The following is a 42,799-nucleotide window of genomic DNA, read 5'->3' on the forward strand; positions in this document are numbered from 1 at the left end:
TATTGGATTTGGACGGATTACCACCTGACCTATCCATTATAAAGGACTTTTTCTTTGCAGAGAATAATAAAATTGAACATTTCGAGTATTCCTAATAGTGAAATTAAATTAATGCAACACTAGTGACCCTATATATATTCTATAGGAAACGAACATTGTTTTTTGTAAAAAGAATGAAAAATTTGTTACGTTTTCCAATAATTTTATATTAAACTTTTCAATTGCAAGGCAAAATAGTTGCAAATGTGGGGAAAGAGGTGTTCTGGATGATCATCGTGATGCAGGGAGCATCTGAAATCATTGCTTATGGAACCGCTGCCTGGATAAAATAATTTGTGAAAATTAGGAATTGACATATAGAAAAACTGGTGATAACCTAACAAGGTAAGAAAAAAAAGGAAATGGAGGGTTACGACATGATTGAGCTTAAAAAAGTCCAGCCAACAACTGAATATATCAACGTAACCTGTCCAGGTGAATAATCCGATTATCCTTTAATGTTTTTCAACAGATAACTTAACACAGGTTACGTTCCTTTGTGATACGTAATGTGTGTTTTTTTGTCTCTTTTTTCGGGTTGAAGATAGGGCATACTGCACGTTTTAAGCGGTATGCTCTATTTTTTTCAATAAAAATAGAGGAGGAAAAACAAATGAAACCCAAATTCCTAATTAGATTCGCAAGCAAAAATATCGAGATAGAAAGCGGATAGGTTCAACAAAAGGGGGAGTGCCATTATGTTTTCAGTATTAAAAAAACTAAGCTGGTTTTTTAAAGAAAACTGGCAGCGTTATGCGATCGCGATACCATTGCTTATTATTGTAGGGTTAATTGATATCCTGCCGCCAAAATTGATTGGAATGGCCATTGATGATATCCATATTGGTACGATGACCGGAAATAAAATAGGACTCTATTTGATAGCTCTTCTCATTATTATGATTTCATCCTACGGTCTAAGCTACATTTGGCAGTATTTATTATTTGGCGGAGCGTTTCTGGTAGAACGTAAACTTAGATCAAGATTTGTCCAGCATCTGTTAAAAATGACCCCGGCCTTTTATGAGAAAAATCGTACCGGGGACTTAATGGCCCGGGCGACGAATGACTTAAAAGCCATCTCGATGACAGCAGGGTTTGGAATTTTAACGCTCGTCGACTCAAGTGCCTGGATGCTGACACTATTGTTAACAATGGGCTTTTTGATCAGCTGGAAACTGACATTGGCCGCAATCATCCCGCTACCTATAATGGCAGTCCTGATGCAAATGTACGGGAAAAGAATTCATATCCGCTTTATGGAAGCGCAGGATTCCTTCGGTAAGTTAAATGACAGCGTATTGGAATCTGTCGCCGGTGTCAGGGTGATCCGCGCCTATGTTCAGGAAAACGCCGATAGCCGAAGATTCGGGCAGTTGACCGAGGATATTTACCAAAAAAATATGAAAGTAGCACTGATTGATTCTTTATTCGATCCTACCATAAAAATTTTAGTTGGAATCAGCTATTTAATAGGTCTTGGCTATGGTGCGTACCTGGTTTTTCATCAGACCATTACTCTGGGGAATCTTGTTTCGTTCAATGTTTACTTAGGGATGTTAATTTGGCCGATGTTTGCCATTGGCGAATTAATCAATGTCATGCAGCGCGGCAATGCCTCGTTAGACCGTGTTAATGAAACATTGCGCTACAAAGAAGAAGTAACCGATCCGTCAAAGCCAACATCCTTAAGTGCCGCTGAAAAAATTGACTTTAAACAAGTGACCTTCCGCTATCCATCGTCGAAATTTGATAACCTGAAAAATATTGATCTATCTCTTCATCAAGGCGAGACACTCGGGATAGTTGGGAAAACAGGCAGTGGAAAAACCACATTTATTAAGCAATTATTAAGGCAATATCCGCTTGGTCAAGGAGATGTCTCAATTTCTGATATTTCCCTGGATGAGCAAACGCTTGAGCAGGTACGGGGCTGGATTGGCTATGTTCCCCAGGACCATATTCTTTTTTCAAAAAGCGTAAAGGAAAATATTTTATTCGGTAAAGAAGATGCCAGCCCTGAAGAAATGAATAGAGCCATTGATTTGGCAGCTTTTCGTCAGGATTTGGAAATGCTGCCGGAAGGGTTGGAAACGCTCGTCGGCGAAAAGGGTGTCGCCCTTTCAGGGGGGCAGAAGCAGCGAATCTCAATTGCCAGAGCACTCATCAAAAATCCGGAAATCCTGATTCTTGATGATGCTTTATCGGCTGTCGATGCGAAAACAGAGAAACAAATTATCGATAATATCCGTCAGGTTCGCAGCAATAAGACAACGATTATAACCACACATCGCATGTCCGCGGTTCAGCATGCGGATCACATTATTGTCCTTGATGAAGGTAACATCATCGAGAAAGGAACACATGAACAATTGTTTGAGCAAAATGGCTGGTACAAGGAGCAATTGATCCGCCAACAGATTGAAAACAAAGTGGCAGAGGAGGTGTCAGTATGAAACCAGGAAAAAGATTAATTCAATACGCCTTATCCTATAAGAAAATCATTTTTGCAGCACTGGTCATGCTGACCATTTCTGTTGCAACCGACCTAGCCGGCCCGTTCATTGCAAAAAATGTGATTGACCAGCACATTCTCGGAATCGAATCTGTCTGGTATGAAACTTCAAGCAGTAGGAACGCTGCTAAATTTAATGGCAGCTATTATAAACGGGAGACCAATTTTTCCAAGGGTGAGCCAAAAGGAGACCCGGCCCGTATTCTTCAAGTTGGCAGCAAATTTGTATTTACAGACGAATTACTGGCCTTTGATGGGAAACGGAGTTTAAACAAGGACGTATTGACAATTACGCAAGGAGCAAAAACAGCTGAATACCAAGTTCAAGTTCTAAAAGGAAATGAGCTGTTGCGATTTTACCAGCCGGAAATTCCGAGTATCATCCAATTGCTACTGCTCTATTTTGGATTATTAGTGGTATCGGCGATTTTTCAATATGGCGAGCGATATTTACTGCAACAATCCGCCAACCGCATTATTCAAAAAATGCGGGAGGATGTCTTTAACCATATTCAGCGGCTGCCTATTCATTATTTTGATAATCTGCCTGCGGGAAAAGTGGTTGCAAGGATTACCAATGACACAGAGGCGATCCGCGAACTGTACGTTACCGTTTTGGCGGCGTTCTTTACCAGCGCGATATATATCAGCGGGATTTATGTTGCTTTGTTTATTTTAAATCCCAAGCTGGCGGCCATCTGTCTATTGCTACTGCCGATTCTGTATATTTGGATGCTGGTATACCGGAAATTTGCTTCGAAATATAACCGCGTCATTCGCTCACGGAACAGCGATATAAATGCGATGATTAACGAATCAATTCAAGGGATGAGTATTATTCAGGCGTTTGGCCGTGAGAAAGAAACGAAAGCGGAATTCGAAAAGTTGAACAACCAACATTTTACCTACCAAAATAAATTGTTAACCCTTAACTCTTTAACCTCACATAACCTGGTTGGAGTATTGCGCAATCTGATTTTCGTTGCCTTTATCTGGTATTTTGGCGCTCAGTCGCTTGTCCCCTCCGCGGTCATTTCCCTGGGAATGCTCTACGCCTTTGTTGATTATATCAACCGCCTGTTCGAGCCGGTACAGGGAGTGGTGAACCAGCTTGCCAATTTGGAACAGGCACTCGTCGCTGGGGAGCGGGTTTTCAAGCTCTTGGATGAGCCGGGTGAAAACGTCAGTCAGGAGCGCATTCCTCGGATTAAAGGGAATGTTTCATTTAAAAATGTATCGTTTGCCTATAAAGAGGGCGAATATGTACTAAAGAATATTAATTTTTCGGCGAAACAGGGAGAAACGATTGCCCTTGTCGGCCACACCGGCTCCGGAAAAAGCTCAATCATGAATCTGTTGTTTCGCTTTTATGATTGTCAAAAGGGAAAAATCGTTATTGACGGAAAGGATATTGAATGTATTCCAAGGCAAACATTAAGAAACCATATGGGAATCGTTTTACAGGATCCCTATTTATTTACCGGGACAATTGTGTCCAATGTTAGTTTACAAGACCCATCGATTACAAGAGAAAAAGTTGAGCAGGCACTAAAAGACGTTGGCGCGGCCCGTGTCTTTAAAAATTTGGAAAATGGCTATGATGAACCGGTGATTGAAAAGGGCAGCACCTTGTCCAGCGGACAGCGTCAGTTAATTTCTTTCGCCCGGGCATTGGCATTTAATCCGGCGATTTTAATATTAGATGAGGCAACTTCCAGTATTGATACAGAGACGGAAGCTTTGATTCAAGAAGCGATGGAAGTGCTAAAGAAAGGGAGAACAACCTTTATCATTGCCCACCGATTATCAACGATTCGCAATGCAGACCAAATTCTTGTTTTAGACCGTGGGTCGATTGTTGAACAAGGAACACATGATGAGTTAATGGCGTTAGCGGGCAAGTACCACCAAATGTACCAGCTACAGCAAGGGGGAGCAGAATTAGCCGGATAAAATGAGCAAAAAACCCGAAAGTTCACAAAATGTTCGATTTTCCGCCATGAAAGTGTAATAAAAGTCACAAGAAAAAGCCCCATTTTATGATAATTTAAAAATGTTTAACATCATTCAAATGGGGTGGGACAAAAATTATGGATTTTTCAATTGTACTTGCAATCGGAAGTGTATTAGTGCTTGTATATTTTATTGGGTATACAATTACGACTCATTAAAAGCTGCAGATGATAATCTGTGGCTTTTTTTTGCATAAGCAAGGGTATTGCCGTTAAAGCAGCAAATGAAAGCCCCCTCTGAAAAGAGGGGACTTTAGGCCATATTATTAACTTGTTATAAAAAGGGTTGCTTGCGTTTAACGTTGGAATCCACTAAGGTGTGATTGAGCCATTGAAACAAGACGCTTAGTGATTTCTCCTCCGACAGATCCGTTGGCACGTGAAGTAGTGTCTGCCCCAAGGTTTACACCAAACTCTTGAGCAATTTCATACTTCATTTGGTTAAGAGCTTCTTGTACTCCTGGTACTAGAAGTTGATTAGAGTTGTTGTTGTTAGCCATAGTTGTATAACACTCCTCTTTAAAAAGTTTGGGGTTAGTATGGATTTGCACCATATTTGGATTTACCTAAAGCCATCTAGGCCTAACCCATGTCGGTAAGAAAAAACTTGGTTGGATGAACCGGAATTGCACCGGTAACTACCCTTGATGGTTTCATCCAATGTTGGATTGTAGCTTGTAATCTTTATTATGGTTTAATCTTGTTTGCTTATTCGATAGAATCATTAGTAATTTATTCCACCACATAGGGAAAACAAAGTAGCATAAACTAGGGAAAACAATAAACAAAAGGGTGAAGGAAATGTCAGTATGCCCGGTTTGTAATGGTTTGCGGGAAGTATATTTACTTTGTGCCAATTGCGGGGAACCTATGTTGGAATGCGGCAAGTTAATGGATTATTATGATGATTACAGTCCCTATATGGAGATTGACTTGATGAAGCTTGAAGATGGATATTCTGATAACCATTCAAGTCGCAAATGTGCCCATTTTTATCGCTGCCCTGGCTGTCAAAAGGAAGATGTGGTTATTATAAAAGAATAAGAAAAGAGGGTGGTGGAAAGGCCGGAAGCGATTGGCATCCAAAGGTCATAATAGAAAAAGCCCCGCCATTTTACGGGGCTTATCTAATATTACGGCGTCCTTAGGAATACTTCAAGAAGAACGAAAATTAAGGACGAACTCTCAGCTCGGCGTCAGCATCAAAGAAGTGAGCTTTATTTAAATCAAATGCCAGTTCTATTGAGTCGCCATGTTTAATATCGGCACGTGAATCAAGGCGGGCAACAAAATCCTGGCCATCAAGGTTGGAGTAAATCATTAATTCCGCTCCGGTTAATTCAGCAACATCAATTTTTGCAGTAATTTTAGTACCGCTTGAGGCCTCGATGAAAACTGGCTCGTCATGAATATCCTCTGGGCGAATCCCGAGAATCATCTCTTTTCCAACATAACCTTGCTCACGGAGGTATTTCATTTTGCCTTCAGGTATAGTGATGGTGGAATTTCCAATGATAAATTTGCCTTCTTCCAGTTTGCCGTTAAAGAAGTTCATGGCCGGAGAACCGATAAAGCCGCCGACGAAGATGTTTTCCGGCTTCTCGTAAACTTCTTTAGGCGAACCAACCTGTTGAATCACCCCATCTTTCATAACAACCAGCCTTGTTGCCATCGTCATCGCTTCCGTTTGGTCGTGGGTTACGTAGATGGTGGTTGTATTTAAACGGCGGTGCAGTTTAGCAATTTCAGCACGCATTTGCACACGGAGCTTGGCATCAAGGTTCGATAATGGTTCATCCATTAAGAATACTTTGGCATCACGGACAATCGCACGACCTAAAGCAACACGTTGACGCTGACCACCGGAGAGGGCTTTTGGTTTGCGATTTAAATAATCTTCCAGGCCGAGAATTTTGGCTGCTTCTTTCACCCGGCGATCAATTTCGGCTTTTGGGAACTTACGAAGTTTGAGTCCGAAGGCCATGTTATCATAAACGGTCATATGCGGATAAAGAGCGTAGTTTTGGAAAACCATCGCGATATCGCGGTCCTTTGGTGCCACATCATTAACGCGTTTCCCATCAATATAGAAATCCCCTTTTGAAATTTCTTCAAGACCAGCGATCATCCGCAAAGTGGTCGATTTTCCGCATCCTGAAGGACCAACAAAGACGATAAATTCTTTATCTTCAATATGAAGATTAAAGTCCGAAACAGCGGTAACTTTATTATCATAAATTTTATAGATATGGTCCAATTTTAATTCTGCCATCTTTAATGCCTCCTGTGATATTAATAATCTCAGTTTAACGGATATATCAATTTTTCATAATCGTCAGGTTGCACAAAGTTTGAAAGCGCTCTTTTGGGCATCTTGTCATTTTTGTTGATAGTCAAATAGAAGACAGGCCAGAAAGACCGTAAAGGCACCGTAAAAATCTTTTAGGCTGAGCCCGGTTTTTTCGGTAAATTTATCAATTCGGTATTGAAGGGTATTCCGATGAATATATAATTTTTTGGCTGTAAGGCTGGCGTTTAAATTATTTTCGAGAAAAATTTTCAGGGTTGAGAATAACTCCGGGTCTTGTTGAAAAATTTCTAATATCTCGTTATTTACCTTTTGCTTAATTTCTTCAGGTAAATGATAGGCAAGATATGCCGGAAAAATTCGTTCATATGTAAAAATATTCGTGCTGTTTAAATGGGCAAGTCCAAATGCGAAGAAGTCTCTTTCTTCTCGAAATCTTGAAGGGAGCAGCTTTGTAAGCGGATAACGCTTCCCGATGAAAAAAGAAATTTTAACATAAAAATCACTTTCTAATGTGCCGGTCATAGCGATTAATTCTTCCTCAGTTAAAGCGATTTGTGACTTCTCCTCAATGACAATCCCTCGATGATTGTTTTCCCAAAAAATAATGACTTCTTCGCTGAAAAATCCGGTTAACGCGGTTTCAATTTCTGAAGGATCCGGATTATGATGATGAAGATAAAACTGAATCAAACGGACGTTATTTTCCTTCTTCTGGCTGGGGGGCGGTCCATCCATTAATAAGAATTCATACCATGTTTGTGGCAATGTCATGGCGGATGATGGTTCGTATTCCACAAGTGTGAAAAGTGATTTCAACAGCTGTAATTCCTGCTCGCTTACAGATGATTTCAATAGGCCGATCCATTCGTTTTCGGCTTCATTGTAAAAGATGAAATATTGGTCCATGGGTTTCTCAGGACGATTCGATAATAAAATGGAATCTTTAAAATGTGTTAACAGTTTTTTAAACATATGACATTCCCCATTAAATTACATTTTGTTTAATTATAACAAACGCAAAAAAAGCTGAGCCATGTTTCTTTAGCCCAGCAGCGTAATAAGAAACACTTCACCCGGGAATATTTTTGTTTTCAAATAATGGTTTAAATTGGAAGTGGTGATCGTTTCATCATTCCCCTTAATGATAGCTATTATTAGCTTACCTGTTTCATGGAATGATTTAAATATCATTTTTTGCAAGTTGGCAAAATAATCGGCAGAGCTGAGCAATTTTAGCTGATTCAATTTCCGGTTCATCGAAGCTCATTGGCTTGGAATTCACCTCATAAATATAATATTGTCCTGTTTTGCTTACCGCGGCATCAATTGAAAATTCACCAAAAAAGCCATACCGTTCTGATAATGTCTTTCCAATTGGCGGGATGATGGTTTGAATGAATTGATCATGTGAGGCAGTTTGCAAAAGTTGATACGGAACCAGCCTCCCCCCCGATGGAATATGAGTGGTGATGTCCTGCTTTTGTGACTGGCGGATGCCTATGCCTGTTAAGACATAGTGTGTACCGGAAGCATGGGCAAGGATGCGGAAATCAAATCGCTTGCCGTTGTATTGTTCAGACTGAATATCCTCCTGGGCAATATATCTTTTTCTCAGTAGCTTCTCGCCCCATTCCTGCCAAAACTGCTCGTAACTTTCATACAATATCTGTTGTTTTCTCCCGGTTAATGATAAGGAGGGTGACTGAGCCAGACGATAAATTCCGTTTCCCTTAGAAGAGTTGCAGGGCTTTAAATAGATGGAAGAATGAGTTTCCAATAACTTTAATAAATTTTGCTTATTCTCAATCAAGCTGGTTTTAGGTAAAAATTTGCTGATGATGGAGTCGTGTTGGAAGCATTGATAAAGCTCGTATTTATCAATAAAGCAAGGATTAAAAAAGGGAATTCCTTTTTCCTTCAAGCGTAAGAAAAAGTTCTGGACTTCTTCACTTTGCTCCACTGTTCGATCGGGGATTCGATTGTAGACAACATCAGGAAAGGGAAACTGCGATTTCATCCAGCTGTTTTTTCTAACTGAAAAAACAAAGCCGTCAATTTCATTTTCATGGATTCCTTCCACAGTAAAGACAAAGCTTATTCCACCAGATGAAATAAGCTTTTGCTGCAGGCTTTTAAACAGCCGGCTGTTTCCGGCAATTGCTCCATTTCCTTTTTGTGCAGTGATGATGCCAATTAACGGTTTTCGTTGTGCTTTCTTCATTTATACATTTCCTCGGGGTGTAGCAACGATTTTTCCGCGAGAAAGACCGCAAAAGCGATCGATAACTTTCGCGTTAATAAATCAAAGGCTTGTAATTCTGGATGACTGAAAATCGACCGCCCCGGTTTGGAGTTTGCTTCAAAGAGCCAGACATTCCCATGGCGGTCAATCCCTAAATCGAAACCAATCTCGCCAATGATTCCTTCCATATTCTGTTCCAGTGCATGGCTTAAATGAAGAGCAGCCGTTTCAAGCTTTTCTTTATATTCCGCCGCCTTTTTCAGTGGGAAAATTTCGCTCAAAGTTTTGATTTCACCGCCGCTGCGTTTGTGAGTTGTAACACTGCCAGGACCGGCAATTTTGGCCGCAATCGCACTTACCTGCCATATCCCGGCGTCATCTTTATTAGTATGAACCCGAAAGTCAACGGCACGCTGATTCATTCTTAGTAAATGGATACCTTGTTGGACGACCATTTTATCAAGCGGCTGGTGAGCAAATACGAGTTCGAACATTTTTTCAAGGCTATGAAATTTCCTTAAGCGGTTCACCTCACCTTTTTCCTGGTAACGGCAATAATATTCATTTGTCTGTTTGTCATAAATAATTTGATGGATTCCCAGCCCAAGGCTGCCATTTTTCGGTTTAATATAGACGTGTCCATACTTGGAAAGCATCGACTCGATATGGGAGAAAGAGGTGAAAGGGTGGGTCTCGGGTAGATACCTTTCAACCGATGCATCCTGCTGCAGTCTTTCGTACACTTCCAGTTTGTTAAAAAAGCCCGGATTATACCAGGGTATCATATATTCTTTTTGCAGCCGTTCTTTTACCTTTTTTTGCTTTTGTCTTTTTTCACTGCGGCGGTTTGGCAGGCGGTCGTAAATGACATTTGGGAACGGCACTTCATATTTCTGCCATTTATTTTTATAAAAGAAATATCCCTCTATGATGCCTTGCTCCCAATCAATTTGCTGTTCTCCAAACAGGAAGGAGAGCGCACCAACAGATTTGTTGACTGATAACAAATTCGCAAAAAAAGCCGTTCGTTCACCGAGGGGCTGGCCAAAATTCTGGGTAAAGCCGGAGGTGAAAATTCCCACAAGCGGTCCAATTGTCAGCACTTCATTTTTGATAAAGGCATGCAGTGGAATATTTAAATTGGGGTATTGAAGCTGCCGTTGAATTCTTTTGCTGATGACAATACGGTCATGGCTGTCGGGATGTGGGTAGAAATCGACGGCCATTGACTTAGAACCGAAGGCAATTCGTTTAATGATCCGACCTTTAAGCAGCGCTTCCGGGCAAAATACGATTAACTGGTCATTTTGTACAACCTCAATGAGATAACGTTTTCGCATAAAAGCTCTTCCTTTCCTGTTGTTCCAGTCCAAGGAGGTGTTTTGCATAAAGAAGCGGGGCATGGATAAGCGTTTCCTTCATTTCCGGTGCTGTTTGTAAAATGACCTTTCTCCCCGGCTTCGAGTTAAGGTCAAGGATCCAGATAGAACCGTTTTTGGCGATACCGATATCAACACCAATTTCAAATAATGGAAGAAATTTACTTTCTAGTAATAGCGGTAGATGATTTAGAATGTAGTTTAATTCGGAACGGATGTATTCCGCTGTTGTTGGCGGCAGCGTATCGGCCCATTCCGTAAAGTTCTTGACTATTCCTCCGGCACTTAAGTTGGACAAGATTCCTCCCATTGTTCCTGTGCGAATTCCCCGGCCGCGTTCGGTCCAGATTCCCTGCTCGTTTTTCTGCAGCAGAATGCGAATGTCAAACGGCTGTAAGCTCTGATCGTATAATTCAAGGTATGGCTGCAAGAGATATTTTTTTGCCTGAATTAATGGTTTTAACCATCTTAACAGCTTGAGCTTATTTGGAAAAATTCGCGAAATAATCTGCTTTTGCTTCTCCGTTTTTACATGAAAACTATTGTCGTTTTTCTTGATATAATAAATCCCGTGGCCTTGTGAGCCGTTAATTGGTTTTAAAACGATTTTTCTTCTTGCCTCCAGCTCTTGAAAGACCATTTCACTGTCAGAAACAAACACAGATACCGGTAAATAGGGAGAAAGTATAGAGTCCTTTAAGGATTCATAAAGTTCTAGTTTATTCGGTAGCCCATAGCCGAGGAAAGTAATATCGTTTCTGTTTTTTAACCATGAGACGATGGGGAGACATTGCTTGGAGTGATCGTCATCGCCGTAAAAACAGCGGTCATAAAGGACAGAAGGAATGGGAAAATCACCATCCACCCATTGATTGGTTAGAGAATCAAACCTTTTTCCTTTAACCTGCTGTGAGTATGGGTTAATTTGTGATGGGATAAACCAGAAACATTCAATATCAAATTTCTTTGCCAACCTGGCGATTTCCGTGAGATAGGTGGCCTCACTATCCGGGGTTAACGTCATAATGCCAAATGCAATCAATTTAACCAATCTCCCTTTCTGTATTTTCATCAAATGCCAGAACCGTACAAAATTGGACAATCGCCCTCGCTGACGGTCTGACTTTACCTTGGGTTTCAGCAAATGATTTCGAAGGTTTGGAGTTCACTTCGATTAACCAGGGCTTTCCCTCGCTGTCGACGCCGATGTCAATTCCTAGTTCAGCAATGATTCCCGCTGAATGTGTACTGATCCCTGCAGCAATCTCTAATGCCAATTGCTTCATTTGTGCTAAGCACTCTTTCGCTTTTTGGATATCCATCACATTTATTAATGCCTCCAACGGCCGCATGATGGTACCGCCCCGGGCCAAATTAGAGACAATTTCTTGCTCCGCCCCGACTCTGGCGATGATTGAAGTTATTTCCCAGCGAGTTGGCTGATGCTTATGACATAACACGCGAAAATCCATTGGCCGCAAATCTTTCGTTATCAAAGAGACTCCTTGCTGAATGATATAGATGCGATTTTGCAGTTCCGGTTTTAGCCGCTGATATAACTCTTCCAGGAAAAAAGGTTTTTCAAATGGTTCTTTGCCGGTTTTTACCGAGGATTGAACGAAATAACTGTTATCCTTATGCTTGCTTATTTTCAAGATGTTTTTACCTTGGCTTCCGTGGATTGGTTTGATAAAAACCGTGTCATATTTTTGTACAAATTCATAAAGGTTTTCTTTTGAAAAAATCTTTGTCTCGGGAATGGCAGAAAAGAGGCTGACTTCCTTCTTTAAATGTTCATAAACTTCCAACTTGGATAAAAAGCGATCATTAAATAACGGGATCATTAATAGTTCAAGCTGTTGGCGGAATTGTTTGTATTTTATCTTCTGTTCCAGTTGCCGTGAATGGATCCGGTTGTAGATGACATCAGGTAAAGGAAGTTCAGCCGGAATCCACTTTTCATTTTGAAAGAAAAATCCTTTAGTTGAAAAGTCTTTATAGGAAAACACATAAAAAAAACCGCCGTTTTTCGAAATAACTTGATGAAGTTCCTCACAAAATTTATGGACAGTACGAAAATGAGGATCTTCGTTATTAATATGGAAGTTTGTCAGCAGTGCAATCACAGGTCCGAGCTTAAGTGTATGAGTGTTAGAGCGGTAAATGGCCTGAAATTTGTATCTTTGATTTGGCAGGTGCAGGCTTCTTGTGATATTTTCCGGTAGAATGATTTCATTTTCAGCCATTGCCATAGTTTGAATGTTCGTACTGACGATTGTTTTTCCCAGTGAAAGATACAGGTTTTGCGTATTAGTAATGTTTAATTTTTCCAATAATTGCTGTGACATTTGTATAAGCCGGTCATTTTGATTGGCTGCTTTCCGAATCGAGATCATAATCGAGGTTAATGGAACAGACATACACATTCCTCATTTTCCGGTAAATGAAAGCTCGTCAATTGGCGAGTCCGTTTGGACGGTTCATAAGGCGTAGTTGAATTTATGCGACATAGTAAAGAATAAAATTTGGGAAAATTTTATATTTTTCTATTAGCCAAAATAGCCTATAGGCATCCGTTGATAGTGTAATGTATGTCATTCCGCGGCAGAAGGTGATTCGAACATTTTCGCTATTTCTTGAATAATTTGGTATAGTTATTAAGATTTACCCATTAAAGGAGTGACCTAAAGATGGCAGTTAACTTATATGATTCCGCTTACGCATTGGAAGCGGCAATCCGTGAAAGCGATGAATTTTTATATTTGAAAATGATGTACGATGGAGTAAATGCTGATCCAGCCTCGAAAAATATGTTTGACCACTTTCGGGAAATTCAAATGACTCTTCAACAAAAGCAAATGACCGGCCAAAACATTTCCGAGCAAGAGCTCCAGCAGGCGCAGGCATCGGTTCTTCAAGTACAACAAAATGAAAAGATCTTTCGGCTGATGGAAGCCGAGCAACGGATGAACATGATCATTCACGAGATCAACCAAGTGGTGATGAAACCATTATTAGAACTATACGGTGAAAGGCAATAAGCGGCAGAGGTTGTAAATGGTATCATCACGTTGCTGATGGACTGTTCTATTAATGAGTGAAAAGTCATAAAAGTGATATAGAGGAATTTCACCAAGAACAGGGGGCACCATGATGATTTATCGCTTGCTTGCACTAAATATTGATGGGACTGTTTTACAAACAAATGGGAAGCTTCATAAGTCAACAAAGGAAGCTATCGAATATGTTCAGCAAAAAGGTATCTACGTCACACTGGTGACATCACGCAGTTTTCCATCGGCAAGAAAAGTAGCTAAAGCTTTAAAAATTAAAATGCCGCTCGTGACCCATCAAGGGGCGTATATAGCCGGTTCGGAGGAAAAACCGATTTATGTAAAGCGAATCAATGAGGGCATTACGTATGATATTGTGCGATTTTTCGAGGCACTTCCCTGTCAGATCCGACTCGTCCACGAACAGTTTTCGCTGGCCAACAAGTTTAAGATTCAAAATGATTTATTATCAAAGACGATATTTACGACAGGAGAGCCTTTCGTTTACTCGCAGCAATTCGTCAATTCATTAAGTGAGTATTTACATGACCAGCCAATGACTCCTTCGAAAATCGAAGTATATTTTGAAAAAAAGCGTGATTTGCTTGATGCAAAAGCTGCCCTTGAAAAAATGTACAGTGAAGTTGAAGCGTATGAGCTTGATCCTTTAAGGATAGACATCGTTCCGACGGGCGCTTCCAAACTCACCGGCTTAACCTATCTTGGAAACCAGTTCGGAATTAAACTTAAAGAAATGGTTTATATCGGTGATGGACTTGATGATATTCCGGTCATTGAGGCTGTTGGCCTGGGCGTGTCGATGGGAAATGCACCGTCTGCGGTTAAAAAGGCTTCCGATTGGGTTACCAGATCAGAAAATGATCAAGGGGTAGCGTACATGGTAATGGAACACTTCCGGAAACAGCAACCAATCGAATTTCTACGGAAGATGAAAATTATCAAACCGTAAAGAGATATCACGGGCTTCGGTCCTGTGGTATTTTTTTGTGATAAAGGGGAGAGCCAAGCCACAGTGAAAGAATATGTCCATTTGCCAAATGAATCTTTACTTAAAGCGCCTAAAATGGCGGGAACTGGTTCTTTAAATTAATTTTCATCGTTTTTCCGGCCGATAACAGTTGTTGGTGAATCATTACCTCTATATTGACCTAATATTGACGATTTTGTACACTTAAAGGAAATTCTGTTTGAAAGGTGATAAGATTTGCGTATTTCCATACTAGGATTAGAGGATGAAAGATTTATCCGGCCGCTGCAGTTGATAGCCAATCTATTTTTCGAAGAATCACAAATTGTCATGGCTGTTGATGGAACGGCTGATTTACAAATAAAATTTGTTTTACGGGTAGGTGAGGCAGTTTCCGTCTCGGCGGAATTATGTGACCGAGAAGGTGCTGTTTATTTTTCAAATTATCAGAAGGAACTACCTCCGGATGACTCGGACAAAGAACGGTTCAAGCAGGTGAAAAATGCTGTTTCCCATGTATATTTAACAGTCTTACAGGATTTTAGCGGAATCACTCAGAAATGGGGCATTCTAACAGGGGTAAGACCAACCAAACTGCTTCATAAAAAAATTCAGGCAGGAATACCCATGGAAGTAGCCCACCAGCAGCTGAAGGCTGATTACCTTATTACGGATGAAAAAATCCAGCTAATGCAGCAAATTGTTGACCGCCAATTATCCGTCGTGCCAGATCTGTATTCGCTGCGGCAGGAAGTGAGCATCTATATCGGGATTCCATTCTGCCCAACGAAATGTGCTTATTGCACCTTCCCAGCTTATGCGATTAATGGACGCCAGGGTTCCGTCGATTCCTTTTTAGGCGGCCTTCATTATGAAATGCGGAAAATTGGTGAATGGCTAAAGGAAAGGGGAATCAAGATTACAACTGTTTACTATGGCGGCGGCACGCCGACAAGTATTACTGCTGAAGAAATGGACTTGCTTTATGAAGAAATGTATACTTCATTTCCAGAGGTTGCCGGAATTCGCGAAATTACCGTAGAAGCGGGGCGACCCGACACAATTACGCCGGAAAAATTGGCCGTGTTGAAAAAGTGGAACATCGATCGGATCAGCATTAATCCACAGTCCTATATCCAGGAAACATTAAAAGCAATTGGCAGACATCATACCGTCGAGGAAACGATTGATAAGTTTCATTTAGCGCGCTCGGCGGGCATGAATAATATCAATATGGATTTAATAATTGGTCTCCCTGGTGAAGGAGTAACGGAATTTGCCCATACTTTGGCGGAAACCGAGAAATTAATGCCAGAATCATTAACTGTCCACACCTTGTCGTTTAAACGGGCTTCGGAAATGACAAAAAACAAGGATAGGTATCGGGTTGCCGACAGGACGGAAGTTGAAAAAATGATGGAGCTTGCGCAGGATTGGACTGCTGCTCATGGCTATGTTCCATATTATTTGTATCGGCAGAAAAATATCCTAGGCAATCTTGAGAATGTGGGTTATTCTTTACCAACTCAAGAGAGTATTTATAACATCATAATTATGGAAGAGCTGCAAACGATTATTGGGCTCGGCTGTGGGGCTTCAAGCAAATTTATTGACCCTGTAAGCGGCAAGATTACCCATTTTGCCAATCCCAAAGACCCTAAATCCTATAATGACAATTTTGAAGCATATACTGATGAAAAAATCAAAATTCTGGAAGAACTCTTTTCAGAAAACGGATCTCCTGCTTGAGGTTTAAGCGGGAGCTTTTTGTAAACATAACCACCATCCTTTTTAAAATGTAAGTCTAGTTTCATTTTATTAAAACTAGCCCAACACAGCTTAACGATATATGAATATTCTGTTACACTTTACCAATCTCCTTAGACAAAATATTGTTCTTAATAAAGGAATCCGCTGGCTTAACGGCGAATAGAATAGAGGACTGGAGCTCATAGAAATCTATGGGTTTAAAACGCTAAAGGAGTGGTTATTAGCGATGATGCAAACACCTTTAACAATGACGCAAATGATCAAAAGGGCAGAAATGTTTTTTCCAAAAAAGCAGGTGATTTCAAGGACTGCCAGCGGAATCCAGCGATTCACCTACAAACAAATGGCCGAGCGGACGCGCAGGCTTGCTGACAGGCTTGCCAAAATAGGCGTCGAAAAAGGGGATAAAGTAGGAACATTGGCATGGAACCACCATCGTCATTTAGAAGCCTATTTTGCGATTCCATGCATGGGAGCCGTCCTCCATACGATAAACATCCGGCTTTCACCGCAGCATATCACCTATATCATCAATCATGCAGAAGATAAAGTCCTCCTAGTTGACCAAGACATCCTGCCATTGCTTGAAAAGTGCGCTTCAGAATTAAAGACTGTAAAAGCCTATATTGTCATGACAGATGATCAACAGCTCCCGGAAACAACACTCTCACCAATTTATCACTACGAAGATCTTTTAAAAGAAGCAAATCCAAACTTTAACTTTCCTGAAGACATCGATGAAAATGCCCCGGCGGGAATGTGCTATACATCGGCAACCACCGGTAACCCAAAAGGAGTCATTTACACTCATCGCGGTATCGTTTTGCACAGCTTGGCGCTTGGACTTGTAGATGGCGGCGGCATCAGTGAACGGGATATCGCCATGCCAGTTGTCCCAATGTTTCATGTCAATGCCTGGGGAATGCCTTTTGCCGGGGTATGGTTTGGTACTACCTTGGTTCTGCCCGGGCCCTATTTTACCCCAAAAATATTGGCGGAATTGATTGAGCAGGAGAAGGTTACCATCACTGCGGGTGTGCCGACGATATGGCTCGGCCTGCTAAAGGAACTTGAAGAAGGCAAATATGATCTAAGCAGCTTAAGAACGGTTTTATGCGGTGGATCGGCTGCACCAAAAGGAATGATTAAAACATTTGAACAAAAATATAACATTCCATTCAAGCATGCCTACGGAATGACAGAAACAAGTCCGCTAACGCTTATTTCAACGTTAAAAAGCTACCAGGAGAACCTTGATCCCGAGGAGAAATTGGAACTTCGCTCAAAGCAAGGGACACTTGTTCCCTGCCTTGAAATGAAAATTATCGGTAAAGATGGAGAGGTCGCTTGGGACGGGAAAGAAATGGGCGAATTAGCCTTGAGGGGTCCGTGGATTGCCTCCGAATATTATAAAGATGAACGAACCGAAGATGCCTTCCGCGATGGCTGGCTCTATACCGGTGATGTGGTTACGATTGATGAGGAAGGTTTTGTCAAAATTGTCGACCGGACAAAGGATTTAATTAAGAGCGGCGGTGAATGGATTTCCTCCGTTGACTTGGAAAATGCATTAATGGCACATGAAGCAGTGTTTGAGGCCGCCGTTGTAGCCGTACCGCACGAACAGTGGCAGGAGCGGCCAATTGCTTGTGTCGTATTAAAAGATGCCTATAAAGGAAAAACAACAAAAGAAGAATTATTTGACTTTTTAAAACCACAGTTTGCAAAGTGGTGGATTCCGGATGATATACTTTTCCTTGAAGAAATTCCGAAGACATCTGTCGGGAAATTTCTAAAACGGACACTTCGGGATCAAGTGCAAAAAGGAGTCATTAACAAGAATTAACCAACCACAGGACAAGGGGCAGGCATGTCCTTTGTCCTGTATGCGTTTCGATAAAAATTCGATATATTATGAAAGTTCATCCTTTTTTTGTTTGTTTCATATATAATAGAATTGAATATTTGTGGGAGGAGATAAAAAGTGTCAACCAATTTTGTAACCGATAAGGTAAATGTGAAGGTGGCTGGCCGAGTTGCAACCGTTGAGATGAATCGACCGGAAGCATTAAATGCCATGGATGTTGAGATGATCAGGGGATTAGTCACAAAGCTGAAAGAAATTAGTGAATCGGATGAAATTGATATTGTCGTGTTAACCGGAAAAGGAAGAGCTTTTTCCGCAGGCGGCGATATTAAAACAATGCTATCGAACATGGATCCCTCAGCGTTTTATCCAGTTATGGACTGTATTAGCGAACTTGTCGTTACCCTTTACAGCATTCCCAAGCTAACCATAAGTGCCGTTACAGGTGCTGCGGCTGGCTTAGGATTTAGTTTAGCATTGGCAACAGATTATATCATTGCTGACAAATCGAGCAAACTGGCAATGAATTTCATCGGTATTGGTTTGATACCGGACGGGGGAGCCCATTTCTTTTTAGAAAAAAGATTAGGTGAAACAAAGGCAAAGCAGATTATTTGGGATGGCAAAATGATGGGGGCAGAGGAAGCGCTTTCGCTTGGACTGATTCAAGAAGTTGCTGACGATGACCTTGAGACGGCCGTACATACGAGAGTAACCGATTGGTTAAACCGCCCTGTACAAGCCATGATTAGGACGAAAAAGATTTTAGCAGAGAAAAACCGGCCACAATTATTGAAGATTTTAGAACTAGAAAAACATGGTCAGCAGAAAATGCGTGAAACCCAGGATCATCAAGAGGGGATAAAGGCATTTATTGAAAAAAGAAAACCAACATTTATTGGGAAATAATAAGGCAGGGCGCATGTAATTCATGCGCCCGCTTTATGTCCAGCTCCAGCGCCAAGCCCCTCGAGGTCAAATAACCTTCTACCCAAAAAGTCAAAAAGCGGACTTTTAGGGTAGAAGAACATTTGCTTGTCAGGGATGATCGAGGCGCTTACGCTTTTCCTATTATGGATGGAAAAGCAACAGTTGGCCGCTTGGTGAGGTACAGCGGTGTGTTTTTTCCAATAAGTTTTTTTCAGCTAATAATTTTTCGCCTTGTTCCTTGGCCGCTTGATCGTTCTCTGCCTGGAAGGCCTCGTCAATTATCTTTTCGCCATTTGCTTCAAAAGCTGTTAATTTATAAGTTTTCATTCTGCATCCCCTTTTTTAAATAGATTGATACTATTATTTTTGCATAATTCACCAAATTGTGCAAAGGAAGTCGGCATAATATGGTATATTTTTAGGGAGAAGGAAAGGAGTGAGGGGCTTGGCTTTAGAGCTGAAACATGTGACTAAACGCTTTGGGCAATTTACGGCAGTGGATGATTTATCATTGGTCATACCAGAAAAAGAAATATTTGGTTTTCTTGGGGCAAACGGTGCCGGAAAAACGACTACATTCCGCATGATTTTGGGTCTGCTTGACCCGAGTGGTGGAGAAATCAGCTGGGAGGGGAAGCCATTAAACTATTCCACCAGTCATTTGGTCGGCTATTTGCCGGAGGAAAGAGGCTTATACCCAAAACTAAAGGTCCGCGACCAAATTGTTTACCTGGCAAGATTAAGAGGAATGACGAAGAACGAAGCACAGCAGGAATTAAAATTCTGGCTGGATAGATTTAGAGTTCCTGAATATGAGAATAAAAAGGTAGAAGAGTTATCAAAGGGGAACCAGCAGAAAATCCAATTTATTGCAGCTGTGATTCATAAACCAAAATTACTTATTCTCGATGAGCCGTTTAGCGGCCTTGACCCGGTGAACGTGGAACAATTAAAGGATGCAGTGCTTGCCTTAAAAGAAAATGGTACAACGATCGTATTTTCAAGTCATCAAATGCACCATGTAGAGGAGTTGTGTGAACACTTATGTATCATGCAGAAAGGCAAGCCGGTTGTCCATGGGGCATTAAAAGAAATTAAACGGGCATTCGGAAAAAAGAACCTGATCATTCATGGCGATTTTCCTTTGGAATCATTAAAGGATTTTCCTGGTGTGGTAAAGGCGAAGCCGACAATGGAAGGCATTCTTTTGCAAATTGAAGGGGAGAGCGTAGCCGAAGCGATTTTACAGGAAATCGTTGGAAAGGGATTCATCCGGAAATTCGCCCTCGAAGAGCCCTCTTTGAATGATATTTTTATCGAGAAAGTAGGTGCCTCCTATGAATAGTTTTTGGATTATTTTACTACATACCTACCTGACCAAATTAAAAAGCAAATCGTTTATTATCACCACCATATTGACGGTTGTTATTGTCCTGGGACTGACCAATATTCAAAACATTATCAATCTCTTTGACAAGGGCGGTGCAAAGGAGACCGTTGCAGTCTTGGATGAAACAGGTAAACTCTATGAGCCTTTGAAGCAGCAGCTTGCTGCGATTAATAAAGAGATTAAACTGACCATTTATTCTCATAATGAAAAGGAGGCGGAAAAAGCGGTGGCAGCCGGAGATTTTGATGCACTCATCCAGCTGCGGTTAAACCAGGAGCAGCTCCCAGAAGCTGTATTTAAAGCAAAGAGCATTGCGGACACCTCGTTATTCACTGATTTGCAAACAGGTTTACAGCAGCTGAAGACAACGTTTGCCGCCTCCAAACTAAATTTAACCCAGGCCCAGCTGACAAAACTGTATGAACCTGTCAATTTCAAAAAGATTGCCTTGGAGAAAAATGCCAAGACCGAGGAGGAACTGAATCAGGCTAGGGGACTCGTCTATTTCCTATTATTTATTATTTATTTCGCGGTCATCATGTATGCCAATATGATTGCGATGGAAGTGGCGACAGAAAAATCTTCAAGAGTCATGGAAATTTTAATTTCCAGTGTCTCGCCGATTAAACAAATGTTTGCCAAAATATTAGGGGTTGGATTATTGAGCTTGACACAGCTCGTGGTATTTTTGCTTGTCGGCTATTATTCGTTAAAAAGCAACATGAATTCATTTCAAGACGGCTTTTGGGATGTTTTTGGATTTGGAAATGTTCCAGTAATGACAATCATCTACGCTGTGGTGTTTTTTATTTTAGGCTATTTTCTTTATGCCACCCTTGCCGCCTTTTTGGGGTCGCTCGTCAGCCGGATTGAAGATGTCCAGCAAATGATTACCCCAATGACCTTATTAGTAGTGGCGGGATTTATGATCGCGATGTTTGGGCTTGGTAAACCGGATACTCCGTTTATCACGATCACGTCATATTTTCCTTTCTTCACACCAATGATCATGTTCTTAAGGGTCGGAATGCTCTCCATTCCAGCTTGGGAGACAATGCTCGGGATTGCCATTCTTGTCGCGACGATTATCGTGTTAGCCATATTTGGCGCCCGCGTCTATCGCGGTGGCGTGTTAATGTATGGTAAATCCAGCTCTTTTAAAGATATTAAAAAAGCACTGCAATTAACGAAAAATGAATAGGATTAAACAAAGCTCTGTCGTAAAGGCAGAGCTGTTATTAATTTTATCGGCAGAACGTGCATTCGTATTTACGGAATGTTACAATAGAGAAAAGTACTAATGAAAGGAAATTTTGATGAAAAAAATTTCGTTTATTCATGCCGCTGATTTGCACTTGGACAGCCCAATGGTTGGCCTGAAATTTTTGCCAGAAACGATTTTTACCAGGATAAAAGAGAGTACGTTCACCGCGCTAAGAAAAATTACCGCAACGGCGATTGAAAGAAAGGTTGATTTTGTGATTCTTGCCGGTGATTTATTTGATGGGGAGGATCGCAGCCTAAGAGCTCAATCCCGTCTCCGAAGGGAGATGCTCAAGCTTGAAGAAAATGGGATTCCTGTTTATGTCGTTCACGGTAATCATGATCATTTAAATGGCTCATGGATTGACCTTAAGATGCCGGCGAATGTCCATGTGTTTGGCAGCCAGGTAGAAATGAAAACATTATTTACAAAAACCGGAGCAAAGGTTCATCTTTATGGGTTTAGCTATCCGACTCGTCATGTTTTTGAGCGAAAAATCGATCAATTTCAGAAAATAGATGGGGGTGATTTCCATATAGGAATCCTCCACGGGAATGAAAGTTCAAGCTCGGAGCATGACAATTATGCTCCGTTTACAATCAAAGATTTACGCGAGAAAGAGTTTGACTATTGGGCGTTGGGTCATATTCATAAACGGACGACTTTATCGGAACATCCCCCGATCATTTATCCGGGCAACATCCAAGGAAGGAGCAGAAAGGAAGCCGGAGTTAAGGGTTTTTATCATGTCAGCTTAAGTCAGAACGGGGTGGAAATGTCGTTGATTGAATCCGCAGATATTATTTGGGAGGAAGCGGAAATTGATGTTTCTTCGGCGGGAAGCTTTTTTGAAGTATTTCAATTATGCCGGGAAGAAATGAATCGGTATCGCAAGGATAAAATTGGCACACTGTTGACTGTTTATTTGAAAAATATCAACTTAGAAGATGATCAAGAAAATAAAAGTATTCATGACGAACTTGTGGAGCTTCTTTTAGAAGAAGAACTAGAGGAAGAGTCCTTTGTTTGGATCGTTGATCTCCAAATTTCCGAAAGTAAATCAACGGATAAGGAACAGTTGGCGACAGAAGCCGGTTTCTATGCGGAACTTTTTCATACGCTTGATCACTACAATAACTTTGATCATGCCTTAGCGCCCCTTTACCGACATACGTTAGGACGAAAATATACGGTTCCACTGTCCCGGGGTGAACAGCGAGAGGTATTAAAAAAAGCTGAGAAGCTGCTGCTTAATCTGCTGAACAAATAGAAAGGAGTGCCTGCTGTTTGAAAATTATCGCATTGCACATTTATGGCTATGGTCAATTAGCTGATGTTAAAATCGACAACCTGGCTGAATTTCAAGTATTCTTTGGTGAAAATGAGGCCGGTAAATCGACGATCATGGCCTTCATTCATGGAATATTATTTGGCTTTCCGACAAAACAACAAGCAGAACTGCGTTATGAACCGAAACATCATACCAAGTATGGCGGCAATATTCGAATTTTTCACGACGAAATGGGGTACGCCTCGATTGAGCGGGTAAAGGGAAAGGCTGCCGGTGACGTGAAAGTCGTTTTGGACAATGGTACGATCGGTGGTGAAGAGCTGTTAAAGGAATTGCTCGGCAATCTTGACAAGAACTTGTTTCAAGCAGTTTTTTCTTTTAATTTGCATGGACTGCAAAACATTCATCAGATGAAAGGAGAAGATATCGGGAAATTTCTCTTTTCTGCCGGTACATTAGGAACGGACCAATTGGCAAAAACAGAAATTTGGCTGCAAAAGGAGCTTGATTCCCGTTTTAAACCAAGCGGAAAAAAACCCGTTTTGAATGAAAAACTGCAAGCACTTCATGAACTGAAGTCTGAATTAAATAAGGCTGCCGCCAAGAATAAGGAATATGAAGAGTTAGTTACAATAAGAGAGAATCTCGAGCAGGAAATCAAGCAAGTTAATGGAATACTGGGAGATTTGCAGCACAAGAAGGAAAAGCTGAATGAATGGATCAGAATTGAGGCAATTGTTAAACAGGAAAAGAAAGTTATGAAAGAATTGGAAGATTTGGGGGAGATGCAGTCCTTTCCGGCTCGCGGTATTGAGCGGCTGGAAAAATTAACTGAGCTTTTGCCACCTTACCGCGCCCAGCTCAGCAGTTTGCAAGAGCGAATGAAACAGATAAGGCATGAGCTAGAAACGATTGATCCGAACGATTCCTTCCTAGAAGCAGAACCTGAACTGCTGTCACTGATTGACCAAGTTCCGATTTATGAGCAATTAAAGCTTGAAAAACAACAGTGTGAAACGAAATTTCGAGAGCTGGAGGACAAGCTGTTAGAGATAAGAGATAAGCTTCATTTTTCATTATCTGAAGAAGAGATTGTTAAAATGAATACAAATATACATATGAAGCAACAAGTTGAACTTGTTGCGCAAAAAACAAAAAAGCTCATCGAGGTAAAGGAGGAATTGGAGAATCAGTATCAGGAGGAGAAAGAAGCATTAGAAGATCTTGAACAGAAGATTCAACAGCTTGAAAACCTATGTTTACCTAAGCAGGAAAGAATACTTCTTGAGGAACAATTGGCAGAGGGTAAGGATAAACAGAGCATCGAAAATGAATTAAAGCATACAAGAGAAAAAATGGAATTCTATCAAATTGCCATTGAACAGCAAAAAAAGGCAGCAGGCCGACAAAAACAGCAGTATATCTTGTTTGCCGTCATCCTTTTGGGGCTTACCATGTATGGAGTCTATACTAAGCAATGGTTATTAACAGTGCTTGGCGTGGTAGCAATGGTTGTGATGGCCGTCTTCCTCGTTCAAAGTTCAAAGTCGGCAAAGGAAAGGAATGTTGACCAACAGCTGAAGGTATTGCAAGAAAAAGAGCAACAATTAATAGAAAGGCTTAAAGCAGCGAAGTATTTCGATTTCCAGAAGATTGAGGAACAATTACTCCGTGACCAAGAGCGGCAGGAACAGCTTAAATTGTTAGGCTTTCAATTGGAACAGCAGCAGGAACAATTTGAAAAAGTAATTGCAAAATTTGAAGAATGGGAGCTCCAATCTTCCCTAAATAAGAACCAGCTGCGAGATTTGAGCAAGGAGTTAAACATCCCTGAAAAAATGGCAAAGGATTTCTTACTTGAGGCTTTTCAGTTGATTGAACAGCTTAAGTCAATTGTGAGGGAGAAGCAGCATTTGCTAAAAAGGCTTGATGAGATTACCCGGCAGCAAGCGAGGATAGAGGCAGGACTTAATTCGTTTGTCCAACGCTATTTGCCGGAAAAAGGTACAAGCCTGCAGCAATCAGCCTATTTACTGCGGAATAAGCTCAAGGAGGAACATGAAAAGCAAATAAAACGTCGGGAAAAGCAAGCAAAGCTAAGCGAACTGGAAGCCGAATGGCAACAAAAAAATCAAGAGCATGAGCACTTGCAGATGGAGTACAACCGGCTTATTACGTCAGCAAATGTTGAAACAGTTCAGCAGTTCTATGAACTTGGGGAGAAAAGCGAAAAACAGATGAAGCTACAAGAACGCTTGGTATCATTACAGGAACAGCTAAAATACTCGATTCTTTCCGAGCGGGAACGGGAGGAATTTTTACAACTTCAATTAGATCGAGCATCATTGTCAGAATACAATCAGGAAACGCAGCGTTTACGGGCTGAATTGAAAGCCCTCCATGAGGAACAAGCAGCTACAAATTATGAGATTCAGGTGCTTGAGGAAGGCGGAGTTTATTCTGATCTATTACATCAATTCAAACAAAGAAAATATGAGTTTAATCAAGACGTGAAAGATTGGGCTGTACTAGCCATTGCCCAGGATATCCTGATGAAAACAATAGATACCTACAAAAATGTTCATTTACCAAAAATGCTAACAAAAGCTCAGGAGTTTTTGGCCTTCTTGACAAATGACAGGTATCTGCAGATCTATCTTAATCCTTCAGGGAGCGGATTTCTGGTAGAGAGCAAGGATGGAACCATATTTGAAGCGAATGAATTAAGTCAAGCAACAACAGAACAGTTATATGTATCCATCAGGCTGGCACTTGTGACAACCCTTTATGAAAATTACAAGCTGCCGCTCATCATTGATGATAGCTTTGTAAATTTTGATGCCGGAAGAACACAAAAAGTCATGGAGCTGCTGCGAAGGCTAAACGGAAATCAAATTTTGTTTTTTACCTGTCATGCTCATTTATTACCGTTATTTTCTAAAGAAAATATTTTGTCACTGGAAAAAGGTACTGTTCAGATAATGTCATAGGCTAATAGGTGTTTCCCGCCTTAACGGGCAGTAAAGGCCCCGCTGATGGAAGTTTCACTTTATGCTATACTCTTAATATGGGAAAGGACGTGAAAAGGTTGGCAAAAGGGATCGCTTATTATGAAGTCGGAGAACAAATAGAATTGTATTTTTTGATTAAAAGTTCAACAAAAGGAATTGCCAGCAATGGAAAACCGTTTTTAACATTAATCTTGCAGGACAAAAGTGGGGAAATCGAGGCGAAGCTTTGGGACGTGGGAGAAGAGGAAGAAAAGAAGTATGCCGCGCAAAATATTGTCAAAATCCTCGGTGATGTGCAAAACTATCGTGGGAAAAACCAGTTGAAAATTCGTCAGATCCGCCGGTCTGGTCCGATGGATGGTGTTAGAATTGAGGACCTGCTTGAAACGGCTCCGCTTAGCCAAGAAGAGATGGTTAGCAAGCTGACACAATATATTTTTGAAATGAAAAACCCTAACATCCAGAGGATCACTCGTCATCTTATCAAGAAACATCAAAAAGCGTTCTTGGAGTATCCAGCGGCGACAAAAAATCATCATGAGTTTGTTTCCGGCTTGGCCTATCACGTTGTCAGCATGCTTGATCTGGCAAAGGCGATTGCTGGACTATACCCAAGCCTTGATAAGGACTTGCTGTATGCCGGGATCATTCTGCATGATATGGGCAAGGTGATTGAACTGTCAGGACCAGTTTCCACGGTTTATACGCTTGAAGGAAATTTGCTTGGTCATATTACCATTATGATAAATGAGATTGGTAAAGCTGCTGAGGAGTTGGGAATTACTGGTGAAGAGGTGTTAATTCTGCAGCACCTGGTGCTCAGTCACCATGGGAAAGCGGAATGGGGCAGTCCTAAGCCACCTTTAATTAAGGAAGCGGAAATACTTCATTATATTGATAATTTAGATGCAAAAATGAACATGCTAGATCGGGCGTTAGAGCGGGTGAAACCAGGCGAATTTTCAGAGCGTATTTTTGCTTTGGATAATCGTTCCTTTTACAAACCGATATTTCATAAATGAGACAGCCTTTCGCGGGTTGTCTTTTTTTGGGTCTATTTTCTGCTCTTCAAGCATATGATGTTATCAAAAATTGTGGACAACCATTAATAGGGAGGAAAAGAAATTGACGATTCCAATTTGGATATATGCAGTTGTCGCTGGCATTGTCATAAGCGCATTGATGGCAATTAAAACAGGCCGGGAAGAGCGGCAGCTAGAAATGGAAAACATCGAGCGGGAAGGAGAAATCTACATGAAACGTTTGGAAAAAGAAAAAGAAATGCGAAAAGAAGTAAAGGCAACAAGTGAATAATAAAAAGCGGAAGCGCCCACATGAAGGGCGCTTTTCACTTATCTTATTGGCCAGCAGTTGTTGTTTGGGTTTTTAAAGCATCTTTTAAATCTTTATCGGTTATCTTTACATTGGCAGCTTTCATTTCCCGTTCCATGGCCTTGTTGATATCATCGTTTGTTAATTTTGAGGATTTTACCTCATATTCAATCTGTTGTTTCATTTCATTATAAGGTTTTTTCTCTTTTTTCTCGGTCACTTGAATGATATGATAACCGAATTGTGTTTTAACAGGTGCGCTGATTTCATTGACTTTAAGGGCATAAGCGGCCTTTATAAAGTCTTTATCAAATTGGCCGGCATTTTGGTTGTTGATTATGCCTAAATCACCGCCCTCTTTTGCAGAGACAGTATCTGTAGATTCTTTTTTCGCCACATCTTCAAACTTTTTGCCGGATTTGAGTTGGTTCTCAACGTCTTTGGCTGTTTTTAAATCTTTCACAAGGATATGCCGGACTTTGATGTCTGTCTTATAGTTATTATAGTAATCCTTTAATTCTTTCTCGGTTACCTTAATATCCTTCATTGCTGCTTTTTCCTGCAACATGCCAAGCTTTAAAGTGCTTTTTAAATCATTTTCACTTTGATACCCATATTGCGCCAGTGCAGCTTCAAAATTGCTGCCCAGGTCTGCTTTCAGCTGCTTAATTTTATCATTTACATCTTTATCGGATACTTTGTACTTCTTCGAAAGTACTTTTTCATAAATCAGCTGTTGTAAAGCTTTGTCGCCAACCTTCTCCTTCATGGCGTTGTAAAGTTCTTCCTGGGTTACGTCTCCTGCTTTGCTTTGCGCTATTGTTTCTGAACCGGATTGATTACATGCACTCAAAGCAAGAACCCCACCGGCCAAAGTTAAGGCTAAAATCCATTTTTTCATGTTTTAAATCTCTCCTACATTGTAAATTCATATGGGCGCTTGTCCATATGCTCTACTATAACATAAATGGGAACCACTGCAAAAATATAAGCCATTAAAATGTTCTTTTGTAAATTGCCAAAAATGAATCATGACTATTCCACCAAAAATAAGGAAAGTGCCTAGTCGAAAATAAAGACAAATGAATAGTATAAGGTAGAAAAAGAAAAAGGAGGTTATAAAATGACTGCTGCAGGTGGATACGGTGCAGGTTTTGCGTTAATCGTAGTCCTCTTCATCCTATTGATTATCGTTGGGGCTGCTTGGATTTGGTAATGAAAAAAAGCGATGGGATTCTCCTCATCGCTTATATTTTTAATCTCGAACATTCTCCCATGAAATCTCAAGCCATTATGTATATAAAATTTCCAGGTACGAAGAAATCAACAGGATTGTAATCAGAACATTTATGGTTCGAAACACTTTATGTTGCCGTTCTTCGGGAATTTCCTTTTGAATACATAGCGTTGAGGTCATTTTATTGACATAAAACAAAATAAAAATGGCGAAGACAATAAAAATGGAGATCATCATGGATTCCCTCCCTTTAACGTGGTATCCTTTATAAGATACCAAAAATTATCAAAAAAAGATAGTCATTAAAATAGTAGACTGTCAGATTTTTGGATTAATTCTTTTTCTTCATTTAAGGTATACCTCTCAAAAAATAAGTGAAAATAAAACAGGATTAAATGTTTGGAATGAGGGATATGACATGAATGATTTTAATATTCTGATGGAAAAGATTCAGCTACTTGAGTTCCACCAACAGCTTTTATTAGAGCTAATTAGTAATCCCAACTTGGAATTTTATAAACTCATAGTTGAAAAGGGCATTTCCAAACATGAAATGGAAAGGTTCTATCGGTTATGTCATGAATTAAATAATAAAATGGAAGAACAAAAAGCGGAAGGGTTTGTTACGTTCCATCCGCTTTTCACAGAATTATCTGCGGCAATGCCGGCTGGCCTGAAGACAAATGATGTTGTGCGAGCATGCCTGGCGCAAAAAATTTATGAACCACTTTTTAAGGAATTTGCCAGATACCTTTAATGTATCGTCTAGGCTAATTCCTGTTCGGATTTTTCAGGCTTTTTAAGCGTCCCATCTTCTTCAACAAATCCATTTTCAATATTATTGAAACATCGTTCGAAAATTTCCATGAAATCGTCTCCATAAATATTGCGGACAATTGCCATCATTTCAATGATCTCAGGAAACTTTCCATATAAATCTCTTAATGGTAAAGCTCCGGAAAAGACAGCGTATTCATCCGGTTTGTATGTCTCCATCAGTTGAACTAAAATTTTCTCACCTTCAGCTGTTAGCTGAATGTAAGTATTACGCTTGTCATTTTCTCTTTTTGAAAATTTTAGCAACCCCCTCTCTTCTAATTTTTTCGAAAAATTAAAAGCCGTTGAGACATGCATAACCCCGAATTTTGCAACATCCGATATGGAAGCGCCATTTAAATGATAGGCAATCCATAATATATGATGTTCATTGATATTCAAATCAAAGGGTTTAATCCATTGCTGCCAATCTTTTTCAATTGATTTCCATAAGGCCTTGCTTAATTGTGCTATTCTCTGGCTAAACAGCATCGCTTCCTTCATCGAATATTGTTTCTCTGTCATCCCCATTTTCACCTACTTTTTTTTGTCCAGCTCCAGCGCCTAGTCAGTTTTCATCCCCGATTTATCTTCGTCGAGTATCTTGCGAAAAGCTGTAGCTTTAAGCAGCTCGAGGTCACAAGCCAATCCGTCCAAAAGGTTAAAAAGCAACCTTTAGGTCGGCTTGTCTTGTGCTTGTCGGGACTAACCAAGGCGCTTGCGCTTTTCTTTTTCTCTACTATCATTATGCCAATAAAATAAAAATTAATAAAGATATAAATTCACAAAATTTTTAGAAATTGGAATTTTTTTTTGAAAACATTAAAGTTTTTATTGCATTTTTGCAAACATTTTGTATAAGGATTTGGGAAGATCACAACCTTGTTCATATGTGTGGACGATTATTCATATAAATAGTTACAGCATGGAGGGGATTCATGATCCTAGCAGGGGGGCAGTAAATGAAGAGTGTAACCGTGATTTTTTATATTGTGAGTGCAATTTTTTTATTAGGATCGGTAAACTATTTTATAGCTTTAAAAAGACCGGGAGTATATCCGCCTAAACAGCTTTTAAAAAGCAGAGCAGCTGTGCTTGCAGGGGGTGGGGGGATATTTCTCATAATCGCACTAATATTTTCGTATATTTCCTAAATCAATTAAGAAAAAGAACCCTTGGAATAGGGTTCTTTTTCTTAAAGGCCCCCCGCGAATTATTTTTCAATCACGGAAGCTGTTGATATTCTTGTTCTTTTAAAGATTGATTGCGCGATTGGATACACAACCACCATTACGACAGCATTGATGGCCATTGCCGGTAAAACTCCTGCAGCAAACAGTACTGTGAATGCAGCTGGCAAGCCGACAATTAAGTAGGCAGCCGTTAAAAAGACCGTACCAGATACAAGTGTTCCAACGGCAGATAAGACTGCAACACTAATCACATTGCTGCGGAATTTCTTTAATGCTAAAAATAATCCAAAGAATACTAAAGCTGTTATCGGCTTATCAATCATATTAGGAATTTGTCCTCCCGGGAATCCGGTTGTTAATCCAGATAACACGCCAGTTACAATGCCCAGAAGCAGGACACTTTTTATTTCTGGAATCAACACGATCCCTAAAAACATCATTGCCAGCATCATGTCCGGTTTAATTCCAAAGAAACTAGGCGTAATGGTGTGTAGGACTACGCCAATTCCCGCTAAAAGTGATAAAATAACAAGGTTTTTCGTATTCATTGCTCATCTCTCCTCTGCTTTTCTCAAACTATTGTTTCTTCTGCAGTGCCCTGAATGCCTGCAGCAAAAAACTTATTTTCATTATAGCATATGACGATATTAGTAATAAAGATATAATTTTCGGAAAAATTTATTTGTCATCATAGATGTTTGGCAATACCGGCAGCCATCTCGGCCAGCTTTTCTGCTGTATAGTCGCTTTGATTATTTTTCCAAACAGCGCCAAAGCCATCACCGGAACCATACCGTGGGATCAAATGAAGGTGGAAATGAAACACAGATTGTCCGGCTTTTTCTCCGTTATTATTAACAGCATTTAAACCGATCGGATTGAATTCTGTCTTTAAGGCATTGGCGATTTTTGGAACAACCTCAAAAATATTGCTGGCCATTTCCGGTGTCAACTCGAACAAGTTTTCTTTATGTACCTTTGGAATGACCAGGGTATGTCCTTTCGTAACCTGGCTGATATCCATAAATGCCAAAACATGCTCATTTTCAAATACTTTTGCTGCCGGGATTTCTCCCTTGACAATTTTGCAAAAAATACAATCGCTCATTGATTACACAGCCTTTCGAGTTAATTTTGTCTTATTTTACCATGATTTAGCTAAAATAAAAAGACAGGATCCAAATGGAATCCTGCCTCTCGAAGGGGAACTGCTTCAAAATTGACGTTCAATCAGGAATGTTGTTTGTTTGATAAACACCTCATTTGACCAGTTAGTGTTTTTGATCATGAAACAACATTATTGTTCAAGCTGACCATCCCCTAATTGTTTTTATCGGTTTACACACCTTTAAAAACGGATGATGTCTGCGATAAACACCTCATTTAAAGTTTATTCGTTATAAACTATTGGTGTTATATGAACACAAAATGGTTAGTTCGCACATTGTACAATACAACCATCCCCTTGTTATTGAAACGTTTTGTGAAGCTACTCTGGATTGAAACGGATATTGTCTTTTGTAGACACCTCATTTCAACTGAAGGATGAAATTTCTTCATCAAGTGACTTTCCCCTTCAGAGAATAGGATGTCCTGTTCGAGGCTAAATATACAAACCAAATGGCAAATGTGAATTTCTATTTTTCTTAGGAACAATTTGTTAAAATAACAGTATCATGCAGAGGAAGGACGTTATCCATGGCTTTATTATCGATTGAAAATCTTGTCGGCGGCTATACAAGAAACCCAGTGTTAAAGGATATTTCATTTGCGGTAAATGAACATGAAATTGTCGGCTTGATTGGGTTAAACGGGGCTGGAAAGAGTACGACCATTAAGCATGTTATTGGCTTAATGGAACCGCATAGTGGATCTGTAAAGATTAATGGGAAAAGTTTTACGGATGACAAAGAAGCCTATCGGCGGATGTTCACCTTCGTCCCGGAAACCCCCGTGTTATACGAAGAACTTACATTAGAGGAGCATTTACGTCTGACCGCGATGGCCTATGGGTTGGACGAAGCATCATACAAAGAGCGGATTTCCCCACTGTTGGCAGAATTTCGCATGGAAAAGCGGCTGAATTGGTTTCCAGCCCATTTTTCCAAAGGGATGAAGCAGAAAGTAATGATTATGTGTGCCTTTCTTGTGCAGCCGTCTCTATATATTGTCGATGAGCCGTTTGTTGGGCTTGATCCGCTAGGTATCCAATCATTGCTCGATTTAATGAGAAAAGTGAAAGAAAATGGAGCGGGTATTCTGATGTCAACCCATATTTTAGCAACGGCAGAAAAATATTGCGACCGCTTTGTTATTTTACATGAAGGGAAAATACGAGCAAAAGGCACGCTAAATGAACTAAGGGATGAGTTTAGGATGCCTGAAGCCTCACTTGATGATATCTATATCCAATTAACAAAGGAAGAAAAATATGTTTGATGATAAAAACTTATGGCGTAAGCGGGCAGGCGGCCGGGTAAAGGAGTTAAGCAGGTATTTAAAGTATATTTTGAATGGCCATTTTGTGATTGTGTTATTATTTCTGATTGGAACGGCATCCTTTTATTATCAGAAATGGCTGGAAACCTTACCGGCAGATTTTCCTGCCGAGGAAATGATTGCCCTGATCATTGGTTTATTTCTTACTTACAGTCCTGTTTATAATTTTTTGGTGGAAGCAGACAAAGTATATTTAATTGTCGTTGAAGACAAGCTGAAAGGTTACTTCCTTCGTTCCGGTGTGGCAAGCCTTGTTTTTCAAGGATATATCCTGTTGCTTGTGCTTGCTGTTCTGATGCCAATGTATGCCCAGGTGAACGACAACGGCTTTGGCTTGTTTTTACCATTTCTGCTTGTCCTTTTAGTCGTAAAGGGTTGGAATTTAGCGGCAAAATGGCGAATTCTTTATTTTGTTCAGCTGTCTGTCCATAGGTGGGATATGGTCGTACGCTATTTCATCAATGGCACCTTTACATATTTGTTGTTAAAACAGGCCAATCTTATCATTCTGCTAGTCATAGGAATAGTGATGCTGCTTTATTATCACTCCTTTTATTTGCGAACAAGTAAAATGGGGTTAAAATGGGACATGCTTATTGAACAGGAAGAAAAACGGATGGGCTCATTTTACCGGCTGGCCAACATGTTTACTGATGTGCCTACTATTAAGGAGACAGTAAAACGAAGAAAATATCTTGATTTCTTGCTCGGTCGGATAAAATTTTCTCAGGATCATACCTTTTTGTATTTATTTTCACGGGCGTTTTTACGTTCTTCTGATTATTTAGGGTTATTTGTTCGGTTGACGGTGATTGGTTCTTTGGCCATCTATTTTATCTCGTTTGGTCCGGGGCAGATTTTGCTTAGTTTGTTATTTTTGTATCTAACCGGGTTTCAATTGCTTCCACTCATGAAACATCACCAAAACAAGCTTTGGATCGACTTGTATCCGGTAGCAGCCAAGTATAAACAAGCGGCCTTTCACACTATGCTGATGATTATTCTATCTATTGAAGCAGTGCTATTTGCTCTACTGATTCTGCTAAAAGGGGAGGCCACTGCTGCGCTGCTCAGTTTTACAGCAGGACTGCTATTTAATTATCTATTTGTTTATTATTACAGTAAAAATCGCTTAAAGACACTTTAAAATTCAAGGCAAACAGCCCCGGACTTCTTCGTCCGGGGCCGCGCCCCAAATATGCCCGAAACAGTGATTCCCGGGCTCTATCTGTCTGAAAGCAGCTATTCCGAAATCAAATATTTTCTTACGTATGAGGAGCTTTCAAAAATTTTAGGTTGCCCGTCATCGCCAAATCCTTTATCTTTCAAGTCAAAAAATGAGTTGGAGTTCTGCCATTTATTAAATGCTGCTTCGCTTTTCCAAACGGTCATGATGATGTATGTATTCGAGGATAATGGGCGCAGAAATCTTAAGGCAGCAAGACCTTCCGCTTTTTCAACCAAGGGTACCTGCTTCTTTATTAGGTGTTCAAATAACGGTCGCCCTTCCTCCGTAACAGGAATGTTATTCATCACCGCAAATCCTTCTTTTTTTATTTCACCGCTTGCGGCAATTGCCTCATACCTGCGCGGTTGTTTAAATACAGTCGGACCGCTTGTTTCATGGAACAATAAGGCCTCACTTTGATTAACCAGTGTGATCATTTCATCAGGGTACTTGGCTTCGATCTTTTTTAAATAGTCAAACGTGCCTGTTGTTAGATAGACGTTCACGGAATCACCCCTCCCAATTTATTTTTACCTTATATTTTATGCTAAAAAAGGAAAGAAAAACGACATTTTTTTGACAATTTATCGGGTTTTCTATACATAATTTGGAATCATCGCTATAGTAAAAAGAGTATGCCTAAAAAGTTTTTAAAATTCACTATAATAGATTAAAATAAAAAGCAGTATGTCGTTGAAAGGTGGACTGTATCGAATGTCAAAACAAATAAATGAAACATTCTTAAAAGCAGCCAGGGGGGAGAAAACAGATTATGTTCCTGTTTGGTACATGCGCCAGGCCGGCCGTTCGCAGCCGGAGTATCGCGAGATTAAAGAAAAATATTCGTTGTTCGAAATCACGCACCAGCCGGAATTATGTGCTTATGTGACCCGTCTGCCTGTTGACCAATATCATGTTGATGCGGCGATTTTATATAAAGATATTATGACACCGCTTCCCGCGATGGGGATGAATGTGGAAATTAGAGGCGGGGTTGGACCGGTTATTGATAATCCGATTCAATCTCTGGCTGATGTGGAAAAATTAACGGAAATTCATCCGCAGGAAGATATTCCATACGTATTAGATACGATTAAATTGTTAACACAAGAACAATTATCCGTACCATTGATTGGGTTTTCAGGAGCGCCATTTACACTGGCCAGTTACATGATTGAAGCAGGCCCATCAAAGAATTATAACAAGACAAAGGCCTTTATGCATACAGAACCCAAAGCTTGGTTTGCCTTAATGGATAAACTAGGGGATATGGTGATTACATATGTGAAGGCACAGATTGGAGCCGGAGCAAAAGCGATTCAAATTTTTGATTCATGGGTGGGCGCACTGAATGTAGAGGATTATCGTTACTTTATTAAACCAACCATGAACAGAATCTTTGCAGCCTTAAGAACAGAAAATGTTCCGCTCATTATGTTTGGTGTTGGGGCTAGCCACCTTGCACTTGAGTGGAATGACCTGCCGCTTGATGTTGTCGGCTTGGATTGGCGCCTGCCGATTGCCAAGGCAAGGGAAATGGGGATCCATAAAACGGTACAGGGCAATCTTGATCCGGCTATTTTGCTGGCGCCTTGGGAGGTTATTGAAAAAAAGGCTAAAGCCATTTTAGACCAGGGAATGGCTCAAGACGGTTATATCTTTAACTTGGGTCATGGAGTGTTCCCTTCCGTTAAACCGGAGACCTTAAAAAGATTGACGGCGTTTGTTCATGAATATTCTGCTGCCAAGCTTGGCCGCTAATCTTTGTTCAAGTACTATCATTGGTAATCCCGATTATTTTTTGGCAAAATAAAATGAGTTGTTTGAAATCAGGGTCATAGAGACCGCGTTTTAGGGAATGTTTGCGGCGGCTTTTGATCCTTTTTTGAAATAGACGATGAGTTAAGTTGATAAAGAGGTGCAATGGATGACAAAAAAGAAAATCGGCTTGCTGGTAATGGCCTATGGTACCCCCTACGCATCAGAAGACTTGGAGCGTTATTATACCCATATCCGCCATGGTCGCAAACCATCAGTGGAAATGATAGAGGATCTCCGTAATCGGTATGAAGCAATTGGCGGGATTTCACCACTAGCCAAAATTACCCGGGAGCAAGCAGAAAAGCTTGAAGAGCATCTAAATAAAATTCAAGATGAGATTGAGTTTAAAATGTATCTCGGCTTAAAACATATTGAGCCATTTATTGAGGATACGGTTAAACAAATGCATGAAGACGGGATTGAAGAAGCGGTCAGCATTGTGTTGGCTCCGCATTTTTCAACCTTCAGTGTGAAATCGTATAATGGCAGGGCGGTAGAGGAAGCAGCGAAATTAGGCGGTCGTCTGAAGATCACCACCATCGACAGCTGGTATGATGAGCCGAAATTTATTACATACTGGGCAGACAAGATCAGCCAAATTTTCACACAAATGCCGGATGACGAAAAAGAACAGGCTGTGTTAATCGTCTCGGCACACAGCCTGCCGGAGAAAATTCTCCAGTTTGGTGATCCATATCCTCGGCAGCTTCAGGAAACGGCAGATATGATTGCAAAACAAGCAGGGGTAAAAAATTATGTAGTGGGCTGGCAAAGTGCAGGAAATACCCCGGAGCCATGGCTGGGACCTGATGTCCAAGATTTAACCCGGGATTTATATCGGGAGCACCAATATAAGGCGTTTGTCTATGCTCCTGTCGGCTTTGTCTGTGATCATTTGGAAGTGCTCTATGACAACGATATTGAATGCAAAGCGGTGACGGATGAATTAGGTGTAAATTACTATCGCCCGGAAATGCCCAATGCCAAGCCGGAATTTATTGAACTTATAGCAACGGTTATTTTGAAAAAAATGAATGGTTAACCATACTAACGAAATTTAACGGAAGAGGGTGAAGTCCGTGGCGGAGAAAAAGCAGAAGGTTGTAATTATTGGTGGAGGTGCTGCCGGTTTGACAGCGGCCTATTATCTCCAAAAGGAAGTAAAAGAAAACAATCTTCCTATTGATATACAGCTTGTTGAGGCCTCACACCGTCTCGGAGGTAAAATGCAAACCGTTGTCAGAGACGGTTTCACGATTGAGAGAGGACCGGATTCGTTTTTAGCGAGAAAAACCAGCATGATCCGTTTAGCAGAGGAAGTGGGAATGGCAGACCAGTTAGTTCATAATTCCACGGGTAAATCTTATGTTCTTGTAAGAGGAAAACTGTACTCCATCCCTGGCGGTTCTATTATGGGGATACCAACGGAAGTCGGCCCTTTTATCACAACTAATTTATTCTCCATTCCCGGTAAGCTTCGGGCTGCCGCTGATTTTATTTTACCGCGTACGGAAAGCGGTAAGGATCAGTCTCTGGGGGGATTTTTTCGCAGAAGATTGGGCGACGAAGTGGTTGAGAATTTAATTGAACCATTATTATCGGGAATTTATGCCGGTGATATTGATCAAATGAGTTTAATGAGCACTTTCCCGGAATTTTATGAGGTCGAACAGAAATACCGCAGCTTAATTATCGGCATGAAGAGAAATAAGCCGCCGAAACCGAAAGAGCCTGTTGTTAAAGATAAAACAAAAGGGGCTTTTCTTACTTTCAAATCCGGATTGCAGTCGTTTGCCGAAGCCATTGAAAGTAAATTAGACCCGAACATGATTTTAAAAGGTCACAGGGTTGAGACAATCACTAGGTCAAATGATCAATATCAGCTTTCGCTTAATAATGGAGATACAATGGAGGCGGACTGTATCATTGCGGCCACGCCACACAAGGCAACGCAAGCGATATTCTCTAATTATCGCTTTTTCGACCCCTTTAAATCGGTTCCATCGACCTCGGTTGCCACGGTAGCGATGGCATTTCCGGAAGAAGCTATCACAAAAGACATTAACGGTACCGGATTTGTTGTATCAAGAAGAAGTGATTATTCCATTACCGCTTGTACCTGGACACATAAAAAATGGCTTCATTCTGCTCCAAAAGGGAAAGCCTTGCTGCGCTGCTATGTCGGCAGAGCAGGGGACGAAACGATTGTCGATCTTTCTGATGATAAAATCGTCCAAATCGTCTTGGATGATTTAAACAAGACAATGGATATTACGATGAAACCTGATTTTACCGTTATCTCCCGCTGGAAAAATGCGATGCCGCAATATACAGTCGGCCATAAAGAGCGGCTGGCGGCCATTCTGGACAAGATGGAGACCGAACTCCCAGGTGTATTTTTGGCAGGCTCTTCCTATCGCGGCGTTGGTGTTCCTGATTGTGTGGATCAAGGGGAAGCGGCCGTTCAAAATGTACTAAACTACCTAAATATCGCTAATTCTTCAAAAACAGCTGTTCATTGATAAACAGCTGTTTTTTTCACTTGCCAACGGTGGAAAATGGAGGTATACTCTTGTAGTATAAAAATGACTAAAATGTTCATATGGTCAATTTAGGAGACAGTCAAATGAGCAATTTTTATTTTTTTAGTAAAGTATGACCAAATGAATAAATTAGTCAATAATGAACAAAGGAGGTATCAGTGTTGAGAAACGGCCTGTTAAAGCAAGAGTTACTTGCGATAATAACAAATAAAAAAGTCTTAATTCCCATTATCGCCGTTTTATTTATCCCGGTTTTATACGCAGGAATGTTCCTTTGGGCATTCTGGGATCCATACGGAAAAATGGATAAGCTGCCGGTTGCCGTTGTCAATAGTGACACGGGGGCAACAATGGACGGAGAGCATCTGAAGCTGGGAGATGATCTTGTCAAGAAATTAAAGAAAAGCAAGGATTTCGGCTATAAAATCGTCAGCAGAGAAGAGGGCTATAAGGGACTCAATAATCAAAAATATTACATGCTAATTGAAATTCCTAAGGATTTCTCGGAAAATGCAACAACGTTAATGGACAAAAATCCAAAGAAATTGGAATTGGTTTATGTTCCAAATGAAGGCTTCAACTTCCTTTCCGCCCAAATAGGCGGCACGGCTGCAGAAAAAATCAGAACGGCTGTCTCCGAAAAAGTAACGGAAACATATGCCGAAACGATTTTTGATAAAATCAGCGATGTAGCATCTGGTTTCCATCAAGCAAGTGATGGAGCCGGAAAATTGAGCGACGGCTCCAAGGATTTGGATAAAGGCGCCAAGGATTTAAACAATGGACTAAAGACACTGGCAGAGAAATCGATTGAGTTTAACAATGGTGTCAAATCGGCTGATTCCGGGGCAAATAAACTGGCTTCAGGTTCTAATGATTTATATAATGGCCTCAAAACCCTGGCTGAAAAATCGATCGAATTCAATAATGGAATGCAATCGGCCGACTCCGGTGCTGGTAAACTGGCATCCGGCTCTACCAAACTAAAACAAGGGTTAGCGGAAGCAGACTCCAAAATGCCGCTGTTAATTGACGGGACAAAGGCTGCAACAGAAGAAATCAAAACTAAGCTTCCGAAGGGCATTGCAGCTGAGATTGGCAGCCAGCTTTCTGGAAGTGTTGACAAGCTAAATGGCGGTATTGACGAATTTAAGACAGCATTAGGTAAACAGATTACTACTCAAATGTCTGAACAAATGTCAGAGCAAATTGCTGAACAAATGTCGCAGCAAATCGCCGCCCAAACAATTGGACAGTATAATCAACAAAAAGAAAAGATGACTCAACTGGCTCAAACGCTAATTAAGACTGCTAATTCTCCGGAACAAGCTCAGCAAATACAAGCAATTTTTCAATCAGCTCTGCAGCAGCCGATCCCAACCCAGGAGGAATTGCAGCAACAATTGCAAAAACAAATGCAGGGGCAGCTTAAAGAACAGTTAAAAAGTGGAATTCCTGCTAAACTGGGCCCTGGTTTAGATAAAGGATTTGAACAATTTAAAACCGAGGTTGATAAGCAGTTGCTTGGTGCAACAGCAGGTTTGGATACAAAAATTAAAGCCAAAACAGATCCTGTTTTTGATCAGTTAGCTAATGGCTTAAATGCTAAACAAACTGAGTTACAGAATGGAATCCATCAGCTATATTTAGGTTCAAAAGATTTAAACAGCGGGGCAAGTGATTTGTCATCCGGGATGAACAAACTTGCCGCAGGTACAACTGCGATGCTGTCGGGTGAAGATCAATTGCTATTGGGTTCTAATCAATTGAAATTGGGTGCATTCGATCTTTCCAAGGGTATAGGCCAATTAACCACAGGTGCCGGTGCACTTACCTCCGGAGCAGGAAAATTGGCAGATGGATCCGGTCAATTGCAAGACGGTACAACAAAGTTAACCGATGGGGCCACCGAGCTAGCTGATAAATTGAAAGACGGATCAAAAGAAGTAGCTAAAGTAAAAGCTGATGATAAGACCTATGATATGATGGCAAAACCGGTAAAACTTGATAAGGAAGAAGTAAACCGCGTGCCAAACTATGGTTCAGGATTCACACCATATTTCCTTTCATTAGGGTTATTTGTTGGCGCCCTTGTATTAACCATCGTGTTCTCGATTCGTGAACCAATTATCACGCCGAAAAACGGGTTTACCTGGTTTGGCAGTAAGTTTACTATTTTAGCAAGTTGTGGACTTATTCAGGCCCTGGTTGCGGATGCTATTATTCTTGGACCATTAGGTCTTCATGTCCAAAGCGTACCTAAATTTATTCTATTTTCGATTATTACAAGTTTAGTATTTATTACCTTAATTCAGTTTCTTGTTACCTTATTCGGTGATGTCGGTCGTTTCTTGGCAATCTTAATCTTAATCTTCCAATTAACGACGAGTGCCGGAACATTTCCGCTTGAATTAATCCCGAATTTCTTGCAGCATTTTAACGCATTTCTGCCTATGACTTACACAGTTCAAGGCTTTAAGGCTGTCATATCAAGCGGAGACTTTAGTTATATGTGGCATAATTTCATGATTCTAGCAGGTTATGTGCTTGCCTTTGCTGGCTGTACATTAATCTACTTAACCATGAGACATCATGTGAAATATGGTCATTTAACAGAAGAAAATTAACTTTGATCAAACCAGCCATCACATTTGAATTGGCTGGTTTTTTTCTGCTTTAATATGGTTACAGTGGTATTAGACATAATAAGAAAAATGCTCGTAATACTGAAGCGGGTCAGCTCATCCTTACGCATCTGCCGGACTATGGTGACTTGGCTGAGCTGTTGAAACAGGCATCCTCCGAATATCATGGTATAATTAGGCTTGCTGAAGAATTTGCTTCAATTTCAATATAGAAGGGGATTGGAATTTTATGTTGTTTATCGATAACAAAGGTATAACAGACCCGCGTATTAATTTGGCAATTGAGGAATATGCGTTAAAAAATCTAGATATTAATCAAACGTATTTTTTGTTTTACATAAATGAACCATCGATTATTATCGGTAAGAACCAAAATACGATTGAAGAAATTAATACGGAATATGTTGAGAAAAACGGAATCCATGTGGTCAGACGTTTATCAGGCGGTGGAGCGGTTTACCATGATTTAGGAAATTTGAATTATAGTTTTATTACAAAGGATGATGGCGAATCTTTCCATAACTTTCGCAAATTTACCGAACCGGTCATTGCTGCTTTGAAAAAATTGGGTGTTAATGCTGAGCTTAGTGGACGTAATGATATTGAAGTGGGCGGCAGAAAGATTTCTGGCAATGCCCAGTTTTCCACGAAAGGCAGAATGTTTAGTCATGGTACACTGATGCTGAATTCTGAAATGGAAAATGTTGCTGCAGCCTTAAAGGTTAAAAAAGAAAAAATAGCATCAAAGGGCATTAAATCAGTTCGCAGCCGGGTTGCCAACATTTCTGAGTTTTTAGAGAAGAAAATAAGTATTGAAGAATTTCGGTCCTTCCTGTTAAGAAATATTTTTGACGGTCAGCAGGAAATACCGGAGTATGTTTTAACAGAAGAGGATTGGACGAAAATTCACGAGCTTTCCAAAGAGAGATACCAAAGCTGGGATTGGAATTATGGAAAATCACCAAAATTTAATTTGCAACGGTCTCACCGTTTTCCGGTTGGAACGATTGATGTCCGTCTGGAAGTAAATAAAGGAATGATTGAAAACTGTAAGATTTATGGTGACTTCTTTGGGATTGGCGACGTAAGTGAGATCGAAGCGAAGCTGACAGGTATCCGGTATGAAAAGGGTGAGATAGAAAAGGCACTTGCTGACATGGATACAACTTATTATTTTGGAAATGTATCAAAACAAGAATTAATGAACTTAATATATTGATCACGGTCGAAATAAGAGCACCTCAAATGGGTGCTTTTATTTTTGGCAAATCTTTATTAATCCAAATAAATTTTATCTGTATGAGTAAAATTAATGTGGGCAAAATTTAACCCCTTCATTTGGTGAGGGATTGTCAGATCGCTCACCAAATAAAGGGGCCACCAAGCGAAAGCGCGGTAGTGTTCTAAGCTAAATACATGAAAA

38 protein-coding genes are annotated in these 42,799 nt (G+C 40.5%); 24 read left to right on the top strand and 14 right to left on the bottom strand.

The window, feature by feature from the left end; translation table 11 throughout:
• The first annotated feature begins 737 nt into the window (after positions 1 to 737).
• Positions 738 to 2,495, top strand: coding sequence for an ABC transporter ATP-binding protein (locus tag JK635_RS23250; RefSeq protein ID WP_202656342.1), 1,758 nt, complete (start codon positions 738 to 740; stop codon positions 2,493 to 2,495).
• Positions 2,492 to 4,507 carry an ABC transporter ATP-binding protein gene (locus tag JK635_RS23255; protein ID WP_202656343.1) on the top strand — a complete coding sequence of 672 codons (2,016 nt, stop codon included), beginning with the start codon at positions 2,492 to 2,494 and terminating at the stop codon, positions 4,505 to 4,507. The genes JK635_RS23250 and JK635_RS23255 overlap by 4 nt, the downstream gene beginning before the upstream one ends.
• A gap of 355 nt (positions 4,508 to 4,862) precedes the next feature.
• On the opposite strand, the gene JK635_RS23260 is transcribed toward JK635_RS23255, so the two are convergent.
• Positions 4,863 to 5,066 carry an alpha/beta-type small acid-soluble spore protein gene (locus JK635_RS23260; RefSeq protein WP_202656344.1) on the bottom strand — a complete coding sequence of 68 codons (204 nt, stop codon included), beginning with the start codon at positions 5,064 to 5,066 and terminating at the stop codon, positions 4,863 to 4,865.
• 301 nt (positions 5,067 to 5,367) lie between these two features.
• On the opposite strand from JK635_RS23260, the gene JK635_RS23265 reads away from it, so the two are divergent.
• On the top strand, positions 5,368 to 5,610 hold the full coding sequence (locus tag JK635_RS23265; RefSeq protein WP_202656345.1) for a hypothetical protein: 243 nt from the start codon (positions 5,368 to 5,370) through the stop codon (positions 5,608 to 5,610).
• A 127-nt stretch (positions 5,611 to 5,737) separates the two neighbouring features.
• On the opposite strand, the gene JK635_RS23270 is transcribed toward JK635_RS23265, so the two are convergent.
• The 6 genes from JK635_RS23270 to JK635_RS23295 all read right to left on the bottom strand — a co-directional run bounded on the left by JK635_RS23270 (position 5,738) and on the right by JK635_RS23295 (position 12,918).
• On the bottom strand, positions 5,738 to 6,838 hold the full coding sequence (locus JK635_RS23270; RefSeq protein WP_202656346.1) for an ABC transporter ATP-binding protein: 1,101 nt from the start codon (positions 6,836 to 6,838) through the stop codon (positions 5,738 to 5,740).
• Positions 6,839 to 6,943: 105 nt separating this feature from the next.
• On the bottom strand, positions 6,944 to 7,849 hold the full coding sequence (locus JK635_RS23275; RefSeq protein WP_202656347.1) for a PucR family transcriptional regulator: 906 nt from the start codon (positions 7,847 to 7,849) through the stop codon (positions 6,944 to 6,946).
• Between the two features lie 208 nt (positions 7,850 to 8,057).
• Positions 8,058 to 9,098, bottom strand: coding sequence for a YheC/YheD family endospore coat-associated protein (locus JK635_RS23280; RefSeq protein WP_202656348.1), 1,041 nt, complete (start codon positions 9,096 to 9,098; stop codon positions 8,058 to 8,060).
• Positions 9,095 to 10,459, bottom strand: a complete 1,365-nt coding sequence (locus JK635_RS23285) for a YheC/YheD family endospore coat-associated protein (protein ID WP_202656349.1) — start codon at positions 10,457 to 10,459, stop codon at positions 9,095 to 9,097. Before JK635_RS23285 ends, JK635_RS23280 begins: the two co-directional genes overlap by 4 nt.
• Positions 10,437 to 11,540 (bottom strand): YheC/YheD family endospore coat-associated protein, encoded by a 1,104-nt coding sequence (locus tag JK635_RS23290; RefSeq protein WP_202656350.1) that lies wholly within the window; start codon positions 11,538 to 11,540, stop codon positions 10,437 to 10,439. The genes JK635_RS23285 and JK635_RS23290 overlap by 23 nt, the downstream gene beginning before the upstream one ends.
• A 1-nt stretch (position 11,541) precedes the next feature.
• A complete protein-coding gene (locus JK635_RS23295; RefSeq protein ID WP_202656351.1) occupies positions 11,542 to 12,918 on the bottom strand; it encodes a YheC/YheD family endospore coat-associated protein in 1,377 nt (458 codons plus the stop codon).
• 270 nt (positions 12,919 to 13,188) lie between these two features.
• Here JK635_RS23295 and JK635_RS23300 point away from each other — a divergent pair, with 270 nt between their 5' ends.
• The 5 genes from JK635_RS23300 (at position 13,189) to JK635_RS23320 (ending at position 19,085) form a co-directional block, all read left to right on the top strand.
• Positions 13,189 to 13,539 carry a YlbF/YmcA family competence regulator gene (locus JK635_RS23300; protein WP_202656352.1) on the top strand — a complete coding sequence of 117 codons (351 nt, stop codon included), beginning with the start codon at positions 13,189 to 13,191 and terminating at the stop codon, positions 13,537 to 13,539.
• Between the two features lie 112 nt (positions 13,540 to 13,651).
• Positions 13,652 to 14,521, top strand: a complete 870-nt coding sequence (locus JK635_RS23305) for a Cof-type HAD-IIB family hydrolase (protein WP_202656377.1) — start codon at positions 13,652 to 13,654, stop codon at positions 14,519 to 14,521.
• A 255-nt stretch (positions 14,522 to 14,776) separates the two neighbouring features.
• Complete coding sequence (locus JK635_RS23310) at positions 14,777 to 16,288, top strand: coproporphyrinogen III oxidase (RefSeq protein ID WP_202656353.1); 1,512 nt, start codon at positions 14,777 to 14,779, stop codon at positions 16,286 to 16,288.
• A gap of 247 nt (positions 16,289 to 16,535) precedes the next feature.
• Positions 16,536 to 18,155, top strand: coding sequence for a long-chain fatty acid--CoA ligase (locus tag JK635_RS23315; protein ID WP_202656354.1), 1,620 nt, complete (start codon positions 16,536 to 16,538; stop codon positions 18,153 to 18,155).
• A 138-nt stretch (positions 18,156 to 18,293) separates the two neighbouring features.
• Complete coding sequence (locus JK635_RS23320) at positions 18,294 to 19,085, top strand: enoyl-CoA hydratase (RefSeq protein WP_202656355.1); 792 nt, start codon at positions 18,294 to 18,296, stop codon at positions 19,083 to 19,085.
• 162 nt (positions 19,086 to 19,247) lie between these two features.
• On the opposite strand, the gene JK635_RS23325 is transcribed toward JK635_RS23320, so the two are convergent.
• Positions 19,248 to 19,433, bottom strand: a complete 186-nt coding sequence (locus JK635_RS23325) for a YhzD family protein (RefSeq protein ID WP_202656356.1) — start codon at positions 19,431 to 19,433, stop codon at positions 19,248 to 19,250.
• A gap of 118 nt (positions 19,434 to 19,551) precedes the next feature.
• Between JK635_RS23325 and JK635_RS23330 the strand changes: the two genes are divergently transcribed.
• The 6 genes from JK635_RS23330 (at position 19,552) to JK635_RS23355 (ending at position 27,376) form a co-directional block, all read left to right on the top strand.
• Positions 19,552 to 20,451, top strand: a complete 900-nt coding sequence (locus JK635_RS23330; RefSeq protein WP_202656357.1) for an ABC transporter ATP-binding protein — start codon at positions 19,552 to 19,554, stop codon at positions 20,449 to 20,451.
• The gene (locus JK635_RS23335; RefSeq protein WP_202656358.1) at positions 20,444 to 21,697 is read left to right on the top strand and encodes an ABC transporter permease; all 1,254 of its coding nucleotides are present in this window, start codon (positions 20,444 to 20,446) and stop codon (positions 21,695 to 21,697) included. Before JK635_RS23330 ends, JK635_RS23335 begins: the two co-directional genes overlap by 8 nt.
• A 115-nt stretch (positions 21,698 to 21,812) precedes the next feature.
• Positions 21,813 to 23,030, top strand: coding sequence for a metallophosphoesterase family protein (locus JK635_RS23340; RefSeq protein ID WP_202656359.1), 1,218 nt, complete (start codon positions 21,813 to 21,815; stop codon positions 23,028 to 23,030).
• A gap of 17 nt (positions 23,031 to 23,047) precedes the next feature.
• Entirely contained in the window at positions 23,048 to 26,041 is a 2,994-nt protein-coding gene (locus tag JK635_RS23345) for an ATP-binding protein (protein ID WP_202656360.1), read from the top strand.
• Between the two features lie 98 nt (positions 26,042 to 26,139).
• Positions 26,140 to 27,084, top strand: a complete 945-nt coding sequence (gene yhaM, locus JK635_RS23350; protein WP_202656361.1) for a 3'-5' exoribonuclease YhaM — start codon at positions 26,140 to 26,142, stop codon at positions 27,082 to 27,084.
• Between the two features lie 103 nt (positions 27,085 to 27,187).
• On the top strand, positions 27,188 to 27,376 hold the full coding sequence (locus JK635_RS23355; protein ID WP_202656362.1) for a sporulation YhaL family protein: 189 nt from the start codon (positions 27,188 to 27,190) through the stop codon (positions 27,374 to 27,376).
• Between the two features lie 43 nt (positions 27,377 to 27,419).
• Here JK635_RS23355 and JK635_RS23360 read toward each other — a convergent pair whose 3' ends face one another.
• Positions 27,420 to 28,295 (bottom strand): peptidylprolyl isomerase, encoded by an 876-nt coding sequence (locus JK635_RS23360; RefSeq protein WP_202656363.1) that lies wholly within the window; start codon positions 28,293 to 28,295, stop codon positions 27,420 to 27,422.
• 222 nt (positions 28,296 to 28,517) lie between these two features.
• On the opposite strand from JK635_RS23360, the gene JK635_RS23365 reads away from it, so the two are divergent.
• Positions 28,518 to 28,610 (top strand): YjcZ family sporulation protein, encoded by a 93-nt coding sequence (locus tag JK635_RS23365; RefSeq protein ID WP_202656364.1) that lies wholly within the window; start codon positions 28,518 to 28,520, stop codon positions 28,608 to 28,610.
• A 75-nt stretch (positions 28,611 to 28,685) separates the two neighbouring features.
• Here the strand turns inward: JK635_RS23365 and JK635_RS23370 are convergent, their stop codons facing one another.
• Positions 28,686 to 28,865 (bottom strand): hypothetical protein, encoded by a 180-nt coding sequence (locus JK635_RS23370; RefSeq protein WP_202656378.1) that lies wholly within the window; start codon positions 28,863 to 28,865, stop codon positions 28,686 to 28,688.
• A 184-nt stretch (positions 28,866 to 29,049) separates the two neighbouring features.
• On the opposite strand from JK635_RS23370, the gene JK635_RS23375 reads away from it, so the two are divergent.
• On the top strand, positions 29,050 to 29,388 hold the full coding sequence (locus JK635_RS23375) for a DUF1878 family protein (RefSeq protein ID WP_202656365.1): 339 nt from the start codon (positions 29,050 to 29,052) through the stop codon (positions 29,386 to 29,388).
• Positions 29,389 to 29,396: 8 nt separating this feature from the next.
• Here JK635_RS23375 and JK635_RS23380 read toward each other — a convergent pair whose 3' ends face one another.
• A complete protein-coding gene (locus JK635_RS23380; protein ID WP_202656366.1) occupies positions 29,397 to 29,972 on the bottom strand; it encodes an HTH-type transcriptional regulator Hpr in 576 nt (191 codons plus the stop codon).
• A 437-nt stretch (positions 29,973 to 30,409) separates the two neighbouring features.
• Here JK635_RS23380 and yhzF point away from each other — a divergent pair, with 437 nt between their 5' ends.
• Positions 30,410 to 30,601 carry a membrane protein YhzF gene (gene yhzF / locus JK635_RS23385; protein WP_202656367.1) on the top strand — a complete coding sequence of 64 codons (192 nt, stop codon included), beginning with the start codon at positions 30,410 to 30,412 and terminating at the stop codon, positions 30,599 to 30,601.
• A gap of 59 nt (positions 30,602 to 30,660) precedes the next feature.
• Here the strand turns inward: yhzF and JK635_RS23390 are convergent, their stop codons facing one another.
• On the bottom strand, positions 30,661 to 31,188 hold the full coding sequence (locus JK635_RS23390) for a tryptophan transporter (RefSeq protein ID WP_202656368.1): 528 nt from the start codon (positions 31,186 to 31,188) through the stop codon (positions 30,661 to 30,663).
• A gap of 140 nt (positions 31,189 to 31,328) precedes the next feature.
• Positions 31,329 to 31,748: an HIT family protein gene (locus JK635_RS23395; protein ID WP_202656369.1), complete on the bottom strand. Its 420-nt coding sequence runs from the start codon at positions 31,746 to 31,748 to the stop codon at positions 31,329 to 31,331.
• Positions 31,749 to 32,338: 590 nt separating this feature from the next.
• Here JK635_RS23395 and JK635_RS23400 point away from each other — a divergent pair.
• Both JK635_RS23400 and JK635_RS23405 read left to right on the top strand, forming a co-directional pair.
• Entirely contained in the window at positions 32,339 to 33,079 is a 741-nt protein-coding gene (locus tag JK635_RS23400; RefSeq protein ID WP_202656370.1) for an ABC transporter ATP-binding protein, read from the top strand.
• Positions 33,072 to 34,286 carry an ABC transporter permease gene (locus tag JK635_RS23405; RefSeq protein ID WP_202656371.1) on the top strand — a complete coding sequence of 405 codons (1,215 nt, stop codon included), beginning with the start codon at positions 33,072 to 33,074 and terminating at the stop codon, positions 34,284 to 34,286. The genes JK635_RS23400 and JK635_RS23405 overlap by 8 nt, the downstream gene beginning before the upstream one ends.
• Before the next feature lie 95 nt (positions 34,287 to 34,381).
• Here JK635_RS23405 and JK635_RS24550 read toward each other — a convergent pair whose 3' ends face one another.
• Positions 34,382 to 34,873, bottom strand: a complete 492-nt coding sequence (locus JK635_RS24550; RefSeq protein ID WP_202656372.1) for an antibiotic biosynthesis monooxygenase family protein — start codon at positions 34,871 to 34,873, stop codon at positions 34,382 to 34,384.
• 208 nt (positions 34,874 to 35,081) lie between these two features.
• On the opposite strand from JK635_RS24550, the gene hemE reads away from it, so the two are divergent.
• The 5 genes from hemE to lplA all read left to right on the top strand — a co-directional run bounded on the left by hemE (position 35,082) and on the right by lplA (position 42,595).
• Positions 35,082 to 36,128 carry a uroporphyrinogen decarboxylase gene (hemE, locus tag JK635_RS23415; RefSeq protein ID WP_202656373.1) on the top strand — a complete coding sequence of 349 codons (1,047 nt, stop codon included), beginning with the start codon at positions 35,082 to 35,084 and terminating at the stop codon, positions 36,126 to 36,128.
• 166 nt (positions 36,129 to 36,294) lie between these two features.
• Positions 36,295 to 37,230 carry a ferrochelatase gene (hemH, locus tag JK635_RS23420; RefSeq protein ID WP_202656374.1) on the top strand — a complete coding sequence of 312 codons (936 nt, stop codon included), beginning with the start codon at positions 36,295 to 36,297 and terminating at the stop codon, positions 37,228 to 37,230.
• 37 nt (positions 37,231 to 37,267) lie between these two features.
• Positions 37,268 to 38,710, top strand: a complete 1,443-nt coding sequence (gene hemY / locus JK635_RS23425; RefSeq protein WP_202656375.1) for a protoporphyrinogen oxidase — start codon at positions 37,268 to 37,270, stop codon at positions 38,708 to 38,710.
• 179 nt (positions 38,711 to 38,889) lie between these two features.
• Entirely contained in the window at positions 38,890 to 41,358 is a 2,469-nt protein-coding gene (locus tag JK635_RS23430; RefSeq protein WP_368857114.1) for a YhgE/Pip family protein, read from the top strand.
• A gap of 247 nt (positions 41,359 to 41,605) precedes the next feature.
• Positions 41,606 to 42,595 carry a lipoate--protein ligase gene (lplA, locus tag JK635_RS23435; protein WP_202656376.1) on the top strand — a complete coding sequence of 330 codons (990 nt, stop codon included), beginning with the start codon at positions 41,606 to 41,608 and terminating at the stop codon, positions 42,593 to 42,595.
• Positions 42,596 to 42,799: the final 204 nt, after the last annotated feature.

The sequence above is a fragment of the Neobacillus paridis genome (assembly GCF_016765675.1).
Taxonomy (GTDB): Bacteria; Bacillota; Bacilli; order Bacillales; family Cytobacillaceae; genus Neobacillus; species Neobacillus paridis.

Coding starts and splice junctions, on each gene's coding strand:
- JK635_RS23370 (WP_202656378.1), bottom strand. CDS start 28,865: ATGATCTCCATTTTTATTGTCTTCGCCATTTTTATTTTGTTTTATGTC.
- JK635_RS23380 (WP_202656366.1), bottom strand. CDS start 29,972: ATGACAGAGAAACAATATTCGATGAAGGAAGCGATGCTGTTTAGCCAG.
- hemH (WP_202656374.1), top strand. CDS start 36,295: ATGACAAAAAAGAAAATCGGCTTGCTGGTAATGGCCTATGGTACCCCC.
- JK635_RS23270 (WP_202656346.1), bottom strand. CDS start 6,838: ATGGCAGAATTAAAATTGGACCATATCTATAAAATTTATGATAATAAA.
- JK635_RS23260 (WP_202656344.1), bottom strand. CDS start 5,066: ATGGCTAACAACAACAACTCTAATCAACTTCTAGTACCAGGAGTACAA.
- JK635_RS23250 (WP_202656342.1), top strand. CDS start 738: ATGTTTTCAGTATTAAAAAAACTAAGCTGGTTTTTTAAAGAAAACTGG.
- JK635_RS23305 (WP_202656377.1), top strand. CDS start 13,652: ATGATTTATCGCTTGCTTGCACTAAATATTGATGGGACTGTTTTACAA.
- JK635_RS23405 (WP_202656371.1), top strand. CDS start 33,072: ATGTTTGATGATAAAAACTTATGGCGTAAGCGGGCAGGCGGCCGGGTA.
- JK635_RS23280 (WP_202656348.1), bottom strand. CDS start 9,098: ATGAAGAAAGCACAACGAAAACCGTTAATTGGCATCATCACTGCACAA.
- lplA (WP_202656376.1), top strand. CDS start 41,606: ATGTTGTTTATCGATAACAAAGGTATAACAGACCCGCGTATTAATTTG.
- hemE (WP_202656373.1), top strand. CDS start 35,082: ATGTCAAAACAAATAAATGAAACATTCTTAAAAGCAGCCAGGGGGGAG.
- JK635_RS23315 (WP_202656354.1), top strand. CDS start 16,536: ATGATGCAAACACCTTTAACAATGACGCAAATGATCAAAAGGGCAGAA.
- JK635_RS23400 (WP_202656370.1), top strand. CDS start 32,339: ATGGCTTTATTATCGATTGAAAATCTTGTCGGCGGCTATACAAGAAAC.
- JK635_RS23295 (WP_202656351.1), bottom strand. CDS start 12,918: ATGTCTGTTCCATTAACCTCGATTATGATCTCGATTCGGAAAGCAGCC.
- JK635_RS23375 (WP_202656365.1), top strand. CDS start 29,050: ATGAATGATTTTAATATTCTGATGGAAAAGATTCAGCTACTTGAGTTC.
- JK635_RS23335 (WP_202656358.1), top strand. CDS start 20,444: ATGAATAGTTTTTGGATTATTTTACTACATACCTACCTGACCAAATTA.
- JK635_RS23360 (WP_202656363.1), bottom strand. CDS start 28,295: ATGAAAAAATGGATTTTAGCCTTAACTTTGGCCGGTGGGGTTCTTGCT.
- JK635_RS23325 (WP_202656356.1), bottom strand. CDS start 19,433: ATGAAAACTTATAAATTAACAGCTTTTGAAGCAAATGGCGAAAAGATA.
- JK635_RS23255 (WP_202656343.1), top strand. CDS start 2,492: ATGAAACCAGGAAAAAGATTAATTCAATACGCCTTATCCTATAAGAAA.
- JK635_RS23285 (WP_202656349.1), bottom strand. CDS start 10,459: ATGCGAAAACGTTATCTCATTGAGGTTGTACAAAATGACCAGTTAATC.
- yhzF (WP_202656367.1), top strand. CDS start 30,410: ATGAAGAGTGTAACCGTGATTTTTTATATTGTGAGTGCAATTTTTTTA.
- JK635_RS23300 (WP_202656352.1), top strand. CDS start 13,189: ATGGCAGTTAACTTATATGATTCCGCTTACGCATTGGAAGCGGCAATC.
- JK635_RS23265 (WP_202656345.1), top strand. CDS start 5,368: ATGTCAGTATGCCCGGTTTGTAATGGTTTGCGGGAAGTATATTTACTT.
- JK635_RS23340 (WP_202656359.1), top strand. CDS start 21,813: ATGAAAAAAATTTCGTTTATTCATGCCGCTGATTTGCACTTGGACAGC.
- JK635_RS23365 (WP_202656364.1), top strand. CDS start 28,518: ATGACTGCTGCAGGTGGATACGGTGCAGGTTTTGCGTTAATCGTAGTC.
- JK635_RS23275 (WP_202656347.1), bottom strand. CDS start 7,849: ATGTTTAAAAAACTGTTAACACATTTTAAAGATTCCATTTTATTATCG.
- JK635_RS23390 (WP_202656368.1), bottom strand. CDS start 31,188: ATGAATACGAAAAACCTTGTTATTTTATCACTTTTAGCGGGAATTGGC.
- JK635_RS23395 (WP_202656369.1), bottom strand. CDS start 31,748: ATGAGCGATTGTATTTTTTGCAAAATTGTCAAGGGAGAAATCCCGGCA.